The 57,671-nt window shown below is 52.0% G+C and carries 40 protein-coding genes; 22 read left to right on the forward strand and 18 right to left on the reverse strand.

Features of this window, described 5'->3' with window-relative positions; all coding sequences use genetic code 11:
- Positions 1 to 483 precede the first annotated feature (483 nt).
- The 3 genes from efp (at position 484) to MXE39_RS02265 (ending at position 7,119) form a co-directional block, all read left to right on the forward strand.
- Positions 484 to 1,047, forward strand: a complete 564-nt coding sequence (efp, locus tag MXE39_RS02255; protein ID WP_246977082.1) for an elongation factor P — start codon at positions 484 to 486, stop codon at positions 1,045 to 1,047.
- Between the two features lie 3,479 nt (positions 1,048 to 4,526).
- Entirely contained in the window at positions 4,527 to 6,425 is a 1,899-nt protein-coding gene (gene mnmG, locus MXE39_RS02260) for a tRNA uridine-5-carboxymethylaminomethyl(34) synthesis enzyme MnmG (protein WP_246977081.1), read from the forward strand.
- Positions 6,426 to 6,957: 532 nt separating this feature from the next.
- A complete protein-coding gene (locus tag MXE39_RS02265) occupies positions 6,958 to 7,119 on the forward strand; it encodes a hypothetical protein (RefSeq protein ID WP_247073746.1) in 162 nt (53 codons plus the stop codon).
- Between the two features lie 410 nt (positions 7,120 to 7,529).
- On the opposite strand, the gene MXE39_RS02270 is transcribed toward MXE39_RS02265, so the two are convergent.
- From MXE39_RS02270 to MXE39_RS02335, 14 genes are all read right to left on the reverse strand, one after another.
- Positions 7,530 to 7,763, reverse strand: a complete 234-nt coding sequence (locus MXE39_RS02270) for a hypothetical protein (protein WP_246977080.1) — start codon at positions 7,761 to 7,763, stop codon at positions 7,530 to 7,532.
- Between the two features lie 809 nt (positions 7,764 to 8,572).
- Positions 8,573 to 9,073, reverse strand: coding sequence for a 4-hydroxyphenylacetate 3-monooxygenase, reductase component (gene hpaC, locus MXE39_RS02275; protein ID WP_246977079.1), 501 nt, complete (start codon positions 9,071 to 9,073; stop codon positions 8,573 to 8,575).
- Between the two features lie 12 nt (positions 9,074 to 9,085).
- Entirely contained in the window at positions 9,086 to 10,645 is a 1,560-nt protein-coding gene (hpaB, locus tag MXE39_RS02280) for a 4-hydroxyphenylacetate 3-monooxygenase, oxygenase component (protein WP_246977078.1), read from the reverse strand.
- Between the two features lie 1,283 nt (positions 10,646 to 11,928).
- Positions 11,929 to 12,855 (reverse strand): 4-hydroxyphenylacetate catabolism regulatory protein HpaA, encoded by a 927-nt coding sequence (gene hpaA / locus MXE39_RS02285; protein WP_246977077.1) that lies wholly within the window; start codon positions 12,853 to 12,855, stop codon positions 11,929 to 11,931.
- 882 nt (positions 12,856 to 13,737) lie between these two features.
- Complete coding sequence (gene hpaX / locus MXE39_RS02290; protein ID WP_246977075.1) at positions 13,738 to 15,099, reverse strand: 4-hydroxyphenylacetate permease; 1,362 nt, start codon at positions 15,097 to 15,099, stop codon at positions 13,738 to 13,740.
- A 480-nt stretch (positions 15,100 to 15,579) separates the two neighbouring features.
- On the reverse strand, positions 15,580 to 16,380 hold the full coding sequence (gene hpaI, locus MXE39_RS02295; RefSeq protein WP_246977074.1) for a 4-hydroxy-2-oxoheptanedioate aldolase: 801 nt from the start codon (positions 16,378 to 16,380) through the stop codon (positions 15,580 to 15,582).
- A 7-nt stretch (positions 16,381 to 16,387) separates the two neighbouring features.
- Positions 16,388 to 17,194: a 2-oxo-hept-4-ene-1,7-dioate hydratase gene (hpaH, locus tag MXE39_RS02300; protein ID WP_246977072.1), complete on the reverse strand. Its 807-nt coding sequence runs from the start codon at positions 17,192 to 17,194 to the stop codon at positions 16,388 to 16,390.
- An 8-nt stretch (positions 17,195 to 17,202) separates the two neighbouring features.
- Positions 17,203 to 18,669: an NAD-dependent succinate-semialdehyde dehydrogenase gene (locus tag MXE39_RS02305; RefSeq protein ID WP_246977070.1), complete on the reverse strand. Its 1,467-nt coding sequence runs from the start codon at positions 18,667 to 18,669 to the stop codon at positions 17,203 to 17,205.
- A 12-nt stretch (positions 18,670 to 18,681) separates the two neighbouring features.
- Positions 18,682 to 19,887, reverse strand: a complete 1,206-nt coding sequence (locus MXE39_RS02310; RefSeq protein WP_247073748.1) for a Bcr/CflA family multidrug efflux MFS transporter — start codon at positions 19,885 to 19,887, stop codon at positions 18,682 to 18,684.
- Positions 19,888 to 20,046: 159 nt separating this feature from the next.
- Entirely contained in the window at positions 20,047 to 20,433 is a 387-nt protein-coding gene (locus tag MXE39_RS02315) for a 5-carboxymethyl-2-hydroxymuconate Delta-isomerase (protein ID WP_246977066.1), read from the reverse strand.
- Positions 20,434 to 20,444: 11 nt separating this feature from the next.
- On the reverse strand, positions 20,445 to 21,320 hold the full coding sequence (gene hpaD / locus MXE39_RS02320) for a 3,4-dihydroxyphenylacetate 2,3-dioxygenase (RefSeq protein WP_246977064.1): 876 nt from the start codon (positions 21,318 to 21,320) through the stop codon (positions 20,445 to 20,447).
- A gap of 36 nt (positions 21,321 to 21,356) precedes the next feature.
- Complete coding sequence (gene hpaE, locus MXE39_RS02325; protein ID WP_246977062.1) at positions 21,357 to 22,820, reverse strand: 5-carboxymethyl-2-hydroxymuconate semialdehyde dehydrogenase; 1,464 nt, start codon at positions 22,818 to 22,820, stop codon at positions 21,357 to 21,359.
- A complete protein-coding gene (locus MXE39_RS02330) occupies positions 22,820 to 23,593 on the reverse strand; it encodes a fumarylacetoacetate hydrolase family protein (protein ID WP_246977060.1) in 774 nt (257 codons plus the stop codon). The genes hpaE and MXE39_RS02330 overlap by 1 nt, the downstream gene beginning before the upstream one ends.
- Positions 23,594 to 23,602: 9 nt before the next feature.
- Positions 23,603 to 24,214: a fumarylacetoacetate hydrolase family protein gene (locus MXE39_RS02335; RefSeq protein ID WP_246977058.1), complete on the reverse strand. Its 612-nt coding sequence runs from the start codon at positions 24,212 to 24,214 to the stop codon at positions 23,603 to 23,605.
- Positions 24,215 to 26,308: 2,094 nt separating this feature from the next.
- Between MXE39_RS02335 and rsmG the strand changes: the two genes are divergently transcribed.
- The 12 genes from rsmG (at position 26,309) to MXE39_RS02395 (ending at position 40,091) form a co-directional block, all read left to right on the forward strand.
- Positions 26,309 to 26,971, forward strand: coding sequence for a 16S rRNA (guanine(527)-N(7))-methyltransferase RsmG (gene rsmG / locus MXE39_RS02340; protein WP_246977056.1), 663 nt, complete (start codon positions 26,309 to 26,311; stop codon positions 26,969 to 26,971).
- A 360-nt stretch (positions 26,972 to 27,331) separates the two neighbouring features.
- Positions 27,332 to 28,111 (forward strand): ParA family protein, encoded by a 780-nt coding sequence (locus MXE39_RS02345; RefSeq protein ID WP_246977054.1) that lies wholly within the window; start codon positions 27,332 to 27,334, stop codon positions 28,109 to 28,111.
- Between the two features lie 356 nt (positions 28,112 to 28,467).
- The gene (locus MXE39_RS02350; RefSeq protein WP_246977051.1) at positions 28,468 to 30,177 is read left to right on the forward strand and encodes a ParB/RepB/Spo0J family partition protein; all 1,710 of its coding nucleotides are present in this window, start codon (positions 28,468 to 28,470) and stop codon (positions 30,175 to 30,177) included.
- Between the two features lie 135 nt (positions 30,178 to 30,312).
- Positions 30,313 to 31,110 carry a hypothetical protein gene (locus tag MXE39_RS02355; protein WP_246977049.1) on the forward strand — a complete coding sequence of 266 codons (798 nt, stop codon included), beginning with the start codon at positions 30,313 to 30,315 and terminating at the stop codon, positions 31,108 to 31,110.
- Positions 31,111 to 33,315: 2,205 nt separating this feature from the next.
- On the forward strand, positions 33,316 to 34,275 hold the full coding sequence (gene atpB, locus MXE39_RS02360; RefSeq protein ID WP_246977047.1) for a F0F1 ATP synthase subunit A: 960 nt from the start codon (positions 33,316 to 33,318) through the stop codon (positions 34,273 to 34,275).
- Between the two features lie 236 nt (positions 34,276 to 34,511).
- Complete coding sequence (atpE, locus tag MXE39_RS02365; protein ID WP_246909920.1) at positions 34,512 to 34,733, forward strand: F0F1 ATP synthase subunit C; 222 nt, start codon at positions 34,512 to 34,514, stop codon at positions 34,731 to 34,733.
- Between the two features lie 31 nt (positions 34,734 to 34,764).
- Entirely contained in the window at positions 34,765 to 35,235 is a 471-nt protein-coding gene (atpF, locus tag MXE39_RS02370) for a F0F1 ATP synthase subunit B (protein WP_246977045.1), read from the forward strand.
- 15 nt (positions 35,236 to 35,250) lie between these two features.
- Positions 35,251 to 35,781 carry a F0F1 ATP synthase subunit delta gene (locus MXE39_RS02375; protein WP_246977043.1) on the forward strand — a complete coding sequence of 177 codons (531 nt, stop codon included), beginning with the start codon at positions 35,251 to 35,253 and terminating at the stop codon, positions 35,779 to 35,781.
- 16 nt (positions 35,782 to 35,797) lie between these two features.
- Positions 35,798 to 37,339: a F0F1 ATP synthase subunit alpha gene (atpA, locus tag MXE39_RS02380; protein WP_246977041.1), complete on the forward strand. Its 1,542-nt coding sequence runs from the start codon at positions 35,798 to 35,800 to the stop codon at positions 37,337 to 37,339.
- A gap of 10 nt (positions 37,340 to 37,349) precedes the next feature.
- A complete protein-coding gene (gene atpG / locus MXE39_RS02385; RefSeq protein ID WP_246977039.1) occupies positions 37,350 to 38,213 on the forward strand; it encodes a F0F1 ATP synthase subunit gamma in 864 nt (287 codons plus the stop codon).
- A gap of 18 nt (positions 38,214 to 38,231) precedes the next feature.
- Positions 38,232 to 39,647 (forward strand): F0F1 ATP synthase subunit beta, encoded by a 1,416-nt coding sequence (gene atpD / locus MXE39_RS02390; protein WP_246977037.1) that lies wholly within the window; start codon positions 38,232 to 38,234, stop codon positions 39,645 to 39,647.
- Between the two features lie 15 nt (positions 39,648 to 39,662).
- Positions 39,663 to 40,091 carry a F0F1 ATP synthase subunit epsilon gene (locus MXE39_RS02395; protein ID WP_246977035.1) on the forward strand — a complete coding sequence of 143 codons (429 nt, stop codon included), beginning with the start codon at positions 39,663 to 39,665 and terminating at the stop codon, positions 40,089 to 40,091.
- Between the two features lie 578 nt (positions 40,092 to 40,669).
- Here MXE39_RS02395 and rsmD read toward each other — a convergent pair.
- Positions 40,670 to 41,245: a 16S rRNA (guanine(966)-N(2))-methyltransferase RsmD gene (rsmD, locus tag MXE39_RS02400; protein ID WP_246977033.1), complete on the reverse strand. Its 576-nt coding sequence runs from the start codon at positions 41,243 to 41,245 to the stop codon at positions 40,670 to 40,672.
- A gap of 356 nt (positions 41,246 to 41,601) precedes the next feature.
- On the opposite strand from rsmD, the gene ftsY reads away from it, so the two are divergent.
- Both ftsY and MXE39_RS02410 read left to right on the forward strand, forming a co-directional pair.
- Positions 41,602 to 43,851, forward strand: coding sequence for a signal recognition particle-docking protein FtsY (gene ftsY / locus MXE39_RS02405; RefSeq protein WP_246977031.1), 2,250 nt, complete (start codon positions 41,602 to 41,604; stop codon positions 43,849 to 43,851).
- A gap of 504 nt (positions 43,852 to 44,355) precedes the next feature.
- Positions 44,356 to 46,443 (forward strand): TonB-dependent receptor, encoded by a 2,088-nt coding sequence (locus tag MXE39_RS02410; RefSeq protein WP_246977029.1) that lies wholly within the window; start codon positions 44,356 to 44,358, stop codon positions 46,441 to 46,443.
- 347 nt (positions 46,444 to 46,790) lie between these two features.
- Here the strand turns inward: MXE39_RS02410 and MXE39_RS02415 are convergent, their stop codons facing one another.
- From MXE39_RS02415 to MXE39_RS02425, 3 genes are all read right to left on the reverse strand, one after another.
- Positions 46,791 to 47,657, reverse strand: coding sequence for a TonB family protein (locus MXE39_RS02415; protein WP_246977027.1), 867 nt, complete (start codon positions 47,655 to 47,657; stop codon positions 46,791 to 46,793).
- The gene (locus tag MXE39_RS02420) at positions 47,657 to 48,178 is read right to left on the reverse strand and encodes a biopolymer transporter ExbD (RefSeq protein WP_246977025.1); all 522 of its coding nucleotides are present in this window, start codon (positions 48,176 to 48,178) and stop codon (positions 47,657 to 47,659) included. Before MXE39_RS02420 ends, MXE39_RS02415 begins: the two co-directional genes overlap by 1 nt.
- Positions 48,179 to 48,577: 399 nt before the next feature.
- Positions 48,578 to 49,129 carry a MotA/TolQ/ExbB proton channel family protein gene (locus MXE39_RS02425; protein WP_246977023.1) on the reverse strand — a complete coding sequence of 184 codons (552 nt, stop codon included), beginning with the start codon at positions 49,127 to 49,129 and terminating at the stop codon, positions 48,578 to 48,580.
- A 541-nt stretch (positions 49,130 to 49,670) separates the two neighbouring features.
- Between MXE39_RS02425 and MXE39_RS02430 the strand changes: the two genes are divergently transcribed.
- From MXE39_RS02430 to MXE39_RS02450, 5 genes are all read left to right on the forward strand, one after another.
- Positions 49,671 to 49,919 carry a hypothetical protein gene (locus tag MXE39_RS02430; RefSeq protein ID WP_247073751.1) on the forward strand — a complete coding sequence of 83 codons (249 nt, stop codon included), beginning with the start codon at positions 49,671 to 49,673 and terminating at the stop codon, positions 49,917 to 49,919.
- Between the two features lie 390 nt (positions 49,920 to 50,309).
- Entirely contained in the window at positions 50,310 to 52,010 is a 1,701-nt protein-coding gene (locus tag MXE39_RS02435) for a cytochrome ubiquinol oxidase subunit I (RefSeq protein WP_246977021.1), read from the forward strand.
- Entirely contained in the window at positions 52,000 to 53,142 is a 1,143-nt protein-coding gene (gene cydB / locus MXE39_RS02440) for a cytochrome d ubiquinol oxidase subunit II (RefSeq protein WP_246977019.1), read from the forward strand. Before MXE39_RS02435 ends, cydB begins: the two co-directional genes overlap by 11 nt.
- Positions 53,143 to 53,450: 308 nt before the next feature.
- Positions 53,451 to 55,367, forward strand: coding sequence for a thiol reductant ABC exporter subunit CydD (gene cydD / locus MXE39_RS02445; RefSeq protein ID WP_281503360.1), 1,917 nt, complete (start codon positions 53,451 to 53,453; stop codon positions 55,365 to 55,367).
- Complete coding sequence (locus tag MXE39_RS02450) at positions 55,367 to 57,292, forward strand: ATP-binding cassette domain-containing protein (RefSeq protein WP_246977014.1); 1,926 nt, start codon at positions 55,367 to 55,369, stop codon at positions 57,290 to 57,292. Before cydD ends, MXE39_RS02450 begins: the two co-directional genes overlap by 1 nt.
- The last annotated feature ends 379 nt before the right edge of the window (positions 57,293 to 57,671 follow it).

Below are 57,671 nucleotides of genomic sequence, written 5' to 3' on the forward strand. Positions count from 1 at the left end.
GCTGATGAGCGGGACATGCGGGGCGGGCGGGCTGAAAACGGCATATTCAGGCCATATTAAGGCGGTCAAAATTAGCATTTGCTTTGAAAAACAGGCTGAATATAGGGTATAATTTAAGGCTGTTGTTTTCACGCCGGGGCCATTTAATGGCAGCTGAACCGGTGGCTGAACAAAGCTTGAGGACAGGGAAATTATGCGATTGAACCGGCCATGGTGTCGGCAGCGCCCGCCCCGTCCGACAAAAAGATTTCAATTATCCTGCTCAGGTCAGGATAAGCGGCAGAAAAACAAGTCATCACCGACGCGCTGACTGTCATGGACAGTAATCAGCAAGCGTCATGACCTGCCGGTATGAAGCTTAAGACTGATGTAAGCCCCCGGGCATGCATCAGCAGGCAGCGGCACCACAGGACGGCCCAGTACCGCATCTGACAGCGCTCTGCCTCCAACGAATACCAAGTTCTCTAACAGGAAGTTTATTTCATGAAGATTGCACAAGAAATTCGTGCCGGCAATGTGATCATGCTCAACGGCAATCCAATGGTTGTTCAGAAGACCGAGTACAACAAGTCTGGCCGTAACGCCGCTGTTGTTAAGATGAAGCTGAAGAGCCTGCTGTCCGATGCCGGTACCGAGACCGTTTTCCGTGCTGATGACCGCATCGATGACGTTATTCTTGAGCGTAAGGACTGCACCTACTCCTACTTCAACGATCCTCTCTATGTATTCATGGACGAAGAGTACAACCAGTACGACGTTGAGAAGGACAACCTGGGCGACGTTTTAAACTACCTCGTAGACGGCATGGAAGATGTCTGCCAGGTAACCTTCTACAATGGCAAGGCCATTTCCGTAGAGCTGCCTATCTCCATCGTACGTGAGGTTGAGTACACCGAGCCAGCCGTACGTGGTGACACCTCCGGCAAGGTAACCAAGCCAGCCCGTCTGGCCGGCACCGGCTATGAGTTAAGCGTTCCTGAGTTCGTAAACATCGGCGACCGTATCGAAATCGATACCCGCACCAACGAGTTCAAGAAGCGCGTTTAATTTCAAGGGACTGACCGCTGTCATCTGACAGATAAGGTTTTTCCGGTACCCCTGACCTGCAAAGGCCAGGGGTATTTTTTTGCCTGCAAATCCCCGTAAGGCCCCCTTCACTCCCCCGCCCCATCCCAACGAAGCCATACCAGGGCAAGTCCCAGGCCAGGAACAGGCCAAGGCAAGCCCCAGGGACATGCTCCGGCTCTGTCCGCCCGGGCATTTACCCACAAGGCCTTATCATAAATCTGACCGGCCAGAGCATACTGCCAAAACCAGAGCATTGCAAAAACCAGGGACACTAAAATACGCCCTGTAAAGCATTCTTACCGTGAGCTCAGCTGCAAAAGCAGCACAGCATCATTGTCAGCGGCAGCGCCTGGGATTACATTAGAAGTCCCTGCATGCTTTAAAGCGCGGGGCGGATCCTTGGGGCTGAGCTCTCAGGGCCCACTTATGGCGCCGCCCAGGTTATGGCCGCGCCACAGGGATCTGCTGACACAATGAACAGATTTTGAGCACCGGCAAGACGTCACGTCTGGCCGGTGCTCCTGCTGCATATTCAGGCCTTTGCCTTATCTTTGTCCACCTCAGGTATCCAGCCGCCAGACACAGGGCGCGCATCCAGGATTTCGCATGCTTGTGAGCACTTCCCTAAAAAGCTGATAAACAGGCCATTTTATGGCTTGTGGGATCGCTGTGGGAAAAGGCCGTTTACTTGTGGGTTGACTGTGGGATTCGTTTCACAGTGCTTTTTCCCCTGTTGGAAACTTCCTGTTTTCCCACAGGAATCCCACAGGAAAACCACAAGTGAAAATCCCATATCCATGCGCCTTTGAGGCACTAACCCACAGATTTTTGCTCTATAAAGATAAAAAGATCCATAAACGTACATTCTATGTATATATAAGATCTTATAAGCGCAGCGCACAGCGCGCGCTCGAGCAACCAGGATCCCAGGGTCACCCTCAACCATAAATCCAGGACCAGCGTCCACCTGGTATCACCAGGCAGACAAGGCACACCATGACATGGCATGAACCAGGACAAATTCCATCCAGGACTGACCAGGTACTTTTGCCGCCACTCCAATATCCAGACCAGCAACTCTGAGTGAGCAGCCTGCCCCTCCCATCCCAGTCTCCAGGTAAACCCGCCTGCTCGGTGATCCCCGGTTCACTGAAGATCACCGCTACCGGCTTACCAGGCTATCCCCATCTCCAGGACGCTCAGCAGTGCAGCTCAGTGATCAGCCACTCCACAGCTCAAGGCAGCTCCTCAAACACCCCACATCCAAAATGCAGCCGCTGCGCGGGCAGCTACCAGCGCTTAACAGCGCAGCTCACCAGCTGATCCCTATCTACAGGAGGATCGCCAGTGACGCCTTAGCTCCCAACAGGCAGTTGCTGAGAGAACAGCTACCCGCGCTTAACAGCGCAGCTCACTGACCAGCTGATCCCCATCTCCAGGATGATCACCAGTGACGCCTTAGCTCCCAACAGGCGGTTGCTGATAGACCAGCTGCCAGCGCTTAACAGCGCAGCTCACTTAACGGCTGATCCACCATCTCCAGAATGATTACCAGAGACGCCTTAGCACCCAAACAGGCTGCTGTTGATAGACCAGCTACCAGCGCTTAACAGCGCAGCTCACTTACCAGCTGATCCCCATCTCCAGGATGATTACCAGTGACGCCTTATCGAACAAACTGGCTGCTGCTGATATACCAGCTACCAGCGCGTAGCAGCGCACTGACCAGCTGATCCCCATCTCCAGGATGATTACCAGTGACGCCTTATCGAACAAACTGGCTGCTGCTGATATACCAGCTACCAGCGCGTAGCAGCGCACTGACCAGCTGATCCCCATCTCCAAGAGGCTCGCCAATGACGCCTGAGCACACAAACAGGTTGCTGCTGATAGACCAGCTACCAGCGCTTAGCAGCGCACTGATCAGCAGATCCCCATCTCCATGAGAATCGCCAGTGACGCCTTAGCACCCAAACTGGCAGCTGTTGGGGGAATCGCTGCCTGTGCACCTGCTGCAAAACTTCACTTTACCGTCACAGCATGGGCATCGGAGCTTTACAGCTGGCTTATGGATGGTCATTGTCTGTGGGGGGACTGTGCGTCGGACCTCAAAAGCAAAAGGCAGCTGCTGACGGTAAGGTGGGACAGCTGGCTGGCAGTTCACTTTGCATTTCATGGCTGCTCCCTTGCGACAGCAAGACACACTGTACTGTAAGCAATGAGCCGGTAAGCTCACCTGCAATGGAAGCTGTGTCCTGATTGCAAGACTCCAGGTGATTGAACGAAGCCGGGGAGTGCTGCTGCAATACATGATTTGAAAGTCGTGTTTAAGATGCACCTGATCTGTCAGACTGACAGTCTGGTGCAATATTCCAGAGAGGGCCTGGGGCGCGGGCGGGGCGGCTGCCAGAGGGTGGTTCTCAAAGAATGCAGGCAGGCCTCCTGGATTGCGCTGGAGACACTCAAGGCTGCCCAGGGCTGTCATTACCCTCTGAAAGTAAGCGTGCGCTCTGTGAGCATCCTGGAGGGCTCTTTTAAACCTGGCTGATCCGGCGCCCGCACCACACTGTTACCCTGGTGGGAAAATCAGCCCCTGGGGTACATCCGTGACAGGCTCTCAGGCAGCCTTGACCTCTCATGGCACTGGTGGACCGTTGCTGTTGAGGCTGTTTGTGGGCAGTGATCGTGAGTCTTCAGCTCTGTGGGAAAATCCGGACGCTGTACTGGCAGTCATGCTAATGGACTGGTTGTCATGACCAGACATACCTGTAGCAAAGCGGACTTATGGATGGGGCTGTTTAAGGCCTGATGGCAAAGGTGCTGCTGACAGCTGATGTTCTTTTGCTGGATATGCAGGGCGGGCTTGTCATGGCATCAAAGCTGGTGATTTTGGGCCCTGGCTGATATCTGGTACCGGCTGAGACGTGTGCTGACACTATCTGCGCCTGTGGGGAAATCAGGCTGGCTACTGAGAGAGCTTATGGTTTCATTGCAGGGAGGCTATGTACTGGTGGCAGAGATGGGCTGATTTTCCCAAAAGCGGCAGGGTGCGGTGCTGCGTTTGCTGGCTGCTGCGCTGGTGCTCTTTGAGTGGGCCGTCTGCCTGTGGGCAAATCTGAGGGGACGGGCGTGGGGCTGATGGCCTGTGGGAAAATCTGGCAGTTAAGATGTCCGGGGGCCGGTACTGAGCTCCTGGGAAATCCAGGGGCTGTCCGGGGCCTGGGTCAAATGGAAATGCTTTGCAAAAACAGGATTTTTGTCACATTTTTGCAGTAAAATATCGCGCGCTCAGATTAGCTGTGCAGCATGTTTTCCCTGGGATTTAATGCTCAAAATGAGCCTCCTTCCGGCAGGGGATGCTGCAGGATCGCCAGGGCACTGCCGCACAATGCAGTGGCTGAGCCGGGAACCTGCCGGGGGCAGGTCAAGTTTTATCTCCGTACAGGTGAGGAAAAGCCATGTCATTAAGAGAGTTTGACGTAATCGTAGTGGGTGCCGGTCATGCCGGTATCGAGGCTGCCGGTGCGGCTGCCCGCATGGGTTGTAAAACCCTGCTGTTAACCCACAATCTGGAAACTGTCGGTGAGATGTCCTGTAATCCAGCCTTTGGCGGTATTGGCAAGGGTCATCTGCTGCGCGAAATCGATGCCATGGGTGGTATCTGCCCTCAGGCCATTGATCGTGCCGGTATTCAGTTCCGAACCCTCAATTCCTCCAAGGGACCTGCTGTACGTGCTACCCGCGCTCAGACTGACCGTCACCTGTACAAAGAGGTGATGCGCAAGACCCTGGCCTCCTATCCAAATCTGACTCTTTTCCAGCAGCCTTGTACAAAACTGCTTTTTGATGGCGATACCCTCTGTGGTGTTGATACAGCAGCCGACATTAAGTTTTATGCCAGGGCTGTGATTATCTGTGCCGGTACCTTCCTCAATGGTCTGATTCACATAGGTCTTAACAATTATCAGGGCGGCCGTGCCGGTGATCCGGCCTCCATTGCTCTTGCTGAGAATCTCAAGGAGCTGGGACTAAGGCAGGGCCGTCTTAAGACCGGTACCCCGGCCCGTCTTATCAGCTCCACCATCGACTATTCCAAGATGCAGCGCCAGGAGCCTGAAAGCCCGCTGCCTGTGTTTTCATTTATCGATGACAACAGCGTTCTCCCTGAGCAGGTTTGCTGCCATATCACCCACACCAATGAGCGCACCCATGAGATTATCCGTTCCGGTCTTGATCGCAGCCCGCTGTACTCAGGTGTAATTACCTCCACAGGTCCACGCTACTGCCCTTCCATTGAGGATAAGGTAGTACGCTATCCTGACCGTGCTGCCCACCAGATCTTTGTCGAGCCTGAGGGCCTGACCACCAGCCTGGTTTATCCAAACGGTATTTCCACCTCGCTGCCCTACGACATTCAGGAGCAGTTTATCCGCTCCATTGAGGGCTTTGAAAATGTGGTCATTGCCCGTCCTGGCTATGCCATTGAATATGATTTCTATGATCCTCGCGAGCTGTCAGTCACCATGCAGTCCAAGAAGATCAAAGGCCTGTTCCTGGCAGGTCAGATTAACGGTACTACCGGTTACGAGGAAGCAGCTGCTCAGGGCCTGCTGGCAGGTATTAACGCCGGTCTGTTTGTTCAGGGCCGTGATTCATGGTTCCCGTCACGCAATACAGCCTACATGGGCGTAATGATGGATGATCTTTGCACCCTTGGTACCAGGGAGCCATACCGCATGTTCACCTCACGAGCCGAGTACCGTCTCATTCTGCGTGAGGACAATGCTGATCTGCGTCTTACTCCGGCAGCCCGTGATCTGGGAATTATCAGCGATGAGCGCTACCGTATCTTTGAAGAGAAGCAGAACCAGATTGAAAAGGAAAAGGCCCGCCTGCGTGAGACCCTGGTAAAGCCAGGATCTGACATGGGTAAAAACATCAGCTCCATTCTCAACACTCCGCTTTCCAAGGAGCAGACCCTTGAGGAAATACTGCGCCGTCCAGAGTCCCGTTTAAGACCTCTTCTCGATGCTGCCGGTATGGAGCTGATTGCCACCATGCCTCAGGCTGAAGAGCAGGTGGAGATTCAGGTGCGCTACCAGGGCTACATGGATCATGAGCTCGATGAGATCAAAAAGCGTGAGCTCAATGAAAAGACCCTGCTGCCAGCAGGCTTTGATTACCGATCAATATCTGCTCTGTCCAATGAGGTAGCTCAGAAGTTAAACGAGTTCCAGCCTGAAACCCTGGGCATGGCCTCCCGCATCTCAGGTGTCACTCCGGCCGCCATCTCCATTCTGATGGTCCACCTCAAGAAGCTCGGCCTGCTCAACCGCGTACCTCTGTCCGACCGTTAAGAGCACACAGCGGCCTGCTGCTTAAGGCAGAAGCCCGAGATCAGCTCTCAACGCAACCGGCTTAAAAAGGCGCCTTGTGAAGGAATTCATAAGGCGCTTTTTTCATGGGCGCGGCCAGACTCACAGCTGCCATTGTGCAGGCATGGAATGACCCTTCGGCCATGGCAGCCCGGCTGGACAGGCCCTGGCCTGGACGTGCACTCAGCTGCAGGGTCCGGTCTGCCGCCACATGGCTTGTGCCTGCTGCATCATGAAGAGCATGTGGAGCTGGCAATATGGATCCGGCTTATAAGGCAGCGGGCATGCAGGGCTGGAATCTCAGGCACTGTGGAAACAGGGGCAGACTGAGCCGGGGCGGGGCGGGCCGGGCGGAGCTGGCTGATAACCGGAGATGACCTGGAGGCGAACTGTCATTATGGAAAGCGAGGCGTTAAGCCGCTCGTGCGGGGATCAGGAAAGTGGCTGATTTTGCAAAATTTCGGCGAAAAAGCATGAAAAATCGAGTAAAAATGGGCTGAAATGAGCCGAAACGATGAAAAAACATGAAATCACAGCCTGTGGGAAAAGCGGGCTGGGCAGTCAGGCAGGCAGGTCGGGGATGGTGGCAGCCGGCGCGGATGTGCTAGTGCAAGGCCAGGCTGATTTTTCAAAATTTCGGCGAAAAATCATGAAAAATCGAGCAAAAACGGGCTGAAATGAGCCGAAACGGTGAAAAAACATGAAATAACAGCCTGTAAGAAAAGCGGGCTGGGCAGTCAGGCAGGTCGGGGCGGAGGCAGCCGGGGCGGCTGTGCGAGTTCGGGCTCTGTTGAGAACTTTTGATGGATGGTCTTAGAGCCGGTTTAAGGCGGGGTTTAGGAGAGGGTGAGGAGTGATGGCCGCCTGCTGGCATCTGTCTGTGCTGACGGATGCTGCAGGCGGACAGTATGATCAGGCAGCCTGGGGCAATAAGAGCGGGCGCCTGGTCATCATGTCCTGCAGGACAGTAAGGCGCTGCAGGACTGATGGGCGTGAAGCCGGAGCGTGTGCGCGCCTGCGCAGGCGCGTGTCGTGCCGGCTCAATTGCCTGAACCAGCCCGCAGGCTGGGCGGCAGCTGGACAGAGTTAGTAGTTGCGACGCTCTCTGGTGCCGCTCTCACCGGTATAAGGATTTACATTACCTTCGGTTGACCAGTTGTTGTTGTAGCTGCTGTCAGGTGCGGAGCGGTAATGGCCTCTTACCTCGGTGCCGTCAGAGCGGGTGTAACCATTGACCCAGACATCCCTGGCAAATGCAGAGCCGGCAAAAGCGGCAGCCGCTGCAGCAGTAATGACCATTGATAAAATGAGCTTTTTCATAAAAACCTCAGGCAGATTGTTATTAAGGTTGCGTGCATTATAGTCCCGGCACCATACCCGTTCAACAAATCTGTCATACATCCGAAAATGCATGGCCTCAGACTGGGACATCTGCTGACAGGAACCGTCCGTAACAGCCTGTGGGAAATTTCATGACTGAGCACGAAGTGATGTGATGAGACAGTGAGGGCAGGAAGCAGGGACGGGCAGCAGTTACAGGGGCGGCTGCTGATACTCCAGGCGGCCGTGGCGGCGTGCAGGATCACTGCAGTTGTCTGAGGCACAGGACTGAACGCGGGCGCAATGCCGAGTGCTGGAGATGCAGGACATGCTGTCAGTGAAAAGGGACGGCTGTCCTTGCTCATGGCAATGGCTCTTATGGCTGTGGTCGCCTGGGGACTGACAGCACAAGGGTGCATGGGCAGGACTGGCATGGGCTGGAGCTGGTGGGGTGCTGGCGCTGGTGGAGGGCTGGCACTGAGCTTGACTGGTATTGGAGCGCGTGGACCAGACGCGCAGGCGGGGCAAGTGCCCATACCCCCGAACTTAAGGAGGGGCATTAATAACGGTATTTGCATGGGGCATAAACGTTCGAGCTCAAAATCTCATTGATAAGCATATAGTCCTTATTTAGCTTCTGGTCACGTTTAGAGGTATGAGACTTTTTACACCTCTTTTCAAACCTGTCTGCGACCTCCTGGTCAGGAGGGCGAAAAAAAGATGGTGCTGGGGGCTGTGGCCTCCGGCACCATCTTCGGGTGTACGGCTCAGGTGGGAGCCGGACGAGTCAGTTTGAAGAGAGCTTGCTTTTATTCCCTGTTAAGGCTCATGAACTTGCGATTGAAGTAGAGCAGGGCATTATGTGGTCTGACAACGATATTCTTAAGCTCAACAAAGTAGAGGTTATGTGTGCCCAGTTCGTCCTGCTTGCAGATCACACCTTCAAGTGACGATATGGCGCCTGTATTGACCGGCTGAGACAGAGAACCTTCTTCCCAACTTGGATCCTGAAAACGCTCTTCCATGGTAGAGCCTTTCATGCCGGCGAAGTGGGCGGCCACTTCATCCTGACCCTCGGCAAGAACGTTGACACACATTGTGCCGTTACCCTGGAATACCTGGTTCATCTCGCTCTTTTTGTTAACAGCAACCAGTACGGTAGGAGGGGTATCAGTAATGGACATTACTGCTGTAGCGGTAATACCGCACTTGCCTGCCTCACCACTGGTGGTTACCACGTTAACGGCAGCAGCCAGATTGGCCATGGAATCTCTAAAGGAAAGGCGCATTGCCTCTACGTCGTCAGACATGTTCACCTCTTCTTAAACTAATTCTTCTAACTTAACGAGATCGTCGTTGTTGTGGTAGATAGGAGTCTTCCAGCCCTTGCGATCGTAATCGCTCAGGCAGCGGTCAACCAGGTCAGTCATCTCCTTCATTGCGCCGGAGGCCTTGGCCTGACGTAAGCACTGCATGCGGATTTCGTCCTGAGAGCCGGTGTAGTTGATCTCATACAGCTCGTGACGGCCGCCGAACTCGGAGCCGATAGCATCCCACATGAGCTTGAGGATCTTGATGCGCTCCTCGAAGTCCATACCGTTGGAGCCACGTACGTACTTGGCCAGGTACTTCTCAATCTCAGGATTGTTCATATCGCGGATTGAGGATGGCAGGTAGACCAGACCGGAGGTCAGATTGCGCTCAACAATGTTCTTGATCTTGGCGTAGGCCATTGGAGCCATTACACGGTAGGTCATGATGGACTTGGTGTCAGGCATCCATGCACCACCGCGCCACTCTTCAGCCTCAGCCCACATGGCATCGGTCAGAGCCCAGAACATGTGACGCCAGGTAACTACTTCACCAAGGTCAGCCTGTACACCACGGAACTCACTTACGCCGGTGCACTCAAGGGACTTCTGTAATAAACCGGCCAGGAAGTCGAGCTTTACGGCAAAGCGTACGCTGGCCTGGAATGGGAACAGACGGGCAAAGCCACCCTGCATGGTCCAGTTACGGGCGCGCTCGAAGTCCTTGTAAATTAAGACGTTCTCCCATGGGATGAATACATTGTCCAGAACCAGAATGGCGTCATTCTCGTCAAAGCGGGAGGACAGAGGGTAGTCAAATGGGGAACCGGTAACACCGGCTACGAGCTCATAGGAGGCACGGGAAATCAGCTTGACGCCTGGAGCATCCATTGGAGCTACGAACATCAGGGCGAAGTCAGGGTCATCACCCATAACCTGGGCAGAACCGAAGCCGATGAAGTTGTAGTGGGTAAGAGCGGAGTTGGTGGCTACTACCTTGGCACCGGATACTACGATGCCGGAATCTCTTTCCTCAACCAGCTTGATGTAGACGTCCTTAACCTCGTTAACTGGCTTGTGACGGTCAATTGGTGGATTAACGATGGCATGGTTGAAGTAAAGTACGCTCTCCTGAATGCGCTTGTACCAGGTACGGGCGTTCTGCTCGAAGCGGCCGTAGAACTCAGGATAAGCACCTAAAACGTTACAGAAAGCGGCCTTGTAGTCAGGGGTACGGCCCATCCAGCCATAAGAGAGGCGGGACCAGTCAGCGATAGCATCACGCTGTGCCTTTAATTCATCGCGGCTGCGGGCATAGCGGAAGAACTTGTGGGTGTAACCGCCAGAACCGGTGTCGGTGTCCCAGCACAGCTTGTCCTTGTACTCAGGATCGTGGAGTGCGTCATAAATCTTGCCAATGGAGGCGGCAGAGTTTCTGAAGGCCGGGTGGGTGGTTACGTCTTCTACGCGCTTGCCGTAAGCATAAATCTCACGACCATCCTGGAAAGACTGGAATAACTCCTTGCTGTTGAATGGGCGCTTTTTATCTTGGCGATAATCATCGTAAAGCATCGATCAGGTCCTCTCAGATGTTGTTGATGTTGGGAACTCAATGACTTCATTTTAGGTATTGAGCGCTGTCTTTTTAACTAACATTTGGACTGGAAAATGGTACTTTTCGGCTGAAGTTTCTTGTATCCCAGTAAGGTTGTGAAATTTCAATCCCAGGTCACAAAAAGGAACATTGATCGTGATAAAAGATCCGCAAATTGACCCATATGGCATGCTTATTGTTGATAGGTATCGCTCTGTTGATAAACAGTATCACCTCGCTGACATCAACCGTCATCAAAAAATGTGACTGGGTCCGAAAAATGGCCTGTATACCTGGTGCTTTATGTCACTTTTGAGTCTGTCCAGGCTTAAAACCTGCCCTGATTCCCCTTTTTTTTCACCTCCCTGCAGCTGCTTTTTCACCATGCATCAGCCAGCCTTTCCAAGCTGAATACAGCCGTGACGCACAGCCAGGGGCAGTAGCAGCCTGAAAGGGCTGTTTCAGTACCAAAAAGTCACTGGGATCCTGAATTCTCTATAGCCTAACAGCATGTATAAGCCAATTTTATGGGTATATTTGGCTGCATGCGGCATAAAAAGGTGTTTTCTGTCCTGAAGTTCCAGGTTTATGGATGCAAAAACACAAAATGGTACTTTTAGTTGAAATATCGGGTCTTTTGGAGAGTGTGGCCCATGAAGCCCCTTACGTGCATGCTTTTGAGCGCCAGGCTGAGTGCCTGGCAGCACTCAGGTGACGCTGTGCTTTATGGGCACAGACCTTGTGAAATGACAGGATGAGTAACTGTGCTCCGGCCCAGGGGCTGGCGCCGCCAGACAGAGGTTCATGCTGTGCCCTGGGCAGCTGCTCAATGGCGGCTCAATGGATGCAATTGCCTGCAGTCGGCATCCTGCTGCCGGACGCCGGTCAGAGGCATCCTGCCGCCGGATGTCGGCCGGAGGTATCCTGCAACCGGATGCCGGCCGGAGGTATCCTGCTGCCGGATGCCGGCCGGTGCCGGCAGTATGCAGTCTGAATAAGATGTCAAGGCTGTGGCTGGACTGTGGTTATATAAGGATGGCTGTGCGAGCTGGAAGAGTATGGCAAGTCTCGGTATGGAGGAGATGCTTACGGTATGCACGGATGCGGGCAGGTTTGTGAGCCTGCCAGGGGGCGGGCGGGATTGAGGTGGTGGGAAAAATTAAGGGCAGCCATAGGCTGCCCTTAATTATAAGTGTACTGGAGTACGCCGCCGCTGCTTCTGAGCGCAGGCGCGGCTGCGCCTGAGCAGGTAGCGTGGTGATTACACTGTAGTGATATGGTGAATATCCTGGTAGATGTGCTGCATGTTCTTGCTGCGCTTGCGCCACTGTGATGGTGTCTGGCCTACACAGCGCACAAAGAAGCGGGCAAAGTATGAAGGATCAGTAAAGCCAAGATCGGATGCAATCTGGTTGATGCTGCGATCTGAGTAGACCAGACGGCGCTTGGCCTCAAGCAGTACACGCTCGAAAATCATGCGCTTAGGAGGAAGCGATGAGAAGCGGCGGCACATGTCCTTGAGCTTGGAGTCGGTAATGGACAGCAGGCGGGCATAGTCAGGAACTGACAGCTGCTTGTGGTAGTTGGCCTCGATAAGCTTGATAAAGTTCTGGAAAATGGTGAGATCGCCATTGACCATGGGAGCTACGGTAAGGCTGTCCTTGAACTCGCGCTTGCACAGAATATAGGAGAACAGGGACTGTACCAGGTGGGACAGTACCAGATCCTGATCAGTGTCCACATTCTCAATGGAGCTCTGAATAATACGGAAGAAGCGGTCAATATTCTTCTTAATCTCGCTGTTTTCGGCAAAGGAGAGGAAGACAGCCTTGTTAAGAATGATATTAGGGTTTGAGTGGTACAGCTTCTCAATAATAGGGGTAATCAGACTCTCTCTTACTGTAAGCACGTGACCGGTGGTCTCATTGGTGGTGAAGAATGAGTGCGGCGCAGACGGTGGAGTAAGAATGAGCAGTGGCACCTTGGGAGTAAGGTTCACCGAGTCGTCAAGGTTGAGGTTAATGTAGCCAAAGTCAATGTAATGGAGCTGGAAATAGCCCTCGTGACGGTGAGGCTCCATAAAGCGGCCGTAGAAGGACGCCATATGCGAAAAGGAGCGGTAGCTCACGTCATTTAACTTGCCGAAAGTTAAATTATCCTTTGCTACATCGATATTTCTAATTGCCATCTTCTAACCAACAATTTTTCAATATCTAAACAGTAAGACAATCCATTTAACAAAGAGCCATACCATAAGGTACGCTCTTGACCAGGCAGTCGGAAAAACAGCTGTTTTTTCAGGCATGGTATTTTCCGTCACTTTCACTTACCTGGTATGACTGGTATGGCAGTGCTGTATTTTCATGACCGGTATTGAGTCATACACGGCCTGATTATCAGGGTTGTTAAGCAGGGTTCTGCTTTTTCAGCCCTCTGTCAGCTGCAGTCTATCAGTCATGTCTGGTATTTATGATAGGACAAATGTCCAGGTCTAAGTAAGGACCTGCGTCACAGGCACAACAGACCAATATGATAATCATGCTCAATTATGAGCAAAATGCATGCTTTAGCCTTTTATTCAGGCTCACTGTTGAGTGCCTTCCCAGGGGGACAGATGCTCAAAAATTGGTAAAACAGCCATTTTGTGCCGTGCTGGTGCATAAAAGGCACTGATATTTATCAGCAGGAGGCTAAATCACCATGGAGGTGGCAGATGCTGCTGTCGGTGCTGCTGGCTGACTGTTGCGCTCGGCTGTCAAGGCTGAATGGGGACAGGGTGTCCGGGCGAACGTATGCTGTGGAATGATGGGCTGAAAAATGATACACCGGAGGCCGTGAACGGCGCTCCGGTGTATCAGAAAGCATTTGATCAGCTGATTGCCGGGCTGATGGCTCTGGTCTGTTGCTGCGGGCCCGGGCCGTGGCTCAGGCATGAGATCTGGCCTGGGCTGGGGGCCTGGCTTGGGACCTGGCCGGGGACCTGCTGCCGCTTCATGCCTGATGCAGGCTGCAGGTCTCCGGTCTGACCACAGGTGACAGGTGGGCGCAATTACATCCCTGAAGCTTGCTGTTATGGAGTTGCTCTTGGACGTGATTTGCCCATTGGGATGAAGATCAGGAGGATAGAGCCAATTACCAGCAGGACAGATACGTAGATAAGACCTGACTCAAAAGAACCTGTCTTATCATAAAGAACACCAATAACCAGAGGGCCGATACCTGAGCCTATGTTACCAACAGAGTTGATAACGGCGATGGCTACGGCGCGGGCGCTGTCGGAAATACACTGATCAGGAGTGGTCCAGAACAGTACCATGGCGGTGAAGGAACCGGCTGTTGCGATGATAATACCAATGTACTGCATGTTGGCTGAGGCCATCACAGCACACATTACCCATCCGGACATGGCTATGATGTATGGCAGTATGGTATGAACCTTACGTTCCTGCATCCTGTCTGAGCTGCGTCCCCAGATGAGCATCAGACCAATGGTAACAAGGTGCGGAATACCGGCCAGAATACCGATGATGGCATTTGATGTGTCAGGACCTGCTACGCTCTTGATGATCTGTGGAGTCCATACGTTGGATGCGGACAGTGAGTTACACAGACAGAAGTAGGAGATGGTATACAGGATAACAGGCATGGTGAAAACGCCCTTCCACTTGCTCTCATGCTGCAGGGCAACATAAGACTTGTGGCCTTCAGGCTGGACAAGGGTAAGCTTGTCCTTTTCAATCATGTCCTTAAGAGTCTCTTTTTCCTTGTCGGTAAGCCAGGTAGCCTTGTCAGGAGAATCAACAAGATAGATCCATACGAAGACACCGAGGATTACAGCAGGGAATCCCTCAAGCAGGAACAGCCACTGCCAGCCTGTTAAGCCCCAGATACCATCCATCTGCAGGAGGTAACCGGATACTGCCGAGCCGATGGCGGCAGTAAATGGCATGGCTACGATGAACAGTGCATTGGCGCGGGCGCGGAAGAATGAAGGGAACCAGTAGGTCAGGTACAGAAGAATACCTGGAAGGAAGCCTGCTTCGGTAATACCTACGAGCATACGGATGATGTACAGGGAGGTTGGTCCCTGGGCAAACATGGTTGCTGTCGATGCAAAGCCCCATGCCACCATGATGATGGCAATCCATTTGCGGGCGCCAATGATGGACAGAATAACGTTGGACGGAATGCCACCGATAAGATAGGTGACATAGAACAGCGTCATCGCAATACCGAAGGCGGTAGCATCAATACCGATATCCTCTCCCATGGTCAGGGCAGCAAAGCCGATGTTGATTCGGTCGAGGAATGAGAAAACGAAGAGAATGAAGAGGAAGAGGATCAGACGGGTAAACAGTTTCTTTATAACCGCCTGTTGCTCTGGTGTATAATTCTCGTGTTGTTGTGCAGGGTTGGTCGCTTGGGCGCTCATAATGCACACGCTCCTAAATAAAAGTTGATTCAAGCATGCCCTTACTGCTGTGGTCATTTTGCAGTATGGACAATGGTGCTTTGACTGAACTTGCCAGGAACCCGGATATCCTTAAAGTCCGACATAAACTGTGGTCAATTTTTTGTTTATGTCTGAGGCTGTAAAGGTCCGGGTTTTTTTTGCCCGAAATTCACCCGGAAAGTACTGCAGGGCAGGTCAGGCCCTCAGGTGCATCAGGCCGGTCAAAGCTCTGATGCACTCACAAGGCTGCCACAGGGCGCCTTATGAGACTTCAGTCCTTACGGGCTGGTCAGACCCTCAGGGCTGTGGCCAGCCTTGCAGGGCTGACCGGGTGAAGGAGGTAAATACCTGCTCCAGAATCCAGTGACAGGGGCATCCGCCACTGCCGGGGCCGGGCTCTGGTCAGGAGCCCTGTCCCCATGTACAGGGATATTAAGTTCAGCAGTTATGTCTGTCTGATTAATAGACTGAGTTGCTGTCCTTTTTGACTTCAGTATTGCGGTACTTTGCCAGCAGGGACTTTGCAGCATTGGAGAGCATGGTAGTGTCAACACCTACGGCTACAAACAGAGCTCCCAGTTCCATGTAATGTCTGGCCATCTGTTCGTTGGCCATCAGGATACCAGGTGCCTTGCCGGCAGCCTTGATCTTGGCAATACACTGCTCGATGGTTTTTACCACCTCCTCGTTATTGGGATTGCCCATGTAACCCATGTCTGCAGAGAGATCGGCAGGTCCGATAAAGACACCGTCAACACCCTCAACTGACAGAATCTCATCGAGGTTTCTTACAGCTTCCATGGTCTCGACCTGTACCAGAACACAGATCTCCTCATTGGCGTGATGCAGATAACCCTCAACATTATTCCAGCGGGAAGCACGGGCAAGTGCAGCGCCAACACCGCGAATACCCTCAGGAGGATAACGGGTGGCTCGTACGGCCTTAATTGCCTCTTCCTTATTCTGAATCATCGGAATCAGGAAAGACTGGGCACCAATATCCAGGTACATCTTGAGCAGCACAGGATCATTGAAATTAGGGCGTACTACAGGAGCACTTGGATATGGTGCGATAGCCTGAAGCTGAGGCAGAACGGAGCGCACGTCATTAGGGGCGTGCTCACCGTCGATGAGCAGGAAGTCATAGCCTGCACATGCCATAAGCTCGGCAGTATAGGAGTTTGCCAGACCCAGCCACATGCCAATCTGCAGCTGACCGTTCTTTAAGCTGGCCTTGAACTGATTTTTGATTAATTCCATGTCTCACCTAGCCGAAGTAGCACTTTACTGAACCCATGTTGCCGTAATCTACAAAGAAGGTGTCACCCTTCTTGGCAGGGATAGGAATGGTGAAAGAGCCTGACAGGATGATTTCACCTGCCTTGAGGGTCTCACCATATGGGTGAAGCTTGTTGGCCAGCCAGGCTACACCGTTAGCCGGATGGTTAAGTACTGCTGCAGCGACACCGGACTCCTCAATGGAGCCGTTGCGGTAAAGCAGGGCGCTTACCCAGCGCAGGTCAAGCTCGTCCACCTTGACGATACGGCCGCCGGTAATTACGCCGGCATTGGCAGCATTGTCAGAGATGGTGTCGAAGACCTTGCGGGTACGACCGGTCACAGGATCGGTATTTGGGCAGCGGGCATCTATAAGTTCAAGGGCAGGCTGCACATACTCAGTTGCCTTGTAGACATCGTAAATAGTGCAGTTCGGGCCGCTTAAATCCTTGCCCAGAATGAATGCCAGCTCAACCTCGATACGAGGAACAATGAAGCGATCGACAGGAATGGTATCGCCATCATTGAAGAGCATGTCATCAAGCAGGGCGCCATAGTCAGGTTCGGTAATGTTGGAACTTCTCTGCATGGCCTTGGAAGTCAGACCAATCTTGTGACCAATGATCCTGCGGCCCTCTTCCTCGGTCTTGATCCTCACCCACTCGCGCTGAATGCTGTACGCATCCTGGATATCCATATCAGGACAGGTAGCAGAAATCTGCGGAATCTGTACACAGGTCTTTTCAGCCTGATTCAGATCCTGGGCAATTTTCCTGATTTGAGCTGTGTCCAGCATAAAAACTCCTACTTGTTTACTGATCCAAGGCAGATGTATTTGACCTCGAGGTATTCATCAAGGCCATAGGCTGAACCCTCACGGCCCAGACCGGACTGCTTGATGCCACCAAAAGGTGCTACCTCGTTGGAGATAAGGCCGGTATTTACGCCTACCATGCCGGCTTCGAGAGCCTCATAGACGCGGACGATACGGCCCATATCTCTTGAATAGAAATAGGAAGCCAGACCAAACTCGGTGTCATTTGCCAGAGCCACAGCCTCGCTTTCATCCTTGAACTTGAATAATGGAGCCAGAGGGCCGAAGGTCTCCTCGGAGAATACCTTCATGTGCTTCTCAACGCCGGTGATGACAGTTGGCTTGAAGAAGAGCTTGCCCTTCTCGTGACCGGTGCCGCCTACCAGAACGACTGCACCGTTATCCTGGGCATCCTTAACGTGCTCACTGACCTTGCTTACGGCCATGGCGTTGATAAGAGGACCCTGCTGCACACCTTCCTCATGCCAGGCTCCTACCTTGAGAGCACCTACGCGCTCAGCAAGCTTTCTGGCAAATTCTTCGTACACACCTTCCTGAACAAAGATACGGTTGGCGCATACACAGGTCTGGCCAGAGTTGCGGTACTTTGCTACCAGAAGACCCTCAACAGCATCGTCCAGATCAGCGTCATCAAATACGATGAATGGAGCATTGCCACCAAGTTCAAGGGAGAGCTTCTTGACGGTGTCAGCGCACTGCTGCATGAGGATCTTGCCTACACGGGTAGAACCGGTAAAGGTGAGCTTCTTGATGACTGGGCTCTCACACAGGGCCTTGCCTACGCCTGCAGCATCCTTGCTTGGAACGATGTTGAAGACGCCGGCAGGAACACCGGCCTCACGGGCCAGGTATGCCAGTGCCAGAGCTGATAAAGGAGTTTCATCGGCAGGCTTTAAGACTACGGTACAGCCGGCAGCCAGAGCAGGACCAACCTTACGGGTGATCATGGCATTAGGGAAATTCCATGGAGTAATGGCAGCAACAACGCCAATTGGCTGCTTGATGGTGCTCATACGGATGGAAGAAACTGGAGCCTGCATGGTAAGGCCATTGATGCGCTTGCCTTCCTCTGCAAACCACTCGATAAAGGAGGCGCCGTAGGCAATTTCGCCCATGGCTTCAGCCTTGCCCTTACCCTGCTCGATGGAAAGGATGATGCCCAGGTCTTCCTGGTGCTTCATGATGAGATCAAACCAGCGACGCAAGATGATGCTTCTTTCTTTGGCAGTAGTCCTTGACCAGGTGGTGAAGGCCTTCTGAGCACACTCGATGGCGGTATGGGTATCAGCAACAGTCATATCTGATACACGTGAGATGACCTCACCGGTGGAAGGATCCAGAACGTCGAACTCAGCCCCGCTGCTGGAGTTGACGAATTCACCGTTAATAAAACCCCTGGTCTGAAGTAAAGAGGCGTCTTTTAAATGCTCTTGCATATAATCTCCTGATTAATTTGTTTGCTTTTCGTCGGGGGTATCTCTTCGAATCATGAACTGATGAATAAAAGAGATAAAAGCAAGTATTAACATTATTAATGTCATTGCAAACGGGGTGTCGTCCTGCAGGATTGACACAAGATATGAGGCCAGACATCCCAGAGCGAACTGTGAAGATACCGCCAGAGAGGTTGCACTTCCCGCCATTTCGCCCCTTTGACTGAGCAGCAGGGACAGTGAGTTTGCGCCCAGAGCATTGGTCATGGATATGAAAAGAACTATGCAGACGACAATTGTGGTCAGGTTACTTTCGTTGAAAATGAACAGCAAAATGCCAGAAATAAGCTGAAATGAGGTCTGAAACAGAATAATTTTTCTTAATTTGTACTTTTTGAGCAGTTTCATGTTCAAAACGAGCATGGCAATCATGCCCAGAACATTGAGCAGGAACAGATATCCGTAGTACTGCTCGGGTACTTTGAAATACTCTATATAAACAAAAGGAGAGCCTGCAATAAAGGCGAACATGGCGCCAAAAGAGAAAGCAAAGACACCGATAATGCCCATATCTGATGGCGATTTGATCAGGGTTATGTAGTTTTTAAACGATGTCAGGATAATGCCCTTGTCGTCCTCGGTCTCCCTGAGGGTCTCCGGCAGCACAAAGATGATGATGCAGAAGGCCAGCAGTCCGATTATCGTCAGCGTAATGAAAATGGCTCTCCATGAGGCAAAGTAAAGTACGTAACCACCTATGATTGGTGCTGCCAGCGGCGCAACCATGGTTACCAGAGTCATAAGCGACATGACCCGGGGCAATGTCTTCGGGTGGTAACAGTCCCGGGCAATGGCGCGCGCCATAACGATTGCTGCTGCCGATCCAAAAGCCTGCGTAAAGCGCAGGAACACAAATAATTCAGCGTTGGGTGCGAAAGCCAGGGTAAATGATGAACATACGAAAATCATAAGTCCGGCTATCAGCAGTTTGCGGCGACCAATCACATCGGAGATTGGGCCGTAGATAAGCATGGCTATACAGAAGCCAAAGAAGAAAGCAGAGAGTGAATGCTGCATCTGAGCCTGGCTGGCACCGAGATCTTTGGCAATAGCCGGAAGAGCCGGCAGATACATGTCAATTGACATGGGACCAAAAGCTACCAGTGAGCCCAGCAAAGGAATAAAGAATTTATGTGGATCTCCTTCAAATGGTTTTGGCATGATTTCACTTTCCTGTAATGCTGTTAATAACTGTCCAATACGTACATAAAGCAGGGCCTGCCCGTATGCATGCAGCAAGGCCCGGCCCGTGCCCTGTGGCACGGTGCTCTGGCTCTGGCACCTGTCCATGACATGTGCCAGACGGGCAAATGCCCTTTATCAGGATTTCTTTAAGAAAGCATGTACGTTGTTTTTCTTAAAGTTTAGTACAGGATCAAGCTCTTCCATGGTGAAAGACAGTGCCAGCAGCCGCTTTTCCTGAAGTTCGGCAAAGTGCCCGGTAATGAGATCAAAGATCATCTGACCGGCCTGCTTGCGGGTCTCCAGATCACGACCGGCTCCGATTTTCAGAGTCATATGAACAAAGGCATAGTCGTGGGCTCCGTCAGCCATCTGCCAGGTATCCAGCCAGATGGCTCTGGAGCGGATACCTCCTAAAGGAAAGACACCTGTGTCAGCCATTGCCTTGTTGACCTTGGCAAAGAGCTCAGGAAGACGGGCTTCCTCTTTGATGTTATCTGTACATTCAGCGATAAAGTGCGGCATAAAGTCCTCTGTTAACCTACTCGATCCCTGAGGTATTCAGGGATTGGGAACTCGGCCACAATCTGGCCGGTGCCGGAGCTTGGGAAGAGATCGCATAAAATCTCCACCCTCTCTGAGTATCTGTCCCAGCCAAGCATGCCCAGCAGCATTACTGTGTCGTGCATAGCACCTTCACCCTGGCAGTGAACTGCATACTCAGGAATCATTGCGCAGAACTCCTTAAAGCGGCCTTCTTTCCACATCTCGACCACCTTCTCGTCAACATGCCTGTTGAACTCGTTGGTGAATGCATCCATGCCCTCTTCGGCACGGTGATCAGGAATGAAGTAGTGAGACAGGGATCCTGAGGCAATAACACCCACAGTACCGTCATACTTCTCAATGGCGCTGATGATGGCCTCACCGATCTTTCTGGAGTCAGCATGCTCATGGGAGGTCAGGAAAGCAGCAATGGAAACTACCTTGAACTCGTAACCGCCCATTTTCATGTAGCGCATTGGAACCAGGGTGGCGTACTCGAGCTCAAGAGAGTCAATCTTGTGGCCCATGGCTCGCACGCCCAGTTTCTTTGCCTCTTCAGCGATCATCATGCCAAGCTCAGGGTTTCCGGTGTGCTCAAACTCCATATCGTGAATGAAGTGAGGCAGCTCGTTGGAGGTATAGGTGCCCTTGAAGTGTGCACCACAGTTGATGTGGTAGGCGGAGTTAACCAGCCAGTGGGTGTCGAACACGATTACAGTATCGACGCCTTTTTCCTTCATGCGGCGGCCCATCTCCTGCAGAGCATCGATGGCAGCCTGGCGGCAGCCGTGGTGCTTGCCTGGGAGCTCTGATAAGTAAAGTGATGGTACGTGTGTAGCTTTAACTGCGTAAGCAAGTTTGCCCATAGATCAAATCCTCTTTTTGTATGAGCCTGAAAACTCTTATACACCCCAGCGTGGGATAGGGTGATCGCCAAAGGAGATACATACGTTCTTAACTTCGGCAAATACCTCAAAGCTGTACTCACCGCCCTCGCGGCCAACACCGGAGGCTTTGATGCCACCGAATGGCTGACGCAGGTCGCGAACATTCTGAGTATTGACGAATACCATGCCGGCTTCGATCTTTGAGGAGATACGCAGAATCTTGGAAATATCCTGAGTCCATACATAGGAGGCCAGACCGTATTCGACGTCGTTGGCAAGGCGCAGACCCTCTTCCTCGTCCTCAAATGGGATGAGGCAGACTACAGGGCCAAAGATTTCTTCCTGAGCAATGCGCATGTTGTTGTTAACATCGGCAAAGACAGTAGGGCGGATGAAGTTGCCATTCTTCAGATGCTCTGGAACATCAGGACGCTCCAGACCACCGGCGAGCAGAGTTGCACCCTCTTCCATACCGATCTTGATGTAGCCGGTTACCTTGTCGTAGTGCTGCCTGGAGATCATGCAGCCTACCTGGGTGTTGAAGTCGGCAGGGTCGCCTACGATAAGACGCCTGGCGCGTTCGGCAAACTTCTGGACGAAGTCAGCGTAGATGCTCTTCTGAATAAAGATACGCGAACCTGCGGTGCAGCGCTCACCATTGATGGAGAAGATGGTGAACAGGGCTGCGTCCATGGCGCGCTCAATGTCAGCATCCTCGAAAATGAGCACAGGAGACTTGCCGCCCAGCTCCATGGAGTACTTCTTGATGCCGGCGTTCTGCATGATGGCTCGGCCGGTTTTGGTGCCGCCGGTGAAGGAAACAGCGCGGACATCCTTATGACGTACCAGAGCGTCACCGGCAGTGGCGCCGTAGCCCTGAACGATATTGAATACACCCTTTGGAATACCTGCTTCATTTACCAGCTGACCCAGGAAATCAGCAGTCAGAGGAGAGAGCTCGGACATTTTGAGAACAGCAGTGTTACCCAGAGCAAGACATGGAGCGGTCTTCCAGGTGCCGGTCATGAAAGGTACGTTCCATGGGGAAACAAGGGCACATACACCAACTGGCTGAAGCAGGGTGTAGTTCATCATCTTGTTGTCCACAGGATAGGTACGGCCGTTCATCTGCTGACAGACTTCGGCAAAGAACTCGAAGTTGTGGGAGGCACGTGGAATTAAGACATTACGGGTCTGGTGAATTGGCAGACCGGTGTCCATGGTCTCCAGTTCAGCAATTTTGTCGACGTTCTGGTCAATGAGCTCACCGAGCTTGCGCATCAGGCGGGCACGCTCTTTCATTGGGGTGGCGGCCCACTTTGGGAAAGCTTCCCTGGCAGCAGCTACGGCAGCATCAACTTCTCTGGCACCGCCGGAGGCAACCTCGGCAATAACCTCACCGGTAGCCGGATTGATGTCATCAAAGTACTCGTCGGAGGTTACGTTCTGTCCGTTAATCCAGTGATTTACTTTCATCATTATTGAAAGGTCTCCTCATATTGCTTCTGGGTAATTATGGTGTTGGCAAGGCGGCCTACGCCTTCGACCTCTACTTCAACAAAGTCGCCATGCTTGACGTCTGACAGGCCCTTTGGTGTGCCAGTGGCAATCATGTCACCCTCGTTTAAGGTCATGAAGGCTGACAGGTAGGAGATAAGGAAAGGAATGGAGAAAATGATGTCCTTTGTGGTTCCTTCCTGACGCAGCTCACCGTTTACGTAGGTGCGGACAGTGAGGTTGTGCGGATCGGCAACATCGTCACGATCGACAATCCATGGACCTGTAGGGGTGCAGGTATCACGGCACTTCACACGCAGGTTAGGGCGGTAGTAATTCTCCAGGTAGTCACGGATAGCGTAGTCGTTACATACTGTGTAACCGCCTACATAATCCATGGCCTCAGCTTCAGAGACGTTACGGCACTTCTTTCCAATGACCACAACCAGTTCGCACTCGTAGTGCATGTAATCAACATTGTCCGGACGTACGGTAACGCCCTTGTGTCCGGTAAGGGTGTTGTTGCCCTTTAAGAAGATTAATGGCTCCTCAGGTGGCTTGAAATCGAGCTCAGCAGCATGGTCAGCGTAGTTCAGACCAAGAGCGAACATGGTGCCCTGACATGGAGGCAGGAATTTGACCTCATCGCTTTTGAGATCGATCTTTTCCTGGCTCCTGTCATCGGTGAGCACTTCGCTGTCATCGATGTAGCCCTGGTATACGGAACCCTTATATAAAACCTTAGCCTTTCTCATGACTGCTCCTTACTTTGCAAAGGTGACCAGAGTTTCAAAACCCTGAGCCTTGATTTCAACCTTGTCGCCGCTCTTGATAGCAACGCGCTTCTGAGGGGTGCCCATGAGCACCATGTCGCCCACCTCAAGGGTGGCAAAGTCGGTAAGGGCCTCGAGAATCTGTCCGGCATTGCGGATAAAACCGCTGGTGTTGTAGCAGTCAACCTTCTCGCCATTGATCCAGGTTTCAATGTCGATGCTGGCAACGCAGACTTTGGCAACTGAACCTACAGGGCAGGAGTTGTCCTGGCACTTGGCCTTGATGGCAGGACGGTAGAAAGACTCTTCTGCAAGGGAAATTTCGTTGGCAAGCGCGAAGCCTTCGATATATTCGCAGGCGTCCTCTGCCTTGATTCTGGAAGCTTTCTTGCCAATGACGATGGCAAAGGTGCCGCCGGAGTAGTACTGCTCTGCAGGATCGAGAACAATCTCTCCGTTATTTACGTTGTGGGTATTGCGTGGCTTGATAAACCATACGGCCTTCTTAGGCAGCTCCTTGTATGGAGGCTCAAGAAAAGCATCATGCCAATGATCCATCTGGCTCTGGTGGTTCAATGCAATGGCAAATACATTTGGAGACATCTGGTTCAAGACCTCATGTTAAGAAAATTGATTGTTTTAAATTAATTTACCGATCCTGTACGCCCGGATATGTGACATAAGCCCCACAAAATCCAATTTCCAGGCAGCATTTTTTTAGTGATTTTTTCGATAATGTTTTGCAGATAACCGATAAAAAGATGTGAATATTAAACAGGCTTAACAAAGCCACAAAGCACGTGGCAGCGCCATCGACGTACCTGACACCCCCAGCCTGGATCCAGGCTTGAGGTAAAAACTTTTACACATGGCAAAAACATTTGTCCGTCAAGTTGATAAAAAAATCTTAATTGAATATCAGTGCCATAAGATCCAAAAGTGCAATTTTTCAGATAAAAGGTACCATCACTGGCACTTTAGGGGTGTAAACCGGTACTTTTTGAGGAGTAGTTAGAACCCGTCTGCTCATGGCCTGTACAGCTGCTCAACAGGCCCGGTCATCTCCCCGCAAACAGGCGCTATTTCGGCATAAATATGACGTTTTGGCCAACAAACAGCAGTGCCTCATGTCACTGTTGACCCTCCCGGATTCATACAGCGAAAAATTCATGGACATGTATACACAGCCTGCTCTGCACAGATCTTCTCAAAATGGGTAAATTCCACCGAAAAGTACCATTTTGTTAAACAGCCAGGGAGTGTGCTCACGGCTTTTGGAATGCCCGGGCCTCATGTTGTTAAAGAAAAACTTTGTGTCAAAACCATAAGCAGAGCATCACGGAGCGCAAAAGATGACCGCTCTCCTCCAAAAAGGCGCAATATATCAGCGCCCGCTCATAAACTTGTATGGAAGTAATTATGTCCATCAGAACATCCTGTCCGGCATGATCCGGATCACTTTTCGCCAACATGGATCCAAGCTCAGCACCCCTCTAAAACCCCGTCACTACGCCATTTGCGCCCAATAAAATTTCCGCTTCGCGCAAATCACACCGAAACCGGCCCCATTAACCGCCCTGCTAATGTCCAGTCTGCCTGTCCCCCGGTAACATACCCGTGCAGCGTGTTCCCAGGAGCATCCCTGGCTGCAAATCCAAATGCGGCTTACCCGTACTGCGTGTTCCCCAGCTGCATCTTTCCAGTGGCATCACAGCCTGCAAGATCCAATAAGTCATACGCCTGGCTGCAGGATACGCAGCGCTCGCCCTCTGTCCTCATCTATAACAACATATAAAAGCCGGGACATGGCCCCAGGGACAGCCCCTGACATCCCTTATTGTTATCTGCCCCGAATCGCAACAGATCATTCTGCTGCATCAAAAGCAGCAGCGCTCAATGCGGCTTCAGGTTCGCCAGCGAGTCCCTGCATTACCGGTGTCAGGCTGTCAGCAGGGATCAACAATGTATAGACGTACTGACACATTCCGATCTGCTGACAGCATAAACATCATGAGCCGCACTCGGGTGTTTGGGGAGAGCCGGTATCAGGGATTAAGTCAGCCATGGGCTGACATGGGCGGCAGTTTGATGGTCAGGTGCATTGCATTGTATTGCCTGCTGTTTGAGGGGCAGGTGCGTGGTATTGCCTGCCATTGCCAGCAATTGCCTGCAAGCAGGTATGGCCGTGCTTAGGAGGTCCTGCCTGTCTTATGGCATGCACCAGGGGCGCTATTATGGGGAGCGTGGCTAACTGCTGGCAGGAGATCTTTTGCTGCGGAAGTGCGTTGGCTGCAGCAATGTGGGCTGTGAGTGCAGCATGGAGGGCTTTGACGCAGCCTGCGCGACAGGAGGGTGTAGGGTTGGCTGTTTTCCTAGGAAAATATCACTGTGGCTGTTATGATCAGGGGTTTGGAATCAGCTCTGATATTGCCCCTGTAATTAGCAGTTTAGAGCATGAGCAGTGATGACAATGCTCTGCAGGTTTGCTTATTGGTACAGGGCACTGGCATTTTTGATGCTCTTAATGTTCTTAATGCAGCTGAGCGTCAGTTTTTACTGCCTGGTATTTTTGCTCCCAGGACATATGGGCCTGAGGCCTCAGTCAGATCTGATATCCAGGACCCCTGTTATGGACCATTATCCCTGACCAGGCGGTTCGACATTTGTTTGATTTTGAGTTCATCATCAGGATTTTCTATGGCCAAGAAAGCTGCCCCTTTTTCCTTTGATCAGTGCAGGGAGCGTCTGACCGGACTTTTTGCTCAGACCTCACTTGAGATCAGTGAGGCTCAGATTGAGCAGCTGACCATTCTTCTGGAAATGCTCAATACCTGGAACGCCGCTCTCAATCTCACTGCCATCAAGGATGTGGATCAGATGGCCATTCTGCATATTCTCGACAGCGCCGCAGTCTGTCCTGTAGTCAGATCAGTTGAGGGCGTGAAGAGCGTAGCCGATGTTGGTACAGGTGCAGGCTTCCCAGGACTGGTGCTGGCCATTATGAATCCTGATCTGAACTTTACCCTAATCGATTCAGTGGGCAAGAAGCTTTCCTTTGTCCGTCAGGTGGTCACAAGGCTTAAGCTTGCCAATGTCGAGCTTATCAACAAGCGCTGTGAAGAGATTGAGCATGAGCCTTTTGACGTTATCGTCAGCCGTGCCTTTGCTCCTCTGGAGCGTATGATTTCATGGTGTCTGCCCCTGCTGGACAGGTCAGGCCGCATGGTAGCCATGAAGGCCAACCTCGAAGACAGTGAAATTCAGGATGTTCCTGAAACTGTTAAAATAGAAAGGATCGAAGAACTCAAAGTTCCTGAGCTTGACGCCCGCCGTCAGGCGGTAGTTCTAAGTCACGCCTGATCGGACTTCTTCCTCTGCCTGACCGGATAATCCCCTGTAGCATTGCTCACTGAAATGATGTCAGCTTTGCAGGCTGGAAAGACAGATCACAAAGCAGGTCATATCCCTGAGGTTTGCACTTGAGGATCGGATCTTGCTCATCAAGGCCAGGGGGACATGGGGCCTGCTCTTAAAGCTCCGTCAGCTGCATACAGAAGCTGCTGCTGATTCAGGATGCGCCTGCAGCAGTGCCACCGGCACAGCCTGCAGTCGCAGGCATTTATCTGACCGGGCACAGGTTCATCTGCCCATCAGGCAGAGACAGGATCTGCCGTTATCAGTACTGACAGTAATCAGAGCCGTCAACGGATAGGAAATGTTATGGCTAAAATCATCGCAATCTCTAATCAAAAAGGTGGTGTGGGTAAAACTACCACCTGCATCAACCTTGCTGCCTCTCTGGCACTGATGGATAAGAAGGTTTTAGTCATTGATGCCGACCCACAGGGTAATGCCACCATGGGATCGGGTATTAACAAGTACAGAGTAGAGTGCTCTGTGCGCCATGTACTCATTGACGGTGCTGACGCCATGAGCGCCCTTGTCACCGAAACCAACGGCGCCTATCACCTGATTCCTGCTGATGATGAGCTGGTTGCAGCCGAGTTCAAACTTCGTGACTCCATGTCCCGTGAGGTAAGACTCAAAAATGCCCTTGAGCCTATCAAGGACAATTATGATTACGTCTTTATTGACTGTCCGCCATCCCTTAACTACCTGTCCATCAATGCCATGTGTGCAGCCAACAGCATCATGGTTCCTATCCAGTGTGAGTACTTTGCCCTTGAAGGTCTGACTCTGCTGATTGATACCGTGGACAAGCTCGGCCGTGAGGTCAATCCTCATATCAGAATCGAAGGCATTCTCAGAACCATGTACGATAACCGCAACCGCCTGTCTCAGGACGTGTCCAACGATCTGCAGAACAGCTTTGGCGACCTCGTTTACCGTACTATTATTCCGCGTAATGTACGCCTTGCTGAGGCCCCAAGCTATGGCAAACCTGCTGTGTTCTATGACCGCAGCTGTGCCGGTGCCAAGGCATATGTAGCTCTGGCAGCAGAGATCCTGGAAAAGGAACTGCTGGCCTCAAGCTCTTAAGACAGTATTAACAGTATTCACGGTCAGACTTTCCTTTCTGACCTGCCCGCCTGAAATCACATGCGCGGGCTGATCTGAGGCCCAGGATGGCCTGTCCCGTCACCAGCGGCGCTCCTGCAGATGCAGCAGCTGCAATCCTGTAACTGATGTGCCATAAAGCTGTGACAGCAATGGCGTGAGATAACAGGTAATGTCCCCATGAATGACGGGCGGCACTGTACAGATCCCATCCCCTTTTCATTAATAACTCTTTTCAGCTCTGTTCCTTTATCATTAGCGGTATTACTGTGCCTGCTGACAGCTGCAGCTGTGCACGTGACCCCTGGTGGTTCAGGACAGAATCAGGGAGCAAAATCATGGCTGGCTTAGGCAGAAGTTTAGGCACTTTAATCAGTGACAGCAGCGAGAAAAAGTCACGCAGTGGCAAGTCTGCAGCTGAGTCATATGTAAATGATCTGCTCAGCCGTTCCCTGGCAGGACGAGCTGATGCTGACAAAGGCGCGGATCAGGAACAGGCAAAGTCCGGAGAACAGACGAAGTCTCAGAGCAGGTCCCAGACAAAATCAAAGGCCAAAGCTACAGCCAAAGCTCCGGTCAAATCTGCAGCCAAAGCCTCTGATAAGACTGCTGAAAAGGCAACTGCCAGTACCTCTGTAAAGGCAGGCGGCAAGAGCGCAGCCTCTGCAGGTGCAAAGTCAGCTGGCAAGGCTGCTGCCGGCGCCGTGGATGCAGCCGCAAAGCCTGCATCCAGAAGCAGCACCAAAGCAGCCGCAGTAGCTGACGCTGCAGCCGAGGCTGTGGCCCCGGCTGCTGTTCAGGCCGGGACTTCAAAGTCCGGATCCAAAAAGAAAGCTGCTGCAGGCAGGACAACTGCAGCAGGAAAGACAGATGCTGCCGGCAAGGCATCCGCAGCAAAGGGCGTAGCTCAAGAGAAATCCATGGCTGCTCAGCAGGTCCATGCACAGACTGATGTGCATCAAGGCGCTGACCATGAGACTGAGGCTGAGCAGTCTCAGCTGCCTGACAGTACTGAAAATTCAGCTGCAGTGACTGCTGCTGTGGTCAGTGAGAAGGCTCACAGTGAAAAGACTTCTGCTGTGTCCTCCCTTGCCCGTGAGGCTGTCAGCGCTCAGGAATTGCGAGATGGCAGTGAGCTGTCCACCATTGCCAGCTCCCGTGCCGGCTTTGGCAGCAGCGCCATGGCAGCAGTGAATGCTGCCGGATCTGAGGCATCGGATAATCATCTGGTACTTAACGTCAAGCTTGAGCTGCTCAAGCCATCAGCCTACCAGCCACGTCACAGCTTTGATGATGAGGCTATTATTGAGCTTGCTACCTCCATCAAGGAGCACGGTCTGCTTGAGCCTCTGATTGTTCAGCGTACCGACAGCGGTTTCTTTGAGATTATCTGTGGTGAGCGTCGTTATCGTGCTGCACGTATGCTGGGTATGGATGCAATTCCATGTCTGGTGCGTGATGTTGTTGATGAAAAGGCCTATGCCATCGCCCTTATCGAAAACATTCAGCGTGAAAACCTCAACCCTGTTGAACTGGCAATTGCCTTTGATCAGATGATGCAGGAATGCGGCATGACCCAGGAAGAGGTAGCTCGCAGCGTCTGCAAGTCACGCTCTGCCGTGGCCAACTATCTGCGTGTGCTCAAACTTGAAGATGAGGCTATGGCGGCCCTGCGTGCAGGTCAGATTGACCTTGGACATGCCAAGGTGCTGCTGTCATTAAGCGGAACTGCTCAAAGTGAGGCCTGTCAGGTGGTAATTGAGCGCGGTCTGTCAGTGCGTGCCACCGAAAGCTTTGTAAAGGAGTTTGCCAAGAAGATTGCTGCCCGTCAGGCTGAGGAGGCCAAAAGCTCCCCCAGTGAAGGTGAGGCGCTCAAGGACCTGAACTTCCAGGCTCTGGAAAAGACTCTGAACATGAGAATGCGCGGTCCGCGTGCCAAGTTCAAGACCGGTCGCGGCGGCAAAGGCAAGCTCACCTTAAGCTACGAGGACGAGCATGAGCTTTTTGCCCTCCTTACCATGCTGGGGCTGCAGCCTCATAACGACTGATAATCCCTGACATCTTTTCAGGCCCTGCCTTATTGAGCGTAATGGCTCAACAGGGCAGGGCCTGTGCATTTTCACAGCCCGGCCACCAGGCACTGCCCTCACCGGGATGGATCATCTTCAATCAAGCAAATAACCATGCAACAGCAAGATAACTCCCAGACATCTACACCTGACAGCAGTGCACAGCAGGCGCCAGAACTCACCAGGGCTGACGCCGCCATCGCAGCCGGTCCTGAACAGGACGGCAGCACAGCAGAACCAGCCGGTGCCGCTCAGGCCTGCTCACGGCAGGCAAGTGCCCCGCAGGACGCTGCTCCGCAGGCCAGCTCTGGGCAAGCCAGTGGGCGTGCTGCTGGCGCCGGCAAGGGCAGCGGCTGGGATGATGTGGATAATGATGATTATGGTGTTCCAGCCCGCAAGATCTCCTATGAGGAGGCGCTTGAGCTAAGCCGCAGGCAGCCAGGACTGAGCAGCATCATCTTTATGATTCAGGTCAGCATCTTCTGTATTTTTGGCTCAGCCTTCGCTGGCTTTGCCAAGGCCTCATCGGCTCTCAAGGAGATGGCTCCTGACAGCCCTGAGGTGCTCTTCCGTCTTGCTGAGCTTGCCGGTCCCTTTGCTGACATGGGGGCCATGGGCGCTGCCATATGGTTCATGCTCTCATCTCTTTGTGGATGTGCCGGTGTGATTGTCCCGATAGCTGTCTACAATGCCATTGCCCGCTCCCCAGACCGCAGTCACGGCCAACATGCAGGCATGACCATGTATGACCTCATCAAGGCAGAGATCCTCAAGTACTCCATCATGGTCATCATTCTGGTGGCCGCCTTCAAGTTCACTGACCTCAATGCCCTGGTGATCATGGCCTCTTTTGTCGTAGTGATGTTTGTTCAGATCCTGAGGACCTCTCTGTCTCTGGGAGTACGCAGCTAAGCACAGCGCAGAGCAGCACCTGCCTTTATCCATGGACCAGATAAGAGGGCCCGACCTGTTACCTGCTGAAGCCCCAGGTAGCACGGTCGGGCTCTTTTGTTTTGTCGGTCGGGTAATAGCAGTGCTGCCTGCAGACGACCAGCTGGTGCGCAGCCAGCCTGGGGCGGCGCTGGATGCCGGCTCCTCCTGGTCTTGCCCTGTGCCGTCAACTCACCACGCCAGCGTGACCTGTCAGGCTGGTGTGGGGCACTGGGGGCTGATTGGGGGCTGATTGGGGCGTGCGGGCTGATGGCTGTTGAGGCTTATTTCTATGGTCTTCTGGCATTATTCCTGTGGTCTTTTGCCTGATGCAGAAAAGACAGGAGATGTGAGCATGGTGGCGGTAAAGTTAATAAAAATTCGCAATCGTATCAGCGCTCATACGCTCTGGCATGCTGCCATCTGTCAGCTGGAGAGGGCATGGCTAATCCAGTACAGCGCCAGGGGCTGGTGCCTTGCCGGAGTGACTGGCTGAGGGGCAGTCGGTTGTTAGTCTGGCGGGCCATAATGCGCAGTAAGAGTGCAAATTATGTGTGCACGAAACCGCATGATGAACTTTTTTGGAGATGGGGTAAAAAGGTCAATATAGTGTAGTTTTATTTTTCGCTCTGGTACTTTTGGACAGATCTGACAGCAAATTTTATGAGGTGGGCAACACTTTTGGGGGATATGTATCAGGATGGAGATGTGATGACGTGCACAGTTTTTCTTTGATGGAGCGATTTGAGTGTATCTATGATGATAATTTATTGCACTTTTATGATCACGCAATGTGACTTATGAAATTGCTAAATTTTCTACTTTGAGGGTATATTAAGGTGATCATAAAGGTCTACAGCTGTCTTTTGAGCATGTGCCCCGGCACTGATTAGCCTTTAATCAAGTGCCTTACATAACGCAGTTTTCAAAGTAGCAGACTGCACGTTCTGCCAGCCGGAAAATGATCCTCCATATATGTATGGAGATCAAACTGGAGTTTGGTTGCTCATCTGGTTATCCCTTCCTGATCAAAGGCTCAGGCGGACAGCTAATTTTGAGCAAACAAACATAAGGTAATGCTTAAATTTTTGACGAGGTTCAATTTTATAAGCATTTCCTGTCCTTTAAGGCCGGTGGTGCAGGCGTAAACGGCCCTTTTTTCTCCTGGAAACAGGTAAAATATTCGGGACTGACAGGACTGTCCTTTTACGGGAAAATCCTGTCGCGCAGCGCAGCTGAAACTGCCATGTCCGGGGTGACATGACAGTAAGATCTGGCATATTTCATCTCACTTTGCTCTACAGAAAATACAGTGATGCAGAACCGAATGGTACTTTCCGTCGAAAGGGCGTCCGGTTTGTTGTGGTGCACTTTTTCTGTTGACAAAGAAGCAGTGAAAGTATGTCAGGCGATCAGATAAAGCCATACTGTCAGGTGGTTATCTGAGCTGCTTAACAGGTACGGGGGCGGGAGTTGTCTTTCGCATCCTGGGCTGTGGCAGACGGTAATTATTCAAGGTTGGCAAACCTTTGAGTCCTCTTTGGTCGATTAAAGTTGTTTTAAGATCGCGCCTTTTCTCCTTATAACCCCCTTGCCGGTACCTTACTTAGTGCATGGAAGCGGGGCCTTTTACATCAGACGAAAAACACCGGACTGACATTGCGGTATCAGACTGTTGAGAGCTTAAGTGCGGGAACAGTCAGAATGCGCACATTTGTCATAAGGTCATGACCGGGCTGTCAGATGCAGAGTTGAGAGCTTAAATGCGGGAACCTGTATTAAGGACAGGGACGGCAGAGACTGCACCAGGTCCTGGTGAATAAAGCCATGATGTAAGGGAACTGTTGAAGTGAGTTACGTATTGATGCGGTTTTGAGGTCTTAAGAACCATGAGAATTAGGCTGTGAGGATGAAAAGCTGCTGTCTTTTCCAATACTGGAGTAAGAGCCCTGAGCTTTAACTTTGGTAATTGTCTGAAGAGCACCTGGTACGCGTCACTTTATCTGAATGAAAGCTCTCCTGCGGAGACGGTCCATGACCTGGACATAATCCACAAGGTGGGCATCAGTCAGCGCAACTTTTATATCAAATAATTGAAGAATACAGACCTGACGGTCCTGAAGCCCCGGCGGCAGTACTGTTGTGAATGTGTTCTTTGCGTGTTCATCTTGGAAGCTAAAGAATCTTATGTCTGAGACTTCACCATCTCAAGAGTATATTGGACACCACCTTTCATTCCTGCAAGTTGATCTCACAAACGGCAATATCGTAAACAGCGTTATTCCAAAGGAGCCTGCAGCCTATCAGAACTGTCTTGCTGCATCCGGAAGTCAGGCTGACTGTCTGGCCATCACCGGTTACGAGCAGTGCAAGTTCACTGATCTGGCACAGGGCACCTGTATCGCTTATCACGCTCCTGCCGAGCATGAGGCCTCATTATTCAATTTCGCACACCTGAATCTTGACTCTTTCCTGGTCACCATCGTTCTGGGTCTGATTTTCATCGGCCTGTTCCGCTATGGTGCCAAGCAGACACGCTCCGGCGTGCCTACCAAGCTTCAGTGCTTTGTGGAAATGATTTTTGAGTTCGTACAGGGATCCGTAGCCTCCATCTTTAAGAGAAAGAGCGACATAATTGCCCCTCTGTCTCTGACAGTTTTCATGTGGGTATTCCTCATGAACCTGATGGATCTGCTCCCTATCGACCTCCTGCCTGGATTTGCAAGCTATATTGGTGTTCCATACTTCAGAGTAGTTCCATCAGCTGACGTAAACATCACCCTTTCCATGGCCACTGGTGTTTTCTTCCTGATTTTCTACTTCTCTTTCACCAACATTGGCGTCAAGGGTTTCATCAAGACCTATACCCTGCATCCGTTCCATCACTGGGCTTTCGCCCCGATCAACCTGATCCTTGAAGGCGTTTCCTTACTTGCCAAGCCTGTTTCCCTCGGTCTGCGACTCTTCGGAAACATGTACGCAGGTGAAATGATCTTCATCCTGATCGCGCTGATTCCGGTGTGGTGGGTACAGTGGGTACTGAATGTGCCTTGGGCATTATTCCACATCCTGATTGTTACCTTACAGGCTTTCATCTTCATGGTATTGACTATCGTTTACCTGTCAATGGCCAGTGAAGAAGACTAGCAGGCAGATGTGAACAGACGTTTACCGCTGCCTTCTGGTGAAAACCATAACTAACTTATTCAACATGAAGCATCAGTGCTGAAGTTTCCCGACTTTATATGCATTTTCAAGGGGAATGGATGACTGACCCGGTGTTACCGGCCAGCCTGCCGCCGTTTTCGTCTTTGTCTGGCACAGGAGGGCTTTCCGGGGATATGCTCCAGTCACAAAATTTGTACTCTAAAAGGAGAATTTAAATGGATCTCAACATCCTTGCTGCCGGCATTATGATGGGCTTAGCTGCTATTGGTGCTGCTATCGGTATCGGTATCTTAGGTGGTAAGTTCTTAGAGGGTTCTGCCCGTCAGCCAGATTTACTTCCATTACTCCGTACTCAGTTCTTCATTGTGATGGGTCTTGTTGACGCTATTCCTATGATCGGTGTAGGTCTTGGCATGTACCTCCTGTTCGCTGCTTAAGCTAAACACTGTTTTAGCAAGGAGCTGAACCTTGGAAATTAATGCTACTTTTTTAGGTCAAGCCGTTGCATTCTTCATTTTTGTGGTCTTATGCATGAAATATGTATGGCCACCATTAATGAGCGCCCTTGAAAAAAGGCAGAAAGAAATTGCCGATGGTCTTGCCAATGCCGAAAAGGCTAAAAGAAACCTTGAGATAGCAAAGTCTAATGCAGCTGACACCTTACACAAGGCTAAGGAAGAAGCTCAGAAGATCATTGATGAGGCAAACATGCAGCGCTCAATGATTCTGGACCGTGCTACTGAAGAAGCTACTAACGAGAAGAACCGCATCATCGAGTCTGCAAAGGCTGTGATCGAGTCAGAGACTAACAAGGCCCGTGAGGAATTACGTGCTGAAGTTATCGCCCTGGCCGTTGCTGGTGCGGAGAAAATTCTTGATAAGAAAATGGATGCAAGCTCTGATCATCAAATGGTCAAGAAGATTGTTGATTCCTTGTAAAGTGAGGTGAAAGCATTGGCTGAGAACCTAACTATCGCAAGACCTTATGCTCAGGCAGCTTTTGAAATTGCCCGACAGGACAAGACCTTTGACAGCTGGTCAAAGGCCCTTGAGGCTCTTTCCTGCGCCATGTCTCATGAGCAGTTTGCCTACATGATCTCTGAGGCCAGTACTCATGAGGCTGCGGCAAAGCTTCTGATTGAGCTTTTAGGTGATCTTCTTGACGAGAAAGCACAGAACTTCGTCTATGTAATTGGTGAGAACAATCGTTTTGAGGTTCTCCCTGAAATCTGTCAGGAATTTATCAGGTTACGCGACGACTTCATGCAAGTCCGCGTCGTTGAGATCGTGACTGCCCGTCCTCTGGCAAAGGAAGATGAACAAGCTATCGTTGCCAAGCTGGAGGCCAGGTACAAGGTCAAGGTAAATCTCACCCGTACCATCGATCCTTCCATCATGGGCGGTGTCATCATCCGTATCGGAGATGAAGTCATTGACGGCAGCGTCAAGACTAACCTGAGTAGATTGTCTTCAACCCTCAAGTAAAGCAGGGGAAATGTAAATGCAATTAAATTCAACTGAAATTGCCGATCTCATCAAAAAGCGCATCGAGCAATTTAAGGTTGTCACAGAGGCACGTGATGAAGGCACCATCGTCTCCGTAAACGATGGTATCGTACGTATTCACGGCCTTTCCAACGTTATGCAGGGTGAAATGCTGGACTTCGGCGAAGGTCTGTTCGGTCTGGCTTTAAACCTTGAGCGTGACTCTGTTGGTGCCATCGTGATGGGCCCATACACTCACTTATCTGAGGGTATGAAGGTCCGCAGCACCGGCCGTATTCTTGAAGTACCAGTTGGCAACGCACTGCTGGGCCGCGTTGTAAACACTCTGGGTGAGCCTATCGACGGCAAGGGTCCTATTGAGAAGACCGCTTTCTACCCAGTAGAAAAGATCGCTCCAGGCGTTATTGCACGTCAGGGCGTATCTCAGCCAATTCAGACTGGTTATAAGGCCGTTGACGCCATGATCCCTATCGGTCGTGGTCAGCGTGAGCTTATCATTGGTGACCGTCAGGTAGGTAAGACTGCTCTGGCTATCGACACCATCATTAACCAGAAGAACTACGGCGTTCGCTGTATTTATGTTGCAATTGGTCAGAAGGCTTCTACCATTGCCGGCGTAGTAAGAAAGCTCGAAGAGCACGGCGCTCTGGACAACACCATCATCGTTGCCGCTTCTGCTTCAGATACTGCCGCCTTACAGTACATCGCCCCATATGCCGGCTGTGCCATGGGTGAGTTCTTCATGGACCAGGGCGAAGACGCTCTGATCATCTATGATGATCTGTCCAAGCACGCTGTTGCCTATCGTCAGATTTCTCTGCTGTTACGTCGTCCACCAGGCCGTGAGGCTTTCCCAGGTGACGTATTCTACCTGCACTCCCGCTTACTCGAGCGTGCCTCCCGTGTTAACGCCGAGTACCTGGAGGCTCTGTCAGGTGGTAAGGTCAAGGGCAGAACCGGTTCCTTAACCGCACTGCCAATTATTGAAACTCAGGCCGGTGACGTGTCTGCGTTCATTCCTACCAACGTAATTTCCATTACCGACGGTCAGATCTTCCTTACCTCCTCACTGTTCAACTCTGGCGTACGCCCAGCTGTTGATCCAGGTATTTCCGTATCCCGTGTAGGTGGTGCAGCTCAGACCAAGCTCATCAAGAAGCTCTCTGGTGGTATTCGTACCGCTCTGGCTCAGTACCGCGAACTGGCAGCATTCGCCCAGTTCTCCTCTGACCTTGATGATGCAACCCGCAAGCAGCTCGACCACGGTCAGAAAGTAACCGAACTCATGAAGCAGAAGCAGTTCTCTCCATTAACTGTTGCTGAGCAGGGTCTGATTATTTTCGCAGCTGAGCGTGGCTTCCTTGAGGATGTTGAGCTTTCCAAGATTCTGTCATTTGAATCTGCCCTGTTAGAGTTTGCCCGCCAGAAGTATGGTGACTTCTTAAGTGGCCTTGAGGCCAACCCTGATTACAACGATGAGATCGTCAAGACTCTCAACGATTTAATCACTGAGTTCAAGTCATCACAAACCTGGTAGGAGCCCTAATATGGCCGGCGCAAAAGAAATACGCACTAAGATCGCCAGTGTTAAAAGCACTCAGAAGATCACCAGTGCTATGCAAATGGTAGCCGCATCAAAGATGAGACGTGCCCAGGAGAAAATGAGCTCCTCACGTCCATACTCTCAGGCTCTTAACCGAATTATCGGTCACATTGCTGCTGGTCACACTGAATATCGCCACCCATACATGGTCGAGCGTGAGGTAAAGAACGTTGGTTATATCATCGTTTCTACCGATCGTGGCCTGTGTGGTGGTCTTAACATCAACCTTTTCCGTAAGACTCTCAATGACATGAAGAGCACTATTAACAGCGGAAAGGGCGTTAAGACCGTATTGTTAGGCAGCAAGGCCAACGCCTTCTTTGCCCGTGCAGGCATGGACATTATTGCCCAGCATGCCGGCTTTGGCGATGAGCCTTCTCCTGACAAGCTGGTAGGTGCTATTAAGGTGATGACCGAGGCGTACTTAAATGGTGAAGTAGACAAGATCAATCTCTGCTTCAACGGCTTTAAGAACACCATGGTGCAGCTCCCAATGGTAGTTCAGCTTCTCCCTCTGCCAATGACAGATGACGAGAACATCAAGAAGAACCACTGGGATTACATTTACGAACCTGATCCGGCTATCATTTTACATGTAGTTTTAGATCGTTATATTCAGCAGATGGTTTATCAGGCTGTGCTTGAGAACCTTGCCAGTGAGCAGGCAGCCCGTATGGTGGCTATGAAAGCAGCTACAGATAACGCCGATGCCCTTGTCAGCGATCTGCAGCTTGAATATAACAAAGCACGTCAGGCAGGTATTACGATGGAGCTTAACGACATCGTATCCGGTGCCTCTGCGGTCTAATTTTTTTGAGGATAAAAAATGGCAGAAGCTAGAAAACGTGCTGGTGAAAAGGGCACTATTGTGCAGATCATCGGCGCTGTTGTGGACGTTGAGTTTGCTGAGAACTCAATTCCGGAGCTTTACGACGCACTTGAGATTAAGGGTGACGGCAAACAGCGTCAGGACATCACTCTTGAAGTGCAGCAGCAAATCGGTGGCGGTGTAGTACGTTGTATCGCCATGGGTTCATCTGACGGTTTAAGCCGTGGTCTGGTAGCTGTTAATACCGGTGACGGTATTAAGGTTCCAGTAGGCGCCGCCACTCTGGGCCGTATTATGAACGTACTGGGCGAGCCTGTAGACGAGGCCGGCCCAATCGGCGAGCAGGAGCGCTGGGTTATTCACCGTGGTGCCCCTACTTATGCTGAGCAGTCATCCACAACCGAGATTCTCGAAACCGGTATTAAGGTTATCGACCTGATCTGTCCTTTCGCCAAGGGTGGTAAGGTAGGTCTGTTCGGTGGTGCTGGTGTAGGTAAGACCGTTAACATGATGGAGCTTATCAACAACATCGCCAAGGCCCACTCCGGTCTGTCCGTGTTCACCGGTGTAGGTGAGCGTACCCGTGAGGGTAACGACTTCTATCACGAGATGGAAGAGTCCAAGGTTCTGGACAAGGTATCAATGGTTTACGGCCAGATGAACGAGCCACCTGGCAACCGTCTGCGTGTAGCCTTAACCGGTCTGACCGTTGCTGAGAAGTTCCGTGACGAGGGTAAGGACGTGCTGTTGTTCATCGACAACATCTACCGTTACACCCTGGCCGGTACTGAGGTATCCGCTCTGCTGGGCCGTATGCCATCAGCCGTAGGTTATCAGCCAACTCTGGCTGAGGAAATGGGTGCCCTGCAGGAGCGTATTGCTTCTACCAAGAAGGGTTCCATTACCTCCATTCAGGCTGTATACGTACCTGCTGACGATCTTACCGATCCAAGCCCTGCAACCACCTTCGCTCACCTTGACGCAACCATCGTATTATCACGTCAGATTGCCTCTCTGGGTATTTATCCTGCTGTGGACCCTCTTGACTCCACCTCCCGTCAGCTCGATCCTCTCGTTGTAGGTCAGGATCACTACGATGTTGCCCGTGGCGTTCAGACCATTCTGCAGCGTTACAAGGAGCTCAAGGACATTATCGCCATTCTCGGTATGGACGAGCTCTCTGAGGATGACAAGCTTACTGTGGCCCGTGCCCGTAAGATTGAGCGTTTCCTGTCTCAGCCATTCAGCGTAGCTGAAGTGTTCACCGGCTCTCCAGGCAAGTATGTTTCCCTGAAGGACACCATCCGTGGCTTCAAGGGCATCATCAATGGTGAGTACGACAACTTACCTGAGCAGGCTTTCTACATGGTTGGCTCAATCGAGGAAGTCGTAGAGAAGGCCAAGAGCTTATAAAGGGAGGATTGACGCATGGAAGAGATTACTTTCCATCTCAACGTCGTCAGTGGTGTTGGCAGTTTGTATTCCGGCCGCGTCAGAGCCATGTCCATTACTGGTTCTGAAGGTGAGTTAGGTATCCGCCATGGCCACACTCCTTTAATTACCACCATCAAGTCAGGCATGGTTTCCCTGGTTGACGCTGATGGAAAGCAGGATCAGATTTATCTTGCCGGTGGTATTTTAGAGGTTCAGCCTGAGGACGTAACCGTTCTGGCTGATACTGCTCTGCGTGCTGATGACATTGACGAGGCCAAGGCCCAGGAAGCAATGCGTAATGCACGTGAGGCCATTTCCCGTGCCAATGCAGGTGATAAGGACTACACTCAGGCCTTCATCAAGCTGTCAGAAGCCATGGCCCAGCTCAAAGTGGTCGAGCTCGCACGCTCACGCAGGCGCTGATAACAGGGGAGCACATAACTGTGTTCCTGCTCTGCAAGGCCTCAGGGCATGCAGGGCTTATCAAAGCCAAAAAAAGGGATCGCAAGATCCCTTTTTTTTCGCCTTTAATCTGAGCCCAACCCCGTTACGACTCCGAACAGTATCCGAACATCCCCATCACAGCCAAATCCCTAACACATCCCGAACACACCCCGAACGCCCGCCGAACAATCACCAGACGTAAACAGAGCACTTCCCAAACAGCGGTCGAGCAATCACCAGACGTAAACAGAGCTCTTCCCAAACAGCGGTCGAACACTCACAAAGATAAGTCGAACACACTCAGAGCGGAGGTCGTCAAAACCCTAAGCTTAGGTAGAACCAACACCAAGCGAAAGTCTGGCTCATCACCGATATTGGTCTATCATTACCCGAACAGAACCGGAACATAAGCCATTGATCTCAGGACAGTGTTAAGCCCGCATTCCAGGTAACTGAGTCTGTGCACGGGCACTGGCAAGACCCATCGGACACGGGCAACGGCACCGACCATTGAGCACTCATGCAGGGAGGATGCATGTAAGAGGGGCTGTGAGGTATCAGAAGAAAAAGCTTTTTTCGTAAATGCCAAAGTGGCACTGACCTATCTGGTCATCACGAATCATGCTCAGACCAAGCAGATTCTTTTTGCGGGCTGAGCCCATTTCAACGTAGACAATGCCGTTTTCATTGAGCAGCTCGCGCTCCATTATGAGCTCCACAGCAGGTTCCAGCAGATCGCTGTCAAAAGGCGGATCAAGGAAAATCAGATCAAAGCCCTGACCCTTGGGAACTGAGCGCAGATACTCAAGGGCATCGCCTTTGATGAGCTGCACTGTAGTGCCCTTAAGCTCAGGCAGAGAGTCAATCTGGCTTTTGAGCACGGCGGCGTTGTCCGCAGCCTTTTCTACCAGCACCAGATCGCGGGCTCCGCGAGACAGGGCCTCAAGGCCCAGGGCTGCTGAGCCGGCGAAGAGATCGAGCACTCTGGCATTGGCAGTGCGGTCCTGAAGCCAGTTAAATACAGTCTCTCTTACCCTTGAGGTGGTAGGACGAAGACCATCCATGTCGATAACCTCAAGCTTACGTCCTTTCAGGATGCCGCCGATAATGCGGATTTTATTGTCGTATGCCAATGCTGAGTCCTTAATCTTGCAGGTGGGTTACAGGACACCACTGTTCATATGATGGCAGTGGATCGCCATAAAGTCTGATTTTATGCCATTTTTCGTAAAGATCAGGCAATTTCGCTATAATAATCGCTGTTTCAGGCCATTTTCAGGCCTTTGTTGTATTAATTTATCCTGATTTGATATCTGACGATAGTCAAAAAAAGGAGAGCAGCCTCATCCGATCAGGCGGCATGACTGCCTGCAGTTACCGGCTCTGAGGACAGGATTAATCCAGGCTGCAGCCCTGCTGCAGGCCTCAGGGCCCTGCAGACTGTTGATGCACAGTGCTGCCAGAGCAATCTAAGTGGAAAGTAATTAGCATGGGATTTTTTTCAAAACTTTTCGGCAGAAATAAGAAAAAGCAGGACGAGTCACAGTCCCAGCTTGAAGAGAAAAACTTATCTGCAGGAATTGATCAGGATGATCAGCCTATAGCTGATTCCATTGCCACTGAAGAGAAGGCAAAAGAGCGTTTCAGCCCTGCTGAGGATAATGAATCTGTCTTTGCTGAAGACAGCGTTGGAGCCGACAGGGAGCTGCACTCCCGCGATATCGACTCCATTGCCGATCAGGTTGAGCAAGCCGAAAAAAAAGAGCCATCTTGCGACAGCTCCAAGGCCATAGAGAAGACTGATACTGCCGGTTCTTCTCCAGCAGCCCCATCCGCCGGGGCAGCCTCTGTTGCAAGTAATATTGAGCAGGAACAGGCCGCAGCCGCCGCTGCAGCCGCAGCAGCTGAAGCTGGGGCTGCCCGTATCGCCGCTGAAAAGGCTGAACAGGAGCGTCTTGAGGCTGAGCGCCGTGCTGCTGAAGAAGCTGCCGCCGAGGCAGCCCGCATCGCCGCTGAAAAGGCTGAACAGGAGCGTCTTGAGGCTGAGCGCCGTGCAGCTGAAGAAGCTGCCGCCGAGGCAGCCCGCATCGCCGCTGAAAAGGCTGAGCAGGAGCGCCTCGAAGCCGAGCGCCGTGCAGCTGAAGAAGCTGCCGCCGAGGCTGCCCGTATCGCCGCTGAAAAGGCTGAACAGGAGCGTCTTGAGGCTGAGCGCCGTGCCGCTGAAGAGGCAGCTGCTGAGGCTGCCCGCATCGCCGCTGAAAAGGCTGAACAGGAGCGTCTTGAGGCTGAGCGCCGTGCTGCTGAAGAGGCAGCTGCTGAGGCTGCCCGCATCGCCGCCGAGAAGGCTGAACAGGAGCGTCTTGAGGCTGAGCGCCGTGCAGCTGAAGAGGCAGCTGCCGAGGCTGCCCGTATCGCAGCCGAAAAGGCTGAACAGGAGCGTCTTGAGGCTGAGCGCCGTGCTGCTGAAGAGGCAGCTGCTGAGGCTGCCCGCATCGCCGCCGAGAAGGCTGAACAGGAGCGTCTTGAGGCTGAGCGTCGTGCCGCTGAAGAAGCTGAAGCTGCCGCTGATGCTGAGGCTAAGGCTGAGTCTGAAGCTGGTGATGCTGCTGAGGCAGTTGATGGGGATGAGGCTCAGAAGGGCGATAAGGCCGCGCCGGTGCGTGCCCGTGGCAAGCGAGCCTTAAAGGCCAAGGCTGAAGCCGCCGCTGCAGCTGAGGCTGAGGCCGCAGCAGCAGCTGAGGCTGCAGCTGCTGAGGAGGAGCGCAAGGCCAGAGAAAAGCAGGAAAAGCAGGACGAGAGCAAGGAAAAGGAAGCCATCCAGGAAGAGCGCAAGTCTTTCTTCAGCCGTCTTAAGAAGACCCGCGACAACCTTGCCTTTGGTGTCAGCTCGCTGATCTTCGGTCGCAAGATTGATGATGATCTTTATGATGATCTGGAAACTGCGCTGTTAACTGCTGACCTTGGTGTTGAGACCTCCATGGAGGTTATCGAGCGTCTGCGTGATGAGTCCCGTGTTCGTGACCTGCGCGATGCCGGTGCCCTGCGTAACAACCTCAGATACATTCTTTACGATATTCTCGATCCGTGCGAAAAGCCGCTGGTAGTTTATGATCGCACGCCTTTTGTCATCCTCATGGTTGGCGTCAACGGTGCCGGTAAGACCACTACCATTGGCAAGCTGGCCCGCAAATATCAGGACCAGGGCCTCAAGGTCATGCTCGCTGCCGGTGATACCTTCCGTGCCGCTGCTGTTGAGCAGTTAAAGGAGTGGGGTGAGCGTGCCAATGTGCCTGTTATTGCTCAGGCAACCGGTTCTGACAGTGCCTCGGTTATCTTTGATGCCGTTAATGCTGCCAAGGCCCGTGGTATGGATGTACTGATCTGCGATACCGCAGGTCGTCTCCAGAACAAGAGCCATCTTATGGATGAGCTTTCCAAGATTGTCCGCGTCATGCAGAAGATCGATCCTGAGCTTCCTCATGAGACCATGCTGGTACTTGATGCTGCCACAGGTCAGAATGCCGTGTCTCAGACCAAGATCTTTACTGAAGCTGTGAAGGTAACAGGACTTACCCTTACCAAGCTCGACGGCTCTGCCAAAGGCGGTGTGATCTTCAATCTGGCCAACATGTTCAAAATCCCAATCCGCTTTGTCGGTATAGGTGAGAAGGCCGAGGACCTGCGTGAGTTCAAGGTCGAGCCATTTGTTGATGCCCTGGTAGAAGAAGAAAAGCGCTAAACAGCCTGTTTATCATAAAATTAACTATTAGTTTTTCTAATACATGTCTGGCACTTTTCGTTTAAGTACCAGGAGAAAGGGGAGCCTGTGCGGCTCCCCTTTTTTACTGCTGTTATGGGCGTCAGACTGCCCAAATTACGGGCATTTTAAATTTTGTGAGCAAGTTCACAGCTTAACAAATGGCCTGGGAATGCTGTTTTTACAAAAACCGCATTATCCAGTTGCAAAAAATGATCAGTTATATGCTCATGTCGATAAATAAGTGCAATACTAGGCACTTTCTAAATGAACTTCCTGGCTTAATGTGTGTGAACTATATTAAATACAGTTTATAAATTGTGGGACTGTTCATAAGGGCCTAAGCCTCTTTTGTCTTCGTATTTTTACTGACTTTGAAAAACTCTGGTGTTCAGTGCAGTGTTCGCCAGCTGTAAGGTCAGACCGGGCGTGAGACTTAGACAGTATCTGATGCCTTAATAAACTCAAAAATAAAGCGAGTTTCCAATGACTTCTTCCAAGCTGAATAAGAGCCTGCTGGCTGCTGCTCTGACTGCCGTATTAACCCCAGCCTCCTTTGCTGCTGCCAATGCTGATGATGGCATGACCAGCATCAAGGGTGAGACAGTAGTAGTTACTGCAGCCCGTACCTCTCAGGATCTGTTAGACACCAATTCATCTGTAGCCGTTGTTTCAGGAAAGGAATTAAAGAACCTGACCACTGACTCAGTACCTGAGATGCTGCGCTCTGCAACCGGTGTGCGTCTTACCTCAGACGGTACCCCTGGCACCAAGCGTATTACCATTCGTGGTGAAAACGCTCTGCGTACCCTGCTGATGGTTGACGGTCAGCGTATTGACGAGCAGAAGAGCAAGTCTGGCGCTCCAATGCTGATTAACCCTTACTTCATTGATCGTATCGAAGTAGTCAAGGGCCCTGCCTCCGTACTGTACGGTTCTGACGCCATCGGTGGTATCGTTAACGTTATTACCAAGGAAGCCTCTGAAAAGCCTCTGTCCTTTGATGGCGGTGCTTCTTTTATTGGTGCCAATAACAGCTACACCGAATACGCAAACTTAAGCGGTACCCTCGATCGTTTCCAGTATGCCTTTGGTGCTTTTAACACCAATGCCGGCGATCTCTACCTCAAGGATCACAAGCCACTGGAAAACACAGCCTATGACGCCCACGGCTTCAATGGTGACTTCAGCTACGAAATCATGGACAAGGTTCGTCTTGGCTATGCAGGTGAGTACTACGACTCCAGCTCTGAGACCTCTACCACTGTCAAGGGCTCCTACTCTGCCTTCCGTGGCGAGATTCCAAAGTGGGATCGTCAGAAGCATCAGGTTTACTTAAAGGCTCACGACATCAATGATTACATTGCTGCTTTCGAGACCAGTGTTTACTACCAGGAGATGAGCAAGGACTTCTACTCCACCCCTACCCGTGGTATCAACGTAGGTGTGTTTAATGAGCAGAAGAGCCTTGGCGGTAACATGCAGCTGGAGCTGAGCCTCTCTGACATGTTCTATCTGGTAACCGGTTATGACGGCCGTATTGAGAAGATGAGCTCCTTCTCCGATGTTGACGTCAACATGGGTTCTGCCTACAAGGGCAAGTACGTCATGGACGACAATGACTACAAGCAGACCAGCCATGCTCTTTACGCAATGCTGTCTACCTATCTGACCGATGAGCTGACCCTCAACACAGGTTTACGTTACAACTACATTGACAATACTGCCGGTAACTCCATGTTTACCATGCAGCACACCACCAATGGTGCTTCCAGTCCTGTAATCAATCGACCAATTACCAACAATGACGAGAGCTTCAGCAAGCTGGTAGGCAGTGCCGGTCTGGTATACCGTCCATTTGATAATGCTGCTTTCCGTCTGAACTGGTCTCAGGGCTTCCGTGCTCCTACTGTTCAGGAACTCTTCCTGACAACTGCAACCGGTGAGATGCAGTACGGTAATCCTCAGCTTGAGCCTGAAAAGTCCAACAACTTTGAGCTGGGCTTCAGATGGGATGATGGCGCCTTAATGGCTGATGTGGCTCTGTTCTACACTGTATCCGACAACTACATCGAGACCAGAAGACTGCCAGCCGGCTTACCTGGCTCTACAGGTGTTTCCTACACCTACCAGAATATCGCCAAGGCCACCACCTGGGGTTCTGAAGTTGGCCTGTCCTACCTCATCAACAACACTTGGGAGCCATATGCCAATATGACTTACATGGTACGTGAGTATGAGATTGGCTCTCAGAGCACCAAGGACACCGGTACTCCAAACTTCTTTGGTAACGCCGGTCTGCGCTACCACGGTGAGATGTTCCAGATTGACGGCTACGCCAACTTCGCTACCACCACTGATGACGAAGATCTCGGCGGTACCAGCTACTTCAGCAGCATGACCTACGATGGTTATGTAACTGCTAACCTCACCGTTTCTACCCGTGTTGGTCCTGAGGATCAGTTCACCTTATATGGCAGCGTTGAGAACATCTTCGACAAGGAATACCAGACCAACCAGCTCATCCACGAGCCAGGCCGTTTCGTATCCGTCGGTGTACGCGCCCAGTTCTAATTTCACCTGCATCAGGACACTGCATCAGCCGGGCGCTGCTGCCCGGCGCTGTCCAGCCTGTAACTGGTCAGTGCCGGAGCAGGCAGCCGCCTGAGCTGGTCAGTGCCGGAGCCGGCCGCCGCCTGAGCGGTCTGCCCTGGAGCCGGCCACCGCCTGAGCTGGTCTGCCCTGGATCCGGCCACCGCCTGAGTCGTTCAGCGCAGGAGCTGGCCAGTGCTGGAACTGGCTGCCAGGATAAAGCCCGGCCTTGCCGGGTTTAGTGCCTGGCTTTCAGGCCCTGGATTAGCCTGATGAAATCAATAAAAAAGGCAGTAACAGAGCAATCTGTTACTGCCTTTTTTACTTTTTCAGAGCAGCTCGTACTTGATTGGAATCAGCACCCTGTTGCTCATGGCGTCGAGCCTGGTGTTGAAGCGTATCAGGCTGCGGGCCAGTTTTGATGCGGCCTCGTCAAGAATGCGGTGTCCAGAGCTCTTTTCAATATTGAAGTTAACTACTACACCGTTTTTGACTATGAACTCCACCATAACCGTACCCTCAAGCTTGCGTCTGACTGCATTGCGCGGATAGTGCAGCTTGGAGCGGATTTCCTTGACCAGCAGCGATGCCAGCTGGGCATTGATCTGTCGGGCGCTGGCCTCATCCTGTGCGGAGTTGTCTGCAGCTGCAGGAGGCGGGCTGCCCACAGGGCCTGCGGCCTTTGGGACCTCACGGGCCGGAGCCGGTTTAACCGGAGCTGGGCGCTCAGGCTGTTTTTCAGCCTTTGGTTTTGTCGGTTCAGGTTTTTGTTTGACCGGCTGCTGCTTTTTGGGCTCTGGCTGTTTGACCGGTTCAGGCTTTTGAGGTTCAGGTTTTGGTTTTAGTTCCTGTTTTACCGGTGCCGGCTTTTCCGGAGGTGGAGGCGGTGCCGGAGGCTCAGCCGGGGCTGGCGGTTCTGGTGGTGGAGGTTCAGGCAGCTGTTCCTTAACCGGTTCAGGTTCGTGAGCCACCGTTGCAGGCTCTGGTTCCTTTACCTGCTCCTCTTCAGGAGGAGGCGGGACTATTCCGGCACTGGTTTCGGGCGGGCGATCGTTGACCTGAATGCTGAGCATTACCGACTCAAAATTCTGCTGAGGGGTAATGATGAATTTGGGCGTGCCAAGTACACCAATGTATACCAGGACTCCCAGGACGCCGATCGAACCGCAGGTGCGGGCAATGAGATCAGGATGCATTATTGCTCCCCGTCGGCCTTGCCTGTAGCAGCTGCGCTGTCAGCCCCATCAGCAGCCGAAGCTGCAGGAGCAGCCCCGGCTGTTCCCTGAGCGGCTGCAGCAGGATCAATGCTGCTGCTGTCAGTCTTTTCACTGACCACCAGCAGGCGGCCCTGGGTATAGGCGCGGGCCAGATCGGCAACGTGAATAAGGTACTGGGTAGGACTCTGACTGTCGATAACCAGCTCAAGGCTGAGCTCTTCGTGCTTCTTGTTGCTCTCAACCATGCGCTCCTTTACCAGGTGATTGAGCTCATCAAGAGTGCAGATCTTCTCATTGACACTGTAGTTGCCTTTGCTGTCCACGCTTATGCGCATGGTGGCGCCGCGCTGCTCGGCCTGAGCAGTGCTTGACTGAGGGAGATTGAAGTCAATAACAGGCAGGGTGAAGCTCATGGTCATGATGAAGAAGATCACCAGCATGAAAATGACGTCAATCAGTGGGGTGAGGTCGACATTAAGATCGTCATCTAAATCTGACATTAATGAGCTCCGCATTGGAATGGATTCGGTAGCAGCCCGCAGGCTGCATCAGCAGGTTAGTCACTGAGTGGTCATGGGCTGCTGTCCGGCAAATTGTCCAGGACTGGTACTGATACCTGGTTTATTTCTGTTTGAAGGCCTGTCAGGGGCATGGCGGCTGCAGCCCCGGGGCTGTCGGCATTTATCTGGGCTTGTGGCGTCTGGCTGCAGGCACCGGGCTCCTTGAGCCGGGATGCTGGGGCGTGGGGCCTGGCTTATTGAGCGAGGCTATGGCCCCATGCCCCATGCCTGTGGCTATTGACCGGGCCTTGACCGGGCCTTGCCCGGGGCGGTGCAGGTTATGGGACAGGAGTCCTGTGATGTGTGATGTCCTGTCTGCCCCTCTTTCAGATCCTGGGATTATTCGTGAATATGGATATTGCTGATGGCAAGGTTAATCTGATTGCGCATGCCTCTGAGGTTCATGAGCAGATAGTAGTGAACAATCAGGGCCGGAATGGCCAGAGTAAGGCCCATAACCGTGGTGAGCAGGGCCTCCCAGATGCCGCCTGCAAGCATGCTTGGATCAGGCATGGAGCGCTCGGAGAGGGTGGAGAATACATCGACCATGCCCAGCACTGTTCCCAGCAGGCCAAGAAGCGGGCCTACAGCAGCACAGAGTTTCAGGAAATACATGGAAGAGTAGATGCCCTTGAGCTGTACCTGCATCAGGGTGTTTATGATGAGCTCACGGTTTGGACAGTGGTCGCCCTCGGAGCTGCTGTTAACACTGTGCTCTTCAGACTCTTTTACTGTGGTGATGATCTGGCGTGAAATGGAGTGCTCTGACAGTCCCTGATTTCTTACCAGGATAACCAGTACAGTGCCGCGAATGGCCATGAAAAGACCGACCAGGCCGATAAAAAGAATGGCAAGGCCTGAGTAGCCTACCTGATGGAAGAAATTGATCATGATGTTAACCGGTATACACAGCTGCTCAGATATTGTCTGCAGCTTCTGTATGGGCCTGCAGTGACTGAGGGTGGAGTTCAGATCCTGAAAGAGGGACTATGGTGTAAAGCTGTCGCTTATCTGTTTTTGTCTTTGCTGTAGAGCTGCTGTTGCGCAGTACAGCTGTAATGATGTCGTTCTGGCCTGAGGCCCGGCAAGCCGGGCCGTCGGGAGATGTGGCCTTGCCCTTGTCCGCATGCTGTACGTGAGTCTGGGCGGCGACCTGCTTTCTGCCCCATCTTCCCTGCTTTTTATCTTTGCTGCACGGCTGCTGGCCCGTATGGTGGCAGAGCTGTGAGGCAGAGCCTGAATGTCTGATATTTTCAGGATGGGGGCTGTTTTCAGGGCAGGGGGTGAATTTTGAGGGACTGTGCCGGCGCAGCTGCCAGATGCTGGCAGTTAAGCGCTATGGCTGATGCTGGCAATTAAGCGCTATGGCTGATGGTGGCTGCTCTGACAGGAATCAAGCCTGTCTGTCCCGTATCAATACAGCCTGACCTCGTTGGATTTGCCGGGTGATAATTTTACCTGTAAAGCCATACTTGCGCCATATTTTCACCTGAGCACATTGTCATCTTATGGACATGCTCACGCAAAAAGTTCTCTTAATGGTGCTGGTATTGAAGACTGTATTTATGTTGCTCCCGGCAGTGGTGCAGATAAATGGCTTATTTATGGGAAAGAGCGCCTGGACCTCAGAAGGGAAACCGGTACTTTTGGAAGGGTATTATTAAGAGAATTTATAAAATAAATTAATGAACTAAATTGCCTTTACGCGGCTGAAAAATGGCCAGATTATGCTACGTAAATGCATTTTCAGATTGTACAAGATGGAAAATGTGATATTTTTTTGCGATAACTGTCGTTTAGTGAGATTCAAATGGCCGGTCGAAAGGCCAGGATATCGCATATTTTGAGGCTTTCATTAATCAGGGGGCCGCGATATATAGATATGTTGAGATTCTCATTGTTCGATGATAATCACAGAGATAGTGACGTGAATAGCATATAATGCGGCCTCAACTTAACAAGCGAGGTGCAGCGGAGTACTATTTAACTTCACGCTCCTGCTGTTTTTTCATGAATGGGAAAAAACCGCAGGTGTTCAGTATTCTCGTGGGTACTTTCATAGGGGTCTTCCATGGTAAACGAACTAATGGTGGAATTATCACGTTGGCAATTTGCTGCCACGTCTTTATACCACTTTCTTTTCGTTCCGCTTACTCTTGGTATCTCATGGCTGGTCTTCATTATGGAGCTGGTCTATGTGGCCACAGGACGTGTCATATACCGTGACATGGCAAAGTTCTGGGGTAAGCTTTTCGGTATTAACTTTGCGATCGGTGTAGCCACCGGTATTACACTCGAGTTCGAGTTCGGTACTAACTGGTCCAATTACTCTCACTACGTTGGTGATATCTTCGGTGCTCCATTAGCTATCGAAGGCTTAATGGCATTCTTCCTTGAGTCAACCTTCATTGGTCTGATGTTCACTGGCTGGAATCGCTTCTCCAAGCCAACTCACCTTCTGATCACCTTCTTAACCGCACTGGGTTCAAACCTGTCCGCCATGTGGATTTTAATTGCCAACGGCTGGATGCAGTACCCAGAGTTCGCACAGTTCTCTCCTGAGAGAATGCGTATGGAAATGACTGACTTCTGGGGATTAATCTTCTCCGATGTTGCTCAGGCCAAGTTCCTGCACACCGTAACTGCCGGTTACACCACTGGTGGTATTTTCGTAGTCGGTGTATCTGCATTCTTAATGCTGCAGAGAAAGAACTTCCAGTTCGCCAAGCGTTCCATGACCATTGGTCTGCTGTTCGCTCTGTGCGCCATGGGCGGTTCCGGCTTATCTGGTGACATGAGTGCTTTATTAATCACCAAGCACCAGCCAGCAAAGCTTGCTGCCATGGAAGCCGAATTCCACACTGAGGAACCACCAGCAGGCTGGTCCTTATTTGCAATTCCTAATGAGGATGAGATGGATAACTATGTTTCCATCAAGATTCCAGCCTTATTAGGTCTGATTGCTACCCACTCATTCGACACCGAAGTTAAGGGTCTGCGTCAGATTGTTGCTGAAAACGAGCTCCGCGTCCGTAACGGTATCATTGCCAACCGTGCCTTAACTGCAATGCGTGGCGGTGAAGTTACTGACGAGAACATGGCTGTATTCAAGGCTCACCAGGATGACCTTGGCTATGGTCTGCTGCTTGTTCAGCACGCTCAGGATCCATTAAATCCTACTGAGGAAGAGATCAAGGCTGCTGCACGTAACAGTGTTCCATCAGTTCTGATTCCTTACCTCTCCTTCCGTGTCATGTTAGGTATCGTCAGCATCCTGGGCTTACTGTGTGTTGGCGCAGGTTACTACCTCATTTACAAGGGTGATCTGCAGGCACGTCCTAAGCTCCTGAAGATTCTTGTTATGGCCATCCCATTACCATTCATCTGCTGCGAAGCCGGCTGGATCCTCGCCGAGTACGGTCGTCAGCCATGGGCCATTCAGGATGTTCTTCCTACCTACCTGGCAACTTCATCACTGTCTCCAGTTGATGTAGGTATTTCCTTACTCTGCTTCATTGGCATTTACACCATCTTCCTCGTAATCGAGATGAAGCTGATGATCAATGCCATCAAGAAGGGCCCGGAAATCACTGAGCCAGAAGAGGACGGCAAGGGCTATCCTCCACTCCCTCCACAGGGGCCTCAGGGCGGTACTCCTGCTGAAGCTGCACCAGCTCATGCTGCTGCCCTGGCTCCAGCTGCTACTGCTGTTGCATCCGAAGAAGAGGCCAAGGCCGATTCTGCTAAGGGAGGTGCCGTAAATGCTGTTTGATTATGATACTCTGCAGGTCATCTGGTGGCTGTTAGTAGGCGTTCTGCTCATTGGCTTTGCGCTGACTAACGGCATGGATATGGCCGTATCTGCCCTGCTTTTCAAAGTGGGCAAGAACTCCAAAGAGCGTGGTGCCATTATCAGCACCATCTCCCCTCACTGGGACGGCAACCAGGTATGGTTAATCACCGCCGGTGGTGCCATCTTTGCTGCCTGGCCTGAGGTTTATGCTGCATCATTCTCCGGTCTGTACTGGGGCATGTTACTGGTTCTGTTCGCCATCTGGCTCCGTCCACTGGCCTTCGATTACCGTAACCACAACGATGATGAGAGCTGGTACAAGAAGTGGGACATCGCCTTAACCGTAGGTTCTTTCGTTCCTATGTTAATTTTTGGCGTTGCCTTCGGTAACCTCTTACAGGGTCTGCCTTTCTGGGCTGACGAGAATGTTCGCTGGCACTATGACGGCGTATTCTTAACCGCTCTGTTACCTCTGCTCGATCCATTCTCCATACTGTGTGGTCTGGTAGGCGTCACCATGCTGTTAACTCAGGGTGCCCTCTGGATTCAGTTACGTACTGTTGATGAGATCGGCAACCGTGTACGCGGTCTGACCTTAAAGCTTGCTCTGGTTACCCTCGTTCTGTACGTCATTGCCGGCTTATGGGCTTACACCTTCGATGGCTACCGTCTGATCGAACTGGCTCCGGAAGGTTCTTTCCACGCCATCACCGAGAAGAAGGTTGAGGTAGTACCACACGGTCTGTTCGAGAACTACAAGTCTGTATGGATCCTGGTTCTGGTTCCACTCGGCGCCATGTTCTGCATGATCAAGGCCGGTATCTGTGGTGGCAGTGGTAATGCTGTTAAGGGCATTATCTACAACTCCCTGGCTATCGCCCTGGTTATCACCACCGCTGCTATTGCCATGTTCCCATTCGTTATGCCTTCCAGCGTAATGCCTGAGTCTTCACTGACCATCTGGGACGCTTCATCTTCTCACTTTACCTTACAGGTAATGTTCTACACTGTTATCATCTTCGTTCCTATTGCCCTGTCCTATACTTTCTGGGCTTATAAGAGAATGTGGAACCGTGTATCTGAGAAGGATGGCAACACCGGTCATTACTAATCAGACCAAATTACCCCTTTACCCACGGTATGCGACATAAGCATGTCGCCGGGGCACCTCACTTCAAGGTGTAATTCATGGCCCGGATTTGCGTCCGGGCCCTGTTAAAACCCGCCGGGGGAACAAGGTTAAAGGAGTAAAGATGATTTATCTTGCTTGGATTTTAGGATTATTAGGTGTATGCGGCCTGATTCTGGCTGTGTGCTATTTATTTGATCTTTGGGATTGGTTCTAAAATCGCTACTTCAACTAAATTGAAGGCCTCCTCAGCTCAGCTTAAGAGCTGGGGCCGCCGAGCCAAAGGCCTATTGCATCTGCTGATGTTACTGACACTGGTGGATGCAATTTTTTTGTGCGCCTTTTATGCAGCTGTCTGTTTGAGCTTCGCTCCCTTTGTCGTAAGCCAGGACAGCTCTTATCTCCATCTTGCACCATATGCCCTGGTGCCTCTGGCCGGACGCTTTGTCATGCGTCTTATCATAGCCAGAGTAATCTCCCGAATTTCCTATACAGTTGAAGGTGCCGTCCGTGAGGAGCTGGTTCGTAAACTCCTGCGCGTCGGTCCCCTGTCCTTTGCTGTAAAGTCATCGCTGAGCACTCTTTTTGTCGATGCTATTGATGACATCATGCCTTACTTCAGCTCCTTCCTCGTGACCATGCGCTATGCCATGGTCATACCGATGATCTGCCTTATCGCCGTAGCAGTAGTGTCGCCAGGTTCGGCCGGCATTTTATTCTGCATGGCCCCTCTCATCCCTTTTTTCATGATTGCCATTGGCAAGGGTGCCGAGCGTCTCAATCAGAGACAGTGGAAGCAGATCACCCGTCTTGCAGTACGTTTCCAGGAAGCGCTGGACAAGCTCTCCATTATCAAGCTCTTCAATATTGAGCGTGGCGAAATCGAAAAGATCGCCCGTCTGACCAAGCGCTGGCGCGTTGAGACCATGCAGGTCCTGCGTATTGCCTTCCTTTCTGCTCTGGTGCTTGAGTTCTTTGCTACCTGCGGTATCGCCTTCTGTGCCATTACCCTGGGCTTTGCCGTTTACGAGCACGGCTTTGACTATACCCGTGCCCTCTTTGTGCTGCTTCTGGCACCTGAGTTCTTCCTGCCATTAAGACAGCTGGGCTTTACCTACCATGCCCGTATGCGCGCCATGGGCGCCATGACTGGTCTTATGGACCTGCTCTCCGAGCGCGATATTTTCCCTGATTCCCTGCCATCACGTGAGCAGCGTGAAGCAGCCAGACATGTATCAGAGGCCACTGGCAGCTCTGGAGCCACCGGCACCAGCAGCGCTGCTGGCGACAGCACCAGCAGTGCCGCTGGCGACGGCGCCACATCTGCAGGCGACGGTGCTGCTGTAAGCAGCCCTGATGCCTGGCCTGAGTGGATGCGCGGACCGATTAATATTGAATTTCACGATTTTGAGGCTACTTATCCTAATGGCCGTATTGGTGTCAGCGGGTTTTCCTCTGAATTTCATGCCGGAGAGGTAACAGCTCTGGTGGGTCCGTCTGGTGCCGGTAAGAGTACCATTTTGCAGTCCATTGCTGCCTTTACCGAGGCCAGTGCCGGTGAGATTGTGGTCAATGGCCACAGCTGCAGCCGCCAGGATCTGCTGACCCTGATGGCCCGTGTCTCCTATATTCCTCAGCTGCCAAATCTGTTTTATGGCACCCTGCGCGACAACCTGAAAATGGCTGCGCCTGATGCCGACGACGAGCAGCTCAAACAGGCTCTTGCTCTGGTTGGTGCAGGCGAACTGCTCAGCCGCTTTGCCGACGGCCTTGATCATCATGTAGGCGATCAGAACCGTGGTATTTCAGGCGGTGAGACCCGTCTTATTGCCCTTGCGCGCGCCATGCTTCATGACAGTGCCGTACTGTTGCTCGATGAGCCTACAGCCAGCCTGGACCGCGACAGCGAAAACCGCTTCCTTGATGCCCTTAAGCATATTGGCCGTGAAAAGACCGTGATTGTGGTGGCTCACCGTCGTGAGCTCATAGCCTTTGCTGACCGTGTCATCAAGGTCACTCCGTCAGCGCGCGACCCTCATGACGATTCTGAGTCCGCCGCGCCAGCTGCTGCCTCGGCCGACGCCACGGCCGCGCCGACTGCAGCCGCAGCTGCAGGCGCGGCTCAGGCCGGCGTGAGCGACGCTGCCTGTGGGGCCGTGGCTGCTGGTGAGGGTGCACAGGACCATGACAGCAAGGAGGCCCGCTGATGGCTCAATACTGGCATTTTGTCGGCCTGATCCGCAAAGAGCTTTATGGTGCGATGTTTGGCGTATTCATGTCCTTCATCGCCACTTTCTCATCCATTGCTCTGATGAGTACGGCCACCTGGTTCTTAAGTGCCATGGCTGTGTGCGGCTTTTATGATGTGGTGCTCAATATCTTCATCCCGTCTGCCCTGATCCGTCTTCTGGCGGTATCACGCACACTGCTGCGCTATGCTGAGCGTTATTACACTCATGATGCTACTTTCAGACTGATTGCCTATCTGCGCGTCTTCCTTTTTGAGCGTGCCCTCGATCTGAGAATTGAGGATGCTCTCAAGCTCAAGAGCTCGGATCTGCAAAGACGTATGCAGTCTGATCTGGAGCGTCTGGAGATGATCTATGTCCGTCAGTTCGTTCCTTTCACTGTAGCTGCACTGATGGGCCTGGTTGCAGGCGGCGTACTGCTGGCTTTCTCTCCTTTAATGGCCTTTACTGCTCTGGCTCTGATGATTCTGGCCGGTGTCATCGTGCCTTATGTGCTTACCATCATGGCCCGTGACTACTCCGTGCAGCAAAGTGAGCTGGCCGTAAAGTTAAATGATGACATGAGTGATTTCATTCATGGCTTCTTTGACCTTGTGCTGCTGGGCAAGCATGTAGAGCGTGCCGTACGCTTCCTCAATACTGCTCAGGATCTGGCCCGCGCCCGTGCCCGCATCATTTTCTACGATCAGCTCTCTCAGGTCTTTCTCATGGCCTTTGCCGAGCTTACTCTGTTCCTGCTGCTCATTCAGTGCGTACCGCTGGTGGTTGCAGGTCAGATGTCATCTGCTCAGATGATGATGCTCTCCGTAGGTGCCATGGCAACTTATGAGGTACTGGTGCCGCTGAGCGCGGCCTTCCTCAATCTGCCTTATGTCACTCACTCAGCTGAGCGTGTGGGTTCCCTGCTGCATATCACCAGGGACAATGCTGATATCAATCCTAATATGGTGGCTGTTATCAGGGAGGAAGAGGACAATTACTCAAGCTCCTCAGCAGCTGCAGCTGCCCGTGGTGGTTTGCTTGCCCGTTTCAGCTCTCTTGCCGAGCAGAGCTCGGTAAAGGCTGATATTAATGCTGCAGCTCAGGCAGGTCAGGTCAACCGTGTTGAGCTCAGGGATGTGTCTTTCCACTATGAGCTCAGTGACGGTCAGTATCTGCAGGTGCTCAATGATTTCTCCTGCTCTTTTGGCAGTGATGAAAATTATGTAATCAAGGCACCATCAGGCCGTGGCAAGAGCACCATGGTGCTGCTCATGACCTCACTTCTGTACCCTCAGAAGGGAGAGCTCATGTTAAACGGACGCAGCTATGCCTCCATGCCAGCCCGTGATATCCGCGCCTCATTTGCCGTAGCTCTGCAGGACATCTCCCTGTTCTCAGGCACTGTATTTGAGACCTTCCGTCAGATCCGTCCTGATGTCACCCGTGATGAGGTCATGGCTGTACTGACTACAGTAGAGCTCGACTCTCTGATTGAGGAGCTGCCGGGCGGTCTTGATGAGTGGCTGGGCAGCACCGGTCTTACCATATCAGGTGGTCAGGCCCGCCGCCTGTGTCTGGCCCGTGCCCTGGTGGCAGCCGGCTTTACTGCCGTACCGGTATCAGGTCCTGCTGCTGTTCCTGCTGACTCTCCAGCCGGTCAGGCAGCTGCCGCTGCTCAGGGAGCATGTCATACCATTACCGCCTCTGATGGCAGCACCACTGTGCAGCCAGCCTGTATTCACAATGGCCGTTTCCTGGTTCTGGATGAGCCTGGTGAGGGCCTTGATGAAGAGCAGGAGCTGCGCATCATCGAGCGCATTCAGAGCATGCGCAAGGGTGTTATCATCATTACCCACAAGCAGGCCGGTACCCGTCTTGCCGATCATCTGCTGACCCTGTAGCCGCCACTGGTGTGCTATCATGGCATGTCTGCGCTTTGATGCGCGGGCATGCCAGGGGCAGTATTAAATCAGTACTGCAGGTGCCAGGCACCGCAGCCGCTTCAGATCAGACAACGCCCTGCCATTTGCACGGAAAAGCTCTGACTGTCCTCCCTTTTTCTGCATCTGTTTCCCCTGTCTTACTTACCCTGAGCTTTGAGCTGCAGCCGATAGTGACTGTCAGCGCAGAGAATTGTTTCATTGTTGCTTACCGGTAATTACATAACCGGGGATCCGGCACCTGCACTGGCTTCATATGCTTTACAAAGCGCTTTGAATGTCAGGAGTTGCCCGGCCCCGCCCGGTGCTTTCCGTTGTTGCCCGGCGTACGGCAGCACAA

Source organism: Anaerobiospirillum sp. NML120511 (genome assembly GCF_023050955.1).
Classification (GTDB): Bacteria; Pseudomonadota; Gammaproteobacteria; order Enterobacterales; family Succinivibrionaceae; genus Anaerobiospirillum.

Bases quoted from the DNA above. Each gene is read 5' to 3' on its own strand.
- efp (WP_246977082.1), top strand. From the start codon at position 484: ATGAAGATTGCACAAGAAATTCGTGCCGGCAATGTGATCATGCTCAAC.
- mnmG (WP_246977081.1), top strand. From the start codon at position 4,527: ATGTCATTAAGAGAGTTTGACGTAATCGTAGTGGGTGCCGGTCATGCC.
- MXE39_RS02265 (WP_247073746.1), top strand. From the start codon at position 6,958: ATGAAAAAACATGAAATCACAGCCTGTGGGAAAAGCGGGCTGGGCAGT.
- MXE39_RS02270 (WP_246977080.1), bottom strand. From the start codon at position 7,763: ATGAAAAAGCTCATTTTATCAATGGTCATTACTGCTGCAGCGGCTGCC.
- hpaC (WP_246977079.1), bottom strand. From the start codon at position 9,073: ATGTCTGACGACGTAGAGGCAATGCGCCTTTCCTTTAGAGATTCCATG.
- hpaB (WP_246977078.1), bottom strand. From the start codon at position 10,645: ATGCTTTACGATGATTATCGCCAAGATAAAAAGCGCCCATTCAACAGC.
- hpaA (WP_246977077.1), bottom strand. From the start codon at position 12,855: ATGGCAATTAGAAATATCGATGTAGCAAAGGATAATTTAACTTTCGGC.
- hpaX (WP_246977075.1), bottom strand. From the start codon at position 15,099: ATGAGCGCCCAAGCGACCAACCCTGCACAACAACACGAGAATTATACA.
- hpaI (WP_246977074.1), bottom strand. From the start codon at position 16,380: ATGGAATTAATCAAAAATCAGTTCAAGGCCAGCTTAAAGAACGGTCAG.
- hpaH (WP_246977072.1), bottom strand. From the start codon at position 17,194: ATGCTGGACACAGCTCAAATCAGGAAAATTGCCCAGGATCTGAATCAG.
- MXE39_RS02305 (WP_246977070.1), bottom strand. From the start codon at position 18,669: ATGCAAGAGCATTTAAAAGACGCCTCTTTACTTCAGACCAGGGGTTTT.
- MXE39_RS02310 (WP_247073748.1), bottom strand. From the start codon at position 19,887: ATGCCAAAACCATTTGAAGGAGATCCACATAAATTCTTTATTCCTTTG.
- MXE39_RS02315 (WP_246977066.1), bottom strand. From the start codon at position 20,433: ATGCCGCACTTTATCGCTGAATGTACAGATAACATCAAAGAGGAAGCC.
- hpaD (WP_246977064.1), bottom strand. From the start codon at position 21,320: ATGGGCAAACTTGCTTACGCAGTTAAAGCTACACACGTACCATCACTT.
- hpaE (WP_246977062.1), bottom strand. From the start codon at position 22,820: ATGATGAAAGTAAATCACTGGATTAACGGACAGAACGTAACCTCCGAC.
- MXE39_RS02330 (WP_246977060.1), bottom strand. From the start codon at position 23,593: ATGAGAAAGGCTAAGGTTTTATATAAGGGTTCCGTATACCAGGGCTAC.
- MXE39_RS02335 (WP_246977058.1), bottom strand. From the start codon at position 24,214: ATGTCTCCAAATGTATTTGCCATTGCATTGAACCACCAGAGCCAGATG.
- rsmG (WP_246977056.1), top strand. From the start codon at position 26,309: ATGGCCAAGAAAGCTGCCCCTTTTTCCTTTGATCAGTGCAGGGAGCGT.
- MXE39_RS02345 (WP_246977054.1), top strand. From the start codon at position 27,332: ATGGCTAAAATCATCGCAATCTCTAATCAAAAAGGTGGTGTGGGTAAA.
- MXE39_RS02350 (WP_246977051.1), top strand. From the start codon at position 28,468: ATGGCTGGCTTAGGCAGAAGTTTAGGCACTTTAATCAGTGACAGCAGC.
- MXE39_RS02355 (WP_246977049.1), top strand. From the start codon at position 30,313: ATGCAACAGCAAGATAACTCCCAGACATCTACACCTGACAGCAGTGCA.
- atpB (WP_246977047.1), top strand. From the start codon at position 33,316: ATGTCTGAGACTTCACCATCTCAAGAGTATATTGGACACCACCTTTCA.
- atpE (WP_246909920.1), top strand. From the start codon at position 34,512: ATGGATCTCAACATCCTTGCTGCCGGCATTATGATGGGCTTAGCTGCT.
- atpA (WP_246977041.1), top strand. From the start codon at position 35,798: ATGCAATTAAATTCAACTGAAATTGCCGATCTCATCAAAAAGCGCATC.
- atpG (WP_246977039.1), top strand. From the start codon at position 37,350: ATGGCCGGCGCAAAAGAAATACGCACTAAGATCGCCAGTGTTAAAAGC.
- atpD (WP_246977037.1), top strand. From the start codon at position 38,232: ATGGCAGAAGCTAGAAAACGTGCTGGTGAAAAGGGCACTATTGTGCAG.
- MXE39_RS02395 (WP_246977035.1), top strand. From the start codon at position 39,663: ATGGAAGAGATTACTTTCCATCTCAACGTCGTCAGTGGTGTTGGCAGT.
- ftsY (WP_246977031.1), top strand. From the start codon at position 41,602: ATGGGATTTTTTTCAAAACTTTTCGGCAGAAATAAGAAAAAGCAGGAC.
- MXE39_RS02410 (WP_246977029.1), top strand. From the start codon at position 44,356: ATGACTTCTTCCAAGCTGAATAAGAGCCTGCTGGCTGCTGCTCTGACT.
- MXE39_RS02415 (WP_246977027.1), bottom strand. From the start codon at position 47,657: ATGCATCCTGATCTCATTGCCCGCACCTGCGGTTCGATCGGCGTCCTG.
- MXE39_RS02420 (WP_246977025.1), bottom strand. From the start codon at position 48,178: ATGTCAGATTTAGATGACGATCTTAATGTCGACCTCACCCCACTGATT.
- MXE39_RS02425 (WP_246977023.1), bottom strand. From the start codon at position 49,129: ATGATCAATTTCTTCCATCAGGTAGGCTACTCAGGCCTTGCCATTCTT.
- MXE39_RS02435 (WP_246977021.1), top strand. From the start codon at position 50,310: ATGGTAAACGAACTAATGGTGGAATTATCACGTTGGCAATTTGCTGCC.
- cydB (WP_246977019.1), top strand. From the start codon at position 52,000: ATGCTGTTTGATTATGATACTCTGCAGGTCATCTGGTGGCTGTTAGTA.
- MXE39_RS02450 (WP_246977014.1), top strand. From the start codon at position 55,367: ATGGCTCAATACTGGCATTTTGTCGGCCTGATCCGCAAAGAGCTTTAT.